The sequence below is a fragment of the Endozoicomonas sp. Z74 genome (genome assembly GCF_057680865.1).
The window spans coordinates 1-41485 of the sequence record NZ_JBLYZI010000046.1 but is presented as its reverse complement, the minus strand read 5'-3'; the positions used below and the strand labels follow the sequence as shown (position 1 = coordinate 41485).

The following is a 41485-nucleotide window of genomic DNA, read 5'->3' as shown; positions in this document are numbered from 1 at the left end:
TGATTAGTATGAATCATAAGGGTTACCTTTTTACGATTTAGATTTCAGTGATTTCACCCTCTATCTAAATCGGTAACCCTTCCCTTTTTTGAAGAGGGAATTGTCAGATCAGATCTGAACTAATGCACTTGAAGACCGTGAAGTTATTCATGAAATCATTTACTCTGAGTTATGCTTGGGCCATGTCAAAGATGCATCCCGGGATAAATATCTGGACGTCATTAATCATTTACATGCTCAAGGGGCTGAAGCGGTTATTCTTGGTTGCACAGAAATCGCCTTATTGGTTCAGCAAACGCACACGGCCGTACCCTTATATGATACTACTCAAATTCATGCAGATAAGGCTGTTCAGTTAGCCATTGACGACCAGTAATGGTAATACTGGTACGTCAGGATACCCGGAGCGGATAAACTCAATCTGTGGCAACCGTTGGTTGCTTGTTCAGGCCGCTGCAGCCATTCCTGGCCTGAACACATCCCCAACGTGCTTCCGCAGCCAGTCGGGAGCACTGTCAATCAACCTGTCGATCTTTTCCGTCACGGATACCAGCCAATGTTGTTTGGCCTGGTCCATCAGCATTTGTTCCTGGTGGACCAGTGAGGTAAACAGAGGACTGCTGTTAAGGTCTCTCAGCTCCTCATCGGTGACGGTTTTTCCTTCCCCATGGACTGTGTTCAGGTACCGCCTGAGGGCTTTACGCAATACTGTCTTGACCCGCTGCTGTTCACTGTCGCTGTTGTTCATGGCGTGCAGTGACAGAAATTGCTGAGTGGTCTCCTGTTTTGCCTGATCAATCAGAGGTTGCTGACCCAGAGTGGTCAGGTGCTGATAAACCAGTTCTCCTTTTTTGACCTCTCTGTGAAAATCCATCAGTCGCTGAAAAATAGCGGTGACGTTCTGCTCAATTCGGTGGGTGCCGCACTGGGCCTGAATAGTCAGTACTGCCTGCTGACGGATGTTCATCAGGTAATAGTCAAGCCCCTGGTCCGGGAGTCGGGTGTCGTATCCGAGACGACTCAGGTTGGTGGCCAGCTCTTTAAGGGCCTCCGGGTTTAGCCTTTTGGTTTCCATGGCTCTCAGGGTGCGGTTAATCAGCTCAACCGCTTCAGCCTGGTTGGCCAGCTCCCGGGCATTTTTGAGAAGCCCGGGTTTGAGCATCTCCAGTTCCTTCTCAATAGAAACCAGGCTCTCTTCTGGTTCAGTCAGTTGGCTCCAGTGCTTTCGGGACAGATCCTCCAGCATTAAATGGTGGGCCAGCAACTTGAAACTGGCCTGGCGACTTAGTCTGGGTAAGAGATTAACGGCTTCCAAGTCACAATGCTTGCGGGCCAGTCGTGCAGGCTGGCTGGATTCATAAAAGCCCTGGGCGAAGTAGCGGTCGATGGCCTCCTTAATTGGTGTGCCAACCGCTTCAGCGTAATTGAGCCACTCGACAAAATAGTGACTTGAAACGACCAGTGTGCCCAGCCAGACAAAACCACCCGCTGCCAGGGCGCTGCCAAACAGGGCTATGGCGCCGGTAGTGACGATGGCGGTGGCAGCCAGGCAGCTGGCTCCAATGGCCAGGGTGGTAATCCCGACGACTTTGGTTACTTCCCAGCGAAGGGCTGTCCAGGCTCCAGGTTGATGGGCTCTTACATTGTGAATGGCCTCTGTCAATGCATTCAGGCGCTTTCGGTAAGGAACGAGGCCTGCCTCCACCCAGGCGCCAAGCATTCTGCCGCCAGGGATGGACTCAATCCAGGAACCCAGGGCGCTTCCCCGTGCCAGGTGCCGTGCACCCCGGGCGATCTCATTATTGTCAAATGGGTCGGAGGGTTCGGTGTCCAACCAGGAAGCAGACACCAGCTCACAGAACTGGACTGTGCGGTTCAGCCCCCGCACCTGCCAGCCTGGCATACGGTTGATTCCTTGCTGGACGCCCCTGCTGGTCAATACTCTGAACAGCGAGCCGACAATCGCTAAACCGCCGGATAGATAGGACGTAATAAGGTCAAAGCCGCGTACACCATTAAGGACTCCATCCGACAGGTCACAGAAGAACTGAAAACGTTTAAGCGCTCTTGCCAGCTCAGGATTATGTTTCGGGTCGTTGTCCAGGTTGGCCGGTTCATCGCCGGCAAAGCTGGATGCTGTGGATTCAAGGCTGAGGCGCCAGCTTAATTGATCCAGCAAGGAGTGGAATTCGCCATAGTTCAGTCCAAACAGCTTTTTCAGCTGGGCAACCAACTGGCCAATATTGCCACATAACCGGCGGAAAGCTTGAGGGTGCCGCTCAGCAACCACCAGTATGGAGCGAAGGCTCTGGCATAGAGAGCGTTCAAACTTCTGGAGCATGCCCCGGGGAACGCCGATTTGTTCAAGAAGACCTGGACCCTGCTGGTCATCATCGTCTTCTCTCAAAGCTGCCCAGTCAGTGGTGCCATCACCAATGGCCAGGGGCTCATCCTCTGAAGTTTCTTTCTGTTGCAGCTTGCTTTTGACGCTGGTAACCAGGCTGGATAACCCCTCCCGGAAGGCCTGAATCATCTCCTGGGAGTCACCGCAGGCGGCGCTGAACTCTTCCATGAAACTGTATCTGATATCGTTCAGTGCCTTTCTGTGCGTGAGGGCGGCTTCGATTTCCCTTGGGCTCAGTTCATCTCGCCAGAAGTAGTTGCCAGCCATGCATAAAAGGTTATTTTCGCCTTCGTTGAGTGGGCGGTATTTTGCGGTTAACTCACGGCAGGCACAGATGGTTCTGAACAGCTTCAGGTCCTGGTGGAAATCACCATGGCCCAGAGTTGTGCCTATGGGGAGGCCATCAATCCTTCTCTCCATTTCATTGACCAGAAGTTCCTGCTGGCACTTGAGCAGATCAAACCGGCACTGCTGCATGTACCTTAGACGACTGTGACTATTGGAAGCCCGGAAGCTGTTTGCGGCATCCATATAGCTAATGATGGCCTGATACAAACGCTGTTCATGGCTTTGCTCCAGCTCTATGCCGGCCAGTTTCTTCTGAATTCGCTCCACTGGGGGGAGGTTTAGCCAGCACAGGCGCAGGGCCAGCCCGTTGTTATCTTCCGGAAGCAGCTGTTTTTCTGAACCGGCCCAGTTGCAGATCAGCTGGGCGGAAATTACATGCTTCAGTGGGCTGATTTTTGAGGACAGCTGTCGTACTGCCTGGCAGTCGGGATCCACAAAGATCCCCTTCTCCTGGAAAAGTACCTGAAGCTTATCGAAAGTCCAGCAAAGCTGGCGTGCTTTTAGCAGTTGAACGTTGGCGTCATTCTGTATGGATATGTGCTCGAGCACTTTACTGGTGTTCTCCAGGTGCAGTCGGGTGAGCTGCCTGGCAATTTGATGGTGAAGGTCTGTAGTGGCTTTATCGTGTTTGATTTTCTCCAGAAAGCCCTGGATAGCATCTGCTGCCTCACTTCCTTTGGCCGGGGCTGCGGTTTTCCGGGGCAGCTCCCGCGCCAGATGCTCAGCCTGCAGGGCTGACTCAGTATTGTCCTGCATCACTGCTTTTCGGGTGCAGGCCGCGATCAATTGAACCACCTGCTCAGGACGTTGCTTAACATAGCCATCAAGCACATCCTGTTCGCTGACTTTGCTGTGGGCTGGGATTTCGACCAGCGGCTGGCTGAGAATATCGTCCTGAACCTTGCCCAGGGATTCACTCCACCGCTGGAGGCCATCCTGTTTTATCTTTTTTTCAAGCAGGCTATACCATGTGGTGAAGTAACCTTCTTTTTCAACAGACAGCGGGTCCGTTGGGAGCTGATCAATATCGAACTGTAATTTATCCTGTAAAAACCGGGCGTTCAGTTTGTTTTCCAGGGAAACCTTCTGGAACTCTTTTTCATAGTCGGCCAGAAGAATCATAAAGGTCATTCGGTCTTCATGGCTGTGAATGGCTTCGTCCAGGGCGGCTCTCAGTTTTTTTATCCTATCGTGAGCCAGCTCTATTCTGCCAGGCCTATAGAAGGTGGAAGCGATATCTGCTTCAAGAGCGTCCAGTCTTTCCGAACACATCTTTATGGTGTGGCTGGTATGCAGGTTAAACAGCATGCCGAGGGTTCCCCGGGGGTGCATGCGAAGATGCAGCAGCGGGTCGGTATGCGCAGACTTGCTGTCGTCCGATGGCGGTACCACCGGGCTTATGGCGTGCTGCTCTGTGGCTTCAGGGGTGGGCTTTTCTGTGGTTGATTCGTCTTCAGATTCCACTCCGGAATCCGTTGACTCCTGCCTACAGGTTTTAACGGTATCTTCTGAGAGCAGGCTGCAGGAATCATCAAGCCTGTCATCACCATCATCCGACTCATTGCCTGAGTCGCTGTAGTGCCTTTTCAGATCAGCCGGGCTGATGGAGCGCATTGTCAGTGAAGGATGCTCACTCTGGGAGCTGCCCCGGGAGGAGGCTTTGAAAACTGGCTGATAGCCACTTTGTCGCTTCTTTTTTTCTTCTTCTTTGTATCCTGCCACTTGAGAGAAGCGTTCTGTGGTACGAATTGGCCCTAGCATTTGTCAGCCCTCTGTCTTTGATGTTGTCTACGATGAAAATGCTGCCTTTTTGTTTGCGTTTTTTAGCCATTAGCAGAGTTGAGAAAGTAGTCGCTCCCTCTTGTGGCTTTCCTTTTAGCCCGAGGCATTTCTTCTGACTCATGGCTGACTGGCCCATCTTCCCTGTTCTACTTCATCAGACTGAAAAAGACGCGGTTGGTTTCGTTAGGGGAGTGTAAATTTTGTACTATGTTGCTATTTTTGATTGAGTGGTGTTTTAAGTTTTTGAATATGAAACTGTTTTTTGAAAATTAATCCATTTTGGCTGTCTGTCTTTTTTTGTGGATGAGCCCCTGTGAAGGTAAGGACAGCAGGGGATTTCAAGCGTATAATTGCCAGAATTTTGTCTGGCAAATACTGATCATTCCCCCTATGTATAAACTGACCCGCAGTGCCCTGTTTTGTCTTTCCGCTGAAACGGCCCACGATTTTGCCCTGGATATGATTGGTGCCGGTGAGAGGCTGGGGCTGACCCGGTTAATCTCGCCAAAAGTACCTTCACGCCCCAGAAAGGTGATGGGGTTGACCTTTGACAACCCCATTGGCCTGGCAGCGGGCCTTGATAAGAATGGTGACTGCATGGATGGCCTGGGCAGCCTGGGGTTTGGTTTTCTGGAGTTAGGGACGGTGACTCCGGTAGGGCAGCCGGGCAACCCAAAGCCCAGAATGTTCCGGATTACCGAAAAAGAAGCACTGATTAACCGGATGGGGTTCAATAACCTCGGGGTTGACCACCTGGTGGCCAACGTTCGAAAAAGCCGGTACCAAGGGGTGGTGGGTATTAATATTGGCAAAAACCTCAGCACCGCTGTTGAGGAGGCCAATAACGACTATCTGGCCTGTCTTCGCAAGGTATATCCCCATGCGGGTTATGTGGCGGTCAATCTTTCTTCTCCCAACACTCCCGGGTTGAGAAAGCTTCAGTACGGTGAAGCTTTGAAAAGCCTGCTGGGTGCACTCAAGGAGGAGCAAGAGGTATTGAGCCAGAAATATGGGCGCAAGGTGCCCCTTGCTATCAAAATTGCACCGGATATGACGCCTGAAGAGATTACCAGTGTTGCCTCTGAGTTGCTGGCCTTTGAGCTCGACGGGGTCATTGCCACCAATACCACCCTGGATCGTGATGCCGTTCAGGGACTTGACAATGCTGATGAGGCTGGGGGGCTCAGTGGTGCGCCTTTGAGCCGTAAGTCAACAGAGGTGATCCGGCAACTTTCCGCAGAGTTGTCCGACAGACTCCCCATTATTGGCGTGGGGGGAGTCATGGATGCGGCCACCGCTGCAGAAAAGATCCAGGCAGGGGCCAGTTTGGTGCAGATTTATTCCGGGTTTATATACCGGGGGCCTGAGTTGATACGTGAGGCGGCGGAAGCGGTTTATTCAGTGAGCCCGGATTCTGAGTGAGCTTCTGAAGCCCCGGTTACCGGGGCTATATGCCCTTTGAGCCTTGAAAGGCAAGGGCGGATGGGAAAAGCGTGAAATGATGTGTTGTCAAATATGGGAAGTGTCGTGGATTCGGTGTACGCCAGAAACCCCGGTGATCCCCTCCCAGTTGTCCGTTCGCCCTTCACGCCAGCCACTGAGCCACGACTGACGCAGTTGTGGTTCTTCGTGGGGGCATATATCCTTTGAGCGGCCAGACACGCCTATTTGATATCCCTTGGTAAAGGCTCTATCTGTTCTATCCCTTTTTTGTCTTTTCAACATGGTGCACTGCCTCTTGCTGGTTCAGTTACTGACGGCCTCCATGGCGTCATGTTGTTACACCCTTAAGCATAGTCCTGAACAAGCAGAACCATGCACTGACTTCCGGCAGCTTTCCTTGTTACAGAAACCCTGGAAGCCGGAAGGGTCAGGGAGATTTCAATCAGGGAAAGTGATGGGATAAGTTCTATCCAATTCCGGAGAGTGTGTCGAGAATTTATTGTGAATAAGAAAATTAGTTTTTTGTGTTTTTTGGAATATAAGCCATGAGTACAGCCACGTTAACCCTGTTTGCCAGTTGCCCGAAAGGGGTGGAAGCCCCTCTTGCTGAAGAGCTCAGGGCCATGGGCGCCAGTGAAGTCTGTGAAACTGTGGCGGGAGTGAGCTTTTCCGGTGACATGGAGCTGGCTTACCGCTCCTGCCTGTGGTCCCGGATGGCCAGCCGGGTTCTGTTGCGCCTGGGAGAAATCGCATCCGGTACCCGGGAAGTTCTCTATCAGCAATTGCAGGCAATAGACTGGGATGATCACCTGGACCAGGGAACCAGCTTCCGGGTGGATTTCACGGGTTCGACACCGGATATCAATCACACCCGGTTTGGAGCCCAGGTGGTTAAGGATGCCATTGTTGACCAGTTGCGTGATCGCCATGGCTGGCGCCCAAACGTCAGTGCTTCCCGACCTGACTTGCGCATCAATGTCCATGCCAGGGGGCAGAATGCCTTTGTGGCCATTGACCTTTCCGGGCAGAGTCTCCATGAAAGAGGGTATCGACAGGAGGCCGGTGAGGCTCCCATGAAAGAAAACCTTGCGGCGGCCATTCTCTATCGGGCAGGTTGGCCTGAAGTGGCAAAGCAAGGGGGAACCTTGCTGGATCCGCTGTGTGGTTCAGGCACGTTGCTGATAGAAGGGGCCATGATGGCAGCGGACATTGCTCCGGGTCTGCTTCGGGCACGGTTTGGTTTTGACAAATGGATGGGGCATATTCCCAGCCTCTGGCTGAAAGTGCTGAATGAGGCCCGGGAACGGCGGTCTGCGGGGCTGGCCGCTTTGACGTCATCGTTCATTGGCTATGAAGGGTTGCCCAAAATTGTTGGCAGGGCCAGGGCGAACCTGCAGAGGGCCGGGCTGGCCAGGCAAATTACCATTCGCCAGCAGGAGCTGGGCAATCTCAGTGTTGACCCATCCATGAAGCCGGGCCTGGTGGTGACGAACCCCCCTTATGGTGAGCGAATGGGGGATGAGGCCAGTCTGGTTTATCTCTACAAACACCTGGGTGAAAAACTGAAACAACAGACGCCGGGCTGGCAGGCGGGGGTGTTTACGTCGTCCCAGGCCCTGGCGCGAAGTCTGGGTATGGGGCCCCGGAAAACCTATACCCTGTTTAACGGTGCATTGTCGTGCAAACTCTTTTTGTACGATATTCGTGAGCGCACTACCGGGGTGGCTGAACCGGTCAAAGTAAATGGCTCGCAGCCGGTCGCTTTCAAAGCCAGTACGGCCGGTGGTGAAATGTTTGCCAACCGCCTGAGGAAAAACCTGCGCCTGACTGGAAAGTGGGCCCGAAAGCAGGGCATTGACTGTTACCGGCTCTATGATGCGGATATGCCTGAGTATGCTCTGGCGGTGGATATTTACAAAGACTGGGCCCATGTCCAGGAATATTCTGCTCCCAAAAGTATTGATGAGGGCAAGGCTCAACAGCGGCTGCTGGAAGCTCTGGAAGTGATTCCCGGGGTTCTGGGTATTCCTGAGAACCATGTGGTCTTCAAGCGCCGTGAGAGACAGTCCGGCAAGAATCAGTACGAGCGCCAGGATCAGTCTGGGGAAATGCTGGAAGTCTCCGAGGGTGATTGCCGGTTGCTGGTTAACCTTCGGGACTATCTGGATACCGGCCTGTTTCTTGACCATCGGAAAATGCGGCTGCGCATTGGTCGTGAGGCGGCGGGCAGGGACTTCCTGAATCTGTTCTGTTATACCGGCGTGGCTACAGTCCATGCAGCGGTGGGAGGGGCTGCCAGTACAACCAGTGTTGACCTGTCCAATACCTACCTTGGCTGGGCCAGGAAAAACCTGGCGTTGAACGGAATGGTTGACCGCCGACACCGACTGGAGCAGTCCGACTGCCTGGGCTGGCTGAAACAGGAAAAGCGTCAGTACGACCTGATTTTTATGGACCCTCCCACGTTTTCCAATTCCAAGCGCATGCGGCAGGTGTTTGATGTCCAGGAGGCGCATGTGGAGCTGATCGACCTGGCTATGGCTCGGCTAAGAAAGGGTGGTACCCTTTACTTTTCCAATAACTTCCGGCGATTCAAACTGGCGGAGGAGCTTTGTGAGCGCTACCAGGTGGAGGAGATTACCAACACGACCATTGACCGGGATTTTCAGCGCCGACAGGGTATTCACCGTTGCTGGAAGGTGGTTCACGCTTTAACGGTTGATTAGCAAAGTGGGCTGATCGTTTAATGGAGGTCCTGGCAGCGATTGCCACAGACCTTCATTCTGTTCAGGCAGTATTTTGCCGTGTTTCAGCCTCCACCTTTGTTCATCAGTTGCACAGGTTTCTGCTTTGGACCATGAACTGAGGGTAGAGTCGATAGTTTATCCTGCAGCTTTCCAACAGCCTCTTTTACTTGAGCTTCAAGTATTGTTACAGCCTCAAGACGACTTTCCCTCAAGTTGAAATCTTTGCTTTTATCAAACTCGGGCGCATCAGGAGAGTGACTCTTTGTAAGTTTGCCGCCATCGTATCGACACCATTGGTCTTTCATTTGTAGGACATCCATCCTGGCCTCGAAAATGAGCTCATTAAATGCTGTGAGTTTATTGAGCATTTCATCAATGGTGTACCCTCTGCGCATACCTACACAAAAGCTTTCCAGGAAGCTATAAAGCCGACTAATCGTCCGGTTAGGAGAGAAATCCACACCAGCTGCACTCTCTAAAGCTTCTGGAGTAAATGGGAAGGGAAGTGGCAAAGATATGTCACGGTTCTGAATTTTTTTTGTAACCACGGAACTGGGTTCATCAACCATATATCGGCTGACTTCGTGCGGAGGCAGGGTTACGGTCCTCATTATGCTCTGGCAGAAGGCTCTGACTGCTGCCTTGATGACACCCTCCGTTTCTTTCAAGTTATCATAATGAAAGCGATAAGCGTCGAGCCCGCCAAGCTTTACTGCGCCATCCAAGACTACAATGCTCATAAAATTCCCTCCATAGAGATGAAAAGTGGTTTAATTTTTCTTTCAATTCTGGTCTGGCTGTCTTACATAGACATCAATAATTCAATTTAGTTTCCTGGCGCTTGAATCCAGGCTCTCCAGTCTGCCAGCTCATAAGAGGTGGGCCGGAGTTAAGGCTAGATGCATGCCAACCTTTTCGGAGATGTAAATTACCGGAAAGTCTAAGGCGTGAATATAACAAGCCAGTTACCGATTCTGACAATGAGGCCGTTTTATTGGCTGAAGCCTTTCTGGATGTTTGTGTTCTATCCTGTGGTGATCGGGCTGACCACAGGTATTAGCCCAATGCAGTTTATCCGGAGACCCCGTGAACATAAGATGTTTTCCCTGGATTCAAGGCCTTTCTGCTATCCCTTTAATTATTCAGCAGACTTTGTCAATTTTGGCCAGAATGAAGACTTCTGCAGTGAGTTCGTGAGGAGTCTGTCATGAGAACGGTTTTGACGGGTCTGCTGTTGACCTCTGTTTCAATGGGGGCTTCAGCATCCAGCTATGTGACGGGTAATATCCAGTTTCACGATCACCGTGACTTTCATGGATCCAGCATGACCTCAACTCTGGAGGCAGGGCACACCTTCGAAACCTTTGAGCGGGGCGGGCTGACGGTGCTGACTGAGTTTGATGGGATTCAGATAGGGGATACCGCAGAGGGAAAGTCCAGCAACCCCTACATTACCATCGGGGCTGAGCAGGCATATAACTTCACTGATCATTTCTGGGGAGCCATTGGCTATCACCACCTTCTTCATGATGGAGATACGGTTCAGTTACGACCTCTGTTCAAGGTTGGTTACAACTTTGACAGTGGCATCGGGCTTAGCAACCGTACCCGTTTTCATATCGATAGAACCGATGCCCCAGGCGCTTCTGATGATACGAGAACGGACAATGCCATCAGTTACCAGCTGCAGCAGTATCCGGTTCAGCTGAAGTACAACAATGTGTATATGTGGAAAGCGGAAAAAATGGATCATGAAATACGGTCGACGTATACCCGAGAGGGAGTCCAGCCCTACATTGAGTACCGTAATCAGGGCGATAACAGTAACAATGCCTTTGTCCTGGGTGCCTCAGTGGCTTTTTGAGGGTTCTGAAAAAGAGGGTCAAGAGACAAGAGGTGCCCCTGGCCTCCTGAGTTAGCTGATGTTGATGCAGATAAGAGGTCCGGCTTTTCCGTTGTGCAGGAAATTGGTAAAATTTTACTGAATGACGCTAGACTCTGGAACCAGTTTGTTGGCCAGGGACCACTTGCCGGAGAAGTAACATGGCCACTCTTAAAGAGATCGCTCAGGAAGCGGGTGTTTCTCTTTCCACCGTATCCCGGGTTTTGAATGACGATCCCACCATCAGTGTGAAGGCCGGAACCCGGCAGAAAATTTTTGAAATTGCCGAAAAACTTGAATACCAGACCATCCGGTCCCGAAGCTTACGAACCCGGCAACAGCCAACAGGGCTCAAGTTTCTTGCCATCTATAACTACCCTCAGGAAATAGAAGTCAATGACCCTTATTACCTTTCCATCCGTTACGGTATAGAGAGTCAGTGCAAGAAGCTGGGGATTGAGCTGATATACGGCTACGGTTTACAGGATGACAAAGACTACAGTGGTGTCAATGGTGTGCTTTCTATCGGTCCGATAGCCGAGGAGCTGTTGGAAGCAGTGGATAGTATCTCCAGCCACCTGGTTTTTATCGATTCCAGCCGTTATCAAGAACGTTTCGATTGTGTGGATGTAGATCTGGCCCGGATCAGCAGGGATGTGATTGATTACTTTCATGATCAGGGCTACCGCCGTGTTGGTTACATAGGTGGACAGGACAGTTCAGAATCCCTGGATGTGCGGGAAGAGTCGTTTGTTGAGTATGGAAGGCAGAGGGGTATTGTCCAGGCAGAGGATGTTTACCGGGGGGATTTCTCCAGTATGTCCGGTTACCAGTTGGGAATATCCATGCTGAAGAATGGGAGGGGCAGTAGGCTTCCCGGAGCCCTCTTTGTGGCCTCAGACTCCATAGCCATTGGTGTGCTACGGGCGCTGCATGAGCATGAAATTGCCATTCCAGAGGATGTGGCCCTGATCAGTGTCAATGACATCCCTACTGCAAAATTCACCTTTCCTCCCCTGTCCACTGTCCGCATTCCTACCGAGTTGATGGGGAGCCAGGCGGTCAACCTGCTGATGGATAGAGTCAGGGATGGCAGAACGGTGCCTTTAAAAGTGACTGTTCCCTCAACATTGAAACTGCGTGGAACCACCCGATAGCCCGCCGCACTGGTTTCCAGTGCGTCCAGTTGATTATTCTGCTCTTTTAACGGCCTTTAAACACCGGAGGCCTTTTTTCCAGAAATGCGGTAATTCCGGATTGGCCATCCTCACCTCTGGCGTTGGTTGCAATGCCATCCGCTTCCAGCTGCAGCTGGGCTTCCAGGCTGTTGGTGGAAGACTGGTTCAGCAGGCTTTTAACGGTTCCATAGGCTTTTGTCGGGCCATTGGCCAGTTGTTGGGCGACTTTTCTGGCGGTTTCCTGAACTTTGTCGTCCTCCACTACTTCGTTAACCAATCCCCAGTCCAGTGCTTCTGTGGCAGAGAGTGACCGGTTAGTGATCAGCAGCTCTTTGGCTCTTCGGATACCAACCATTCTGGGCAGAAAGTGGGTGATGCTCGCATCGGGTGTCAGACCCGCAGCGGTATAAGCGGCAGTGAACCGGGCTGAAGCGGCGCAGACACTGTAATCCCCAATCAGGGCCAGGCTCATTCCGGCGCCAGCTGCCTGGCCATTGATGGCCAGAATGACCGGCTTGGGCATCTGGACAAACCGGACAATGGCGCCATGAAGGTAGTTAGTGCCCTCTTTCATCAGGGCGCTGATGTTGTCAAGATGCCTGCCAAACCAGCTGATATCACCCCCTGCTGAGAACATTCGGCCACTGCCGGTGATCATAATCCCACGAACACTGTCGTTCTCTTCACAGGCAATAGCGGCCTGGAGGATCTCCTTCATAAACTGGAGATTCATGGTGTTAGCCTGGTCGGGACGGTTCAGGGTAAGCGTAACCAGCGGGCCTTCCTGTTTCCAGGTCAGGGTCTCAAAGGTTATTTCTGAGGGCATGGGGCAACCTTGTTGTTCTGCTTATAATGCGTTGTAAACCGGATAATGACAGGGAGGGAAGGGAAAGATCAACCTGCAGACAGACGATGCCAGCAACGGACTGGCTTTACCCTGGAGAGTTCAGGATAAAGCCAGCGCGGTTAAAGGACGTTGTTATTCAGAGCATTGAGGCGCCTTCGGATGCCTGGCAGACATAAATATCAGCCTCCAGTCCCTCAGTGCACTGTGGGTACTGCTTCGCAATTGCCTGTTGGACGTCGTCTACCCGGCGCTCAGGGACCAGAGCCACCACGCAGCCACCGAAGCCACCACCGGTCATTCTGACGCCGCCTTCATCACCGATAACCCCTTTGACAATATCGACGATGGCGTCAATAGGAGGAACGGTGATTTCAAAATCGTCTCTCATGGAGGCGTGGGACTCTGCCATCAGTGTGCCCATGGCGGTCAGGTCTCCAATGCTGAGGGCTTCAGCGGCTGCCAGGGTCCGGGCATTCTCCGTAACCACATGGCGGGCCCTGCGGAAGGTGGTCTCGTCCAACCCTTCACGGCCAGCTTGCAATTGTTCCGGGGTGATGTCCCTGAGCGCTTTGACTTTGAAGTGTGCGGCAGCGGCTTCACACTGCTGGCGTCGGGTGTTGTATTCACTGTCCACCAGCCCGCGCTTGACATTGGAGTTGATGATGACCACGGCTGCCTGTTCCGGAATGGACACCAGGCGGGTATCCAGGCTTTGGCAATCAAGCAGCATAGCATGGTCTTTCTGGCCACAGGCGGAAACCATCTGGTCCATAATGCCGCAGTTACAGCCCACAAATTGATTCTCCGCCTGTTGCCCGATCAGGGCCAGTTCCTTGAGGTTGACATCCAGCCCGGCCATCCGGCTCAGTGCCAGACCCGTGACCACTTCCAGGCAGGCTGAGGAGCTGAGGCCTGCCCCCTGAGGTACGTTGCCGATAATGGCAAGGTTGGCCCCTTTTAATGGCAGACCTTTCTGGAGCATGATACTGGCCACTCCCCGGACGTAGTTGCTCCAGAAAGCCTCTTCGCTGAAAGCAATGGGCAGGCTGAGTTCAAACCCGGATACCTGACCATCATAACTGTGGGCGGTTGCCACGATTTTTCCGTCATCCCTGGGGGAGGCCGCAATCATGGCCTGATAGTCAATGGCGCAGGGTAAAACAAAACCGTCGTTATAGTCCGTATGTTCTCCGATCAGGTTAACCCGACCGGGTGCCTGGAAATACTGCTCCGGTGTGTGACCAAAGGTGGCTTCAAACAGGGCTGTCAGTGTCTGCTTCTGGGTCATTGTCTTGTCCATGCTCTCAGTCTTCCAGGTAATGCTTTTCGGGTAACTCGCGCAGGCGGGCGGCGGCTTGTTCAGCGGTCAGGTCACGCTGGGTTTCTGCCAGCATTTCAAACCCCACCATAAACTTGCGAACTGTGGCGGAACGGAGCAGGGGGGGATAAAAATGGGCGTGCAGTTGCCAGTGGCTCCAGTCATTGCCCTGTTCTGCCAGGGTGGGGGCGCCATGCCAGCCCATGGAGTAGGGGAACGAGGTCTGAAACAGATTGTCGTATTTTGTGGTCAGGCTCTTCAGAATGGCGGCCAGGGCATCACGCTCTTCATCCTTCAGATCGGGCATACGCAACACATGACGTTTGGGAAGCAGCAGGGTTTCAAAGGGCCAGGCAGCCCAGTAGGGGACGACAGCGATCCAGTGCTGATTTTCCGATACGGTTCGTTCTCCGGATTCCGACTCCTTCAGGGCGTAGTCCAGCAACAGGTTGCCGTCTTTTTCCTGGAGCCAGGCTTTCTGGTTCTGGTTTTCCCGGTGGGCTTCATTGGGCAGAAAACTGCTGGCCCAGACCTGACCATGGGGGTGGGGGTTAGAGCAGCCCATGACCGCCCCTTTGTTTTCAAACAGCTGAACCCAGGGGTATTTCCCACCCAATTCAACCACCTGCTCAGCCCAGACATCGACCACCTTGCGGATGGCGGGTCGGCTCATTTGAGGCAGGGTTTTGCTGTGATCCGGCGAGAAACAGATGACTCTGGCTTCACCCCGGGCACTGCTGCTCTGAAACAGGTCTGAGTCCGAGGTGGCCTCCGGAGTATCGGTCAGCAGGGCCGGGAAGTCATTGGCAAACACATAAGGGTCCTGATACTTCGGGTTGCTGTCTCCGGTGATGCGGGTGTTGCCGGGACAGAGGTAGCACTGTGGGTCATGAGCGGGCCGCTGGTCCGGTGCGGTTTTTTCCACCTGCCCCTGCCAGGGGCGTTTCGCACGGTGAGGGGAGACCAGAACCCACTCGCCGGTCAGTGGGTTGAAGCGTCGGTGTGGGTGATCCACCGGGTTGAAGACAGTCATGAAGGGTATTTCCTTATTTGTCAAAGCGGTTATTGGCTGTAGCTCTTTTTTAGCGGTAGCCTTGAGGATTTTCCGATTGCCAGCGCCAGGTGTCCCGGGTCATATCTTCAATGGTACGGGAAGCTTTCCAGTTCAGCTGCTGCTCTGCATATTCCGGGTCGGCGTAGCACTGTGCAATGTCACCGGGGCGTCGGGGCTGCAGGGTGTAGGGCAGGGTTTTGCCGCAGGCTTGTTCAAAGGCTTTCAGCATATCCATTACGCTGCTGCCGGTTCCGGTGCCCAGGTTATAGATATGAATCCCCTGGTCTTCCCAATGGGTTGTCAGGGCGGCCAGGTGCCCCAGTGCCAGATCAACTACATGGATATAGTCCCTGACGCCGGTGCCATCGGGTGTTGGGTAATCGTTGCCAAACACATTCAGCTGTTCAAGCTTGCCAACCGCCACCTGGGCAATATACGGCATCAGGTTATTGGGAATGCCGCTGGGGTCTTCCCCGATCCGGCCGGATTCATGGGCGCCTACGGGGTTAAAGTAACGTAATATGCTGAAGTTCCAGCGTGGGTCTGATGCTGCTACGTCCCTGAGTATTTCTTCCACCATGAATTTGCTGCGGCCATAAGGGTTGGTAACGCTTCCCACCGGAAAGTTTTCTTTGATGGGAACGGATTCAGGATCACCATAAACGGTGGCGGAAGAGCTGAATACTAGGTGGTGTACATCAAATTGTTCCATGACATCCAGCAGCTTCAGGGTGCCATTTACATTGTTGTCAAAGTAAGCTTTCGGGATTCGGGTGGATTCCCCTACGGCCTTGAGCCCGGCAAAGTGGATCACGGCCTCAATGGCGTGAGCCTTGAATACCTTGCTCAAGGCATCACTGTCACGAATGTCCACCGGATAAAACGTCAGTGGTTTATCACTCAGTGCCTGAACCCGGGTTAAGGAGGCTTCATGGCTGTTGCACAGGTTATCGACGACCACGACATCGTAACCGGCTTTTAAGAGCTCCAGGCAGGTGTGGCTGCCAATGTAGCCCGCCCCTCCTGTGACCAAAATACTCATGATGCTTTACCTGCAATGTTGAATGGTTCAGATGCCCTGCATTGTAAGAGTGGAACCCAGAGAGGTTCTTTTACGGTTTTTAATCACTTTTTCCCGAAAACAAAGATTTTCTGGAGCAGGGGGAGTATCATCCGGTTTCCATTTGATACAGATCAGTTTTTATGGTGCTTTTTATAGGGGGCTTCAGTGAATAAATCAGCAGTGGAACCCTCAGAAACAGGCGGTAAGAGATCCCGGCGGGGCACTGAAGGGGTTTTGAAGATGCCCGGTTCTATTGCGGATATTCAGGGGGATATCTTTTATATCGAATCCCGGGCGCCCTACATTATGGAAAGCAGCCATGTTCATGGTCATGTGGAACTGAACTACCTGATTGGCTGTTCTGCCACTTATATTGTCAATGGCCAGTTACAGGCGATTCCGGAACAGCGGCTGGCGGTGTTCTGGGCCAATGTGCCTCACCGGATGGTGGATATCCAGGGCGATGGATTACTCTATAACCTGTATATTCCCTTGCCTCTGTTTCTGGAATGGCCCATGTCTGATGAGTTTCGCCAGTCGGTTCTCGGCGGGCATATTATTCTGACAAAGCCGGATCATGACTTTCTCGCTGCCCGCCTGCAGCGCTGGTATGAGGATTATCAGAGCGATGTTCCGGAGCTGCGGGAAATTATTCTGGGAGAACTCTCTCTGCTGTTGAAGCGGGCAGGGGTGGTGGGTTGGGATCATCCCGAGCAGAATAGCGTTCAGGTTGCTTGCCTGGTTGAGAGTCCGACTGAGAGCCCGGTTGAGAGAAAGACTTCGGATCATCACGGCAGTGGTCGTCTGAAGGGAGCCCGGCATGTGTCGGAAATGATCCGGTTTATGGCAGAGAACCTGCAGCGCCCGATTTCCACCGCTGATGTGGCTGACCATCTGGGTATCCACCGGAACTACACCACTAACCTGTTTTCTTCGGTGATGGGATTGACCATCAAGCAGTATCTGCAGTTCCAGCGATTGCAGAAAGCCCAGATGCTGTTGATCGATGAAGACCGGCCCATCGCCGATATCGGTTACGCCTGTGGCTTCAGTTCGCTGAGCCGTTTCTATGAAGCTTTTCAGCGTTATTATGGTATGCCGCCGGGGAAGTTTCGGAAGAGGCTGTCAGGGTTGAGTTATTCACATTAACGTGTATGTTTAGCATGGCTTTATACCTTCGGAAGGGTAAATATCTATTGATCTGGGTTCTTCTTTTCTTATCTTAATCGATGTGTCGAATTCATATAGTTTTATAACTTCACTCACTTCTTGAATACATATATCCAAACTTCCGAGTTTACTAATGCAATAACCTCCACCAATGTAGGTTGCAGAATGCAGAGCTTTGTTAGTTTTTGAATCTGTAAATGCTATATGAGTGAAGGGTTGAAGTTTATTTATATCATTACATTTAGAGGTGAAACGTAATTTTAAAAATGAAATTTCGGCTAGGTTGTAATGTAAGAAAGCCGAGAATGAATGGCAGGAAGGAATATTATAATATGCTCCTGCATATCTTTCGCCATATTGGGTACTTGATTTATCTGTTGTGGTTATACATTTAGTTTCACCTTCTGTGATCCATTTAATAAAGTTTTTCTCCCAACAAGCTGATGGGCAATACTTCTTCTCTACTCCTTGATCATCGCTTATGATAAAAACAAGTTTTGCATTTTTTTCCTGTAAATGTGAAGCTGTTTTTTTACAAGAAGCATCACTTTTGAAGCAAGATATGAGATCCTGGTTTATTTGAATATTGCGAAATTTAACATGGTTTCCGTCTCTTGTTTTGAAGCGGCGACCATTTAGTACTGTGAATGAATCTTTAATATGTATTTTTACTTCTCTAGCTGGTAGTTTCCTAGTTTTACAAGCTAACGGTTCTACGTGTCTCAATAATAATTCGCTATCTGTTGCTACTTTTACTAACAAAGCTACTGTTCTACCCAGAAAAGTCAATGGTGGTTGAGCCTTGAATAAATCGTTGAAGTCCAGAAGTTGCAGTTGGGTTTGAAGACTTGGAATCATCATTTAAAATCCTTGAAAATAAAAAAGCTTGTCAAGTATAGTGGTTATCTTTTGATAATCAGACTCTTCTTTGAAAGAAAAGTTCTAGGTTTTTGACAAAAAAGCCCTTTGGGTAAAAAGGGCCTTGTGTTAAAACTTTTTTGATTCAGGGGAAGGAGATGCTTCGAAGGGGCGGGGCTTCAGGGCTGATTATGAACCACAGCCCGAAGTACCCGGCCACTTTCGAAATACACCGTGACATTCTGATAGTTCCAGCGGGTTATGACAGGCTTGCCGATCTCGTACACCTCTGCGGGCTCCCCAAGCTGGATCCTGACGTTTTGCATGGTCTGCCCCTGAGAGGGCAGGCTCATGGACTGGCGGCGTTCCGGGGACTGGCTGCCCACGGGAATGGTGATGCCTTCCTGTTGATGATTAAGGTCTTTTGTGTCCTGTTCAGGAATGACCACTGTACCCCTTGGTTGAACCTCAGGTGCAGGCAGGTAGTCTGACGCCAGCGCCTGGTGTTGTGCACCGGCCATCAGAGCTGCTGCCAGCATGCAGATGGGAAGCTGTTTATGGGCTTGAAGGGTCATAACATCATCCTGTGTCTCAACGGGGTTCCTGGAGGGTGGTTAAAGCTTTTAGAGCGGCTCCTGGTGGCCTGTGGCATAATAACCTGCGTTTCTTATGTTGATAATAGCTTTTTCGAAAAGTGTTACGGAAAATGTGAGCTCTGCATTCTGTCAATGATTGACAGAAGGAGCAACGGCTTACCCAACTGGCAACCTGAATGTTCAGACCTTTACCGTTTTTTATTGGCCTGCGCTATACCCGGGCCAAACGAAGGAACCACTTTATTTCCTTCATATCAGGAACTTCCATGGTGGGGCTTACCCTGGGAGTCTCGGTGTTGATTATTGTCCTGTCGGTGATGAACGGCTTTGACCGGGAGCTCAAGCAGAGAGTGCTGGGGATGGTCCCCCATGCCACGATCTCCGCAGCCGGAGGGGGAATGGATGACTGGCAGAGTCTGGTGGATGAAATACCTCAGAAACAGGGCGTTGAGGCTGCGGCACCTTTTGTGGAAGCCCAGGGGATGCTCACCAATGGCAGTCAGGTGCGTGGGGCCCTGATTTACGGTATTCACCCGGATTATGAGAAAAAAGTCTCCATTATTAATGACCATATGAAGCAGGGGCAGCTGGATGACCTGAAACCCGGCGAGTTTGGCATTCTGCTGGGGGATATTCTGGCCAATTATCTGGGGGTCTCTGTGGGTGATAAAGTCACCATGGTACTGCCCGAGGCCAGTGTTAATCTGGCGGGGGTTCTGCCCAGGCTGAAGCGGTTTACCGTGGTTGGGACCTTTTCCGTAGGGGCGGACGTGGATGGGAATCTGGCCTATGCCCGGATGGAAGATCTGGCCCGCTTTCTGAGGGTAAAAGAAGGTGTGACCGGCATCCGGTTGAAAATGACCAACCTGTTTGCCGCTCCCAGGCTGGCCTGGGATATCGCCATGTCGTTGCCGGGCCGCTATTACGTTCAGGACTGGACCCGAACCCATGGTCGCCTGTTTCAGGCCATTCAGATGGAAAAAACCATGGTGGGGCTGTTATTAACCCTGATTGTGGCCGTGGCGGCCTTTAATATTGTGTCAACCCTGGTCATGGTGGTCACCGATAAACAGGGAGATATCGCCATTTTGAGAACCTTTGGGGCCAGCCCGCGGATGATCATGGGGGTGTTTATGGTTCAGGGTTCCCTGATTGGTGTCACTGGTACCGTGCTTGGAGTGATTCTGGGGATACTGGGAGCGCTTAATGTCTCTGCCATTGTGGGGGCCCTGGAAAAGCTGCTGGGTATTCATTTCCTGAGTCCGGATGTCTATTTCATCAGCTATCTGCCCTCGGAGTTGATGTGGCAGGATGTGGTGGTGATCAGCGTGGCCGGTTTGCTGATGAGTTTCCTGGCGACGCTTTACCCTGCCTGGCGGGCCTCGAAAATCCAGCCTGCGGAGGCACTGCGCTATGAATAATATCAATCCTCAGGCTGTGCTCGAGTGCCGTTCGCTGACACGACAGTTTGATGAAGGGCCGGAAACCCTTGAGGTACTCAAAGGGGTGGATTTCAGTGTGTTGCCATCGGAGCGCATTGCCATTGTCGGGGCCTCCGGATCCGGTAAAAGTACCTTGCTGCAATTACTGGCGGGGCTCGATCAGCCCAGTGCCGGAGAGGTACTGATTTGTGGCCATCGTCTGATTGATTTGCCGGAACAGAAAAAAGGGGAATTGCGCAATCGTCACCTGGGTTTTGTTTATCAGTTTCACCATTTGCTGGCGGAGTTTACCGCCCTGGAAAATGTGGCCATGCCTTTGCTGATGCGCGGTGAGGTCAAGGTCAGGCAGGCCCGCCAAAAAGCACTGGCGATGCTGGAGGCCGTTGGTTTGGCCGCCAGGGTTCGACACAAACCTGCCGAACTGTCAGGAGGAGAGCGTCAGAGAGTTGCCATTGCCCGTGCTCTGGTGGGGGAGCCTGACCTGGTGCTGATGGATGAACCCACCGGCAATCTGGACCCCCATACGGCCAGCAAAATTCATGAGCTGATGGCATCTCTTAGCAGGGATCTGACCACCAGCTTTATTGTGGTGACCCATGATATGGAATTTGCCCGGCAGATGGACAGAGCCTGGAGGCTGGAAGAGGGGCACCTGGTTCTGGAAGGCTGACCTTTCAGAATACGCGGCATACGGATGGGTGGTGTGTCGTGTATTCAACATGGAGTCAGGGACATGAACCTGCTTTTTGGCGATCCCATGGTGAAAAAAAGCCCTGGCCATGGGGGAGCGCAGGGCATAAAGAGGGTTCTATGACAGACTGCCTTCAGGAAGCCTTTATCTGAGGGGAGCGGGCATTTCCCCGTCCCCGCTCAAGGCTGTTTATGCGACTGATCAGTGGTTATCGCCACCTTCAGGAGAGGCTGGAACATAGTAAACAGTGCTTGTATCAAACTCGCTGAGTGGGCCACTGTAGGCGTCGCCCCCTTTGCTGTTGTGTTCTTTCCAGTCCACCTGGACATTGGATTCAATGGTTCCGGTACGGTTTTCTACGTAATAGGCATTATCACCGCCGGTGACGCTTTTTTCGCCTGCCTGGGCCATGGACAAGGTTGAAACTCCCATCACTGCAACCATAACCAGTTGAGAAACCGTTTTAACAGACGTTTTGACAGACATTGTCTTATATCCTTAATCGAGCAAAACAGAGAGTGCCGTTGCGATGAGTTTTCAGGTTCAGGAAGAAGAAAACGGCAGTCATTGTTTTATGGTTTGGTTCACAGACTCTTCTCTGTCTGTGCAGGGCTATTATCTCAATTACAATCTATAGAACTGCTGTCAGGCGTTAATGGTTGGGTAATGACTGTACTGTTCGTGTCAGAGGTTTGGTGCCTGCGTCAACGTTGCTTCAGAATTTCCGTATTTGCTTGACCATAACGGTATGAGAAAAACTTATAGCGGGTTTTTCCTGGAGGAAGGGGGGGTATTGAAAGAGAATAGGTGTCAGGAAAACGGATTGCTCCCGGCCTCAGTGTTAGCCGGGAGCAGTAAACTTATTGATTTTTATTGTCACCGCCTTTTTTAGGGCCGTGAAGGTAGTAAGTTTTGATGGCTGCAGTGTGGGCTGGGCCGTTATAGGCATCTCCACCGCGGGTCTCGCTGTGGGGCCAGACAAACTCACTATTGGAATAGATGCTGCCGGTGCGGGTTTCAAAATACACTGGGTTATCGCCTCCGGTGGTATTCTTTGGTGAAGCCTGGGCAGACAGGGAGCTGAAAGCCAGGGCAGTAGAGAAAGCAATTAAAGACAGTGGCTTGATCATTTTAAAAAGTCCTTTTTTTGAGTGGCTCTTGTTATATCGCCGCATGCACTCTTAGTTTTAGTGATCTACGGCCGGAACTGCAACACTTTTTTGAAGGGCTTTTAGAGTGCCTTCCATAACACCGGTCAAATAGGGGGAAGGAGTAATAAACACGTCGTTTGAGAGAGCTCTGGTTTCGTCATTTGCATTTCCAACCAGTACAGGAAGCAGTACATCGTATTTGGCATTTTGGGTGGGGTGCATCATGGTGATATCTGGGGTGGCGTTGCCAGCCACAATGACATATGGATTTCCATCCAGCGAAAAGGCGTTGGCCAGAACCGATAGCCATTCCCCTTTGGTGCTTGGGAAAGTGACAGTCACTCTTTGTGGGTCATGTTGAGAAAACGACAGAGTCACCATTTGACCAAAAAGTAGTCGAACCGCCTTGGTCATGTCGTTTTCAGGTGTTGGGGAGGCCTCTGAAAGAGTGAATGTCAAGTCAACCTGGCCTGGGCAGCCTGTGGCTTCAATTGAGGCAAGAGTGATCATCGGGTATTTATTTCGCTCTGCAAAAAACTGAGCCAGCGTCCGCCGATGTTGTTCTGCTGGCAGTCGTTGAAGAAACCAGCCATATTTTTCAAATAAGAAATAGTTTTCCTGGTTGTTAATGTTTTCCCCTTCAAGGTGAAAACCCCTTGGCAGAAGCTCTCCTCCGGAGAACGATTGTTCCCCTCCCGGGGCTATAAAGGCGGGTCTTGAGCGGTTGCCCGTGGGAGGTATTGAAACAAGGAAGTCGGGTGTAGGGAGATCGTTTTCGGGGAAATGATCCCAATTGTTGTCTCGTAACGTGGCATGGGTGACCACAATAAATTTCAGCCTGCCTTTTGATCTCCATGCGTTAAGCCATTGTGTGAATTGCTTTCGCACAAATACACTCCCTGCCTTAAGGTCATCATCCTCTTCAAGAAGAGTGTCATCTTTATCGCAGACCAGTGTCAGGACAGCATCTTCCGGCAACTTTTCCATGAGCTGATTGATCTGTTCAATTAGATCTTGAAGCGTGATGCCGGTCGAAGTGAAGCAAGGCTCTTCGCTGGGCGTTTCCGGTGGGTCTGCACCACAGCCTGTGGCACTGGGGTCTGAATTGGAAGGGGCTGGCAAACCTTTTATGGACGTTGAGGATGGCTGCTCTGGGGCCTGCTGATGCTGTGTTTTTCCGTGTTTTCGATTTCCCTGGCCGTGAGTGATAGCGATAAGGGTGATGGCTGGTGAGTAGGCAGCTGCAGGAGGGAACCCGTCATCAGGATAGAAGTCCCCTGGTCCAAATAAGAAGGACAAGCGGGTTGTGGGGGCGGAAAGCGTAAAAGAGATGTTAAGGGGGTCTGTGCTGTTCAGCTGTGCAGAGCTAATCGGGGTGATGGTTAGAAAAAAGACCAGAACAGCTTGACGCACATGGGGGCTCAGAGCAGTCATCGAGAGTTTTCACCAGCACGATGGTCGTTTTGTTGAACTGCCCGGAGCAGGACAGTTCAACCCCAGCCACTGAAGTATTAAGGGTTATCCTGCATGTACTGACTGGGGTCAATATAAATACCCAGGGAGCGTTTGTCGATGCGCTTTTCTTTGGTGCCTTTGCCCATCTCTTTGTACCGGAATACCACGGTATCACCAACACCCACATCCAGCTTTTTCTCGGCGCTGAGGTATTTGTACTCCTCGCCTGCCACGGTCAGGGTGTGGATATAATAGTCTGGCATGCCCAGCCAGTCACTGTGGGGACCATCGGTTTGGATGGCTTCGAGTACGCCTCGCCCTTCCAGTTTGGGCTGGCGCTTTTGGAAGCTTCTTTGCATGAGAGTGAATCGTGTTGCGAATTTAATGGGGTGAGTGAGGGCGTGAGCGGCGCTTTCGCCTTTGTCGCCAGTGTTGAACCACATTCCAGCGCCAGTAGAGACGGATCAGAAGATAGCAGATCAGTCCGCCGATGAAGCCGCTCACCAGTGAGCCCAGGTAAAGGGGTTTCCAGATTCTGGCCAGACCAGCACCGACGCCTTGAACGGTCAGTTCAAATGAAGTCTCACTCACAGGGATATGCAGGATAAGGCAGCCAACCTTATAAGTAAAATAGAAAATAGCGGGCATGGTCAGCGGGTTGGTGATCCAGACCAGAGCCACCGCCAGAGGCAGGTTACACCGGAACAGAATAGCCAGGGCTGCGGCCAGTACCATCTGAAAAGGCATGGGAATGAAGGCACAGAATATCCCGACAAAAAAGGCAGCGGCGGCGGACCTCCGGTTCAGTTGCCAGAGGTTTGCATCGTACAGGGCGGAGCCCAGGAACCCCAGGTAGCGGTTTTCCTTGATGGTTGCCGGATCGGGAAGGTACCTCTGTATCAGTTTTTTCGCCATATCCCTTCACTGTTTACTTCGTCGAATGCCCTGTGGCTATGAATGTAGTTCATGCTCAGGCGGGCATGCCAGTTATTTGGCAAAGTTGGTTTTCATCAAACCCTTCTATGCAGGCACCTGCCCGTGGTGCATACAGTGCGATAGCTGCATTCAAGACAGCTAAACCATCTATGCTTGCAGTTTGTCATCGGCCGGGTGTCTTTTCAGGCAAGCACTTTTCTCATGCATGGAATGACGAGCAAAGGGTGCCTGGACTTTTGTTTGAGGGCATGACTGAAGGGGCACGTTGATCCCTTTAGGGTGAAGCTCAATATTATGCCCTGAATGCACCCTTAACACCATTTTCTCAGTCATCACCCATAACGTGCGGGCGGTAATGTCCTATTTGATCAAGCCCCACTGGGGGCTGTTGCAATTTTCAACAATGATTGCACTGGCTGCACTGCTCCCGGATGCACCTTCACAAATGGCGATGGTTGCACTGTGGGTGGTTTTGGCAGGTTTGACTGCCCTATCCGTGTTTTGTTCCATCCGGATACTGACTCTGCTGTTACTGGTCATAGGGGCTCTGATAGGGGGGTATCACGGGCTTGAGGTTAAATCCGGCTGGCTGGACGAACGCCTGCAGGGGCAGGACCAGCTTATTTCAGGGCGTATTATCAGCCTGCCGGTGCAGAGTGGGCAGGTCATGCGCTTTGATTTCAAGCCGGATGACTGGGCTTCTGTGGTAGACGCTGACTTTAAATTGCCAGGACGGATTCGCCTGAGCTGGTTCAATGGGGCTGGCGAAACACAGAATATTCAGCCCGGTGAACGCTGGCAGTTTACGCTCCGTCTTCGTCGCCCCCATGGTTTTGCCAGTCTCGGGGCTTTTGATTACGAGGGCTTTCTGGCCAGGCAGGGGATTCAGGCCACCGGTTATATCAAATCGGGTGTTTGTCTGTCCGAAGCCAGTCTCCTGGACAGGCCTTTTGACCAGCTGCGAATGAAGCTGAGGAATTGGCTTGAAAAAGCCGCTTCTCCTGAGAACCGGGGGATGCTGATTGCTCTGACCACCGGCGATAAATCAGGGATTTCGCAGCAGCAATGGCAGCAGCTGAATATCAGTGGTACTACCCATCTGATGGTCATTTCCGGATTGCATATTGGGTTGATGGCGGCCGTAGGTATGGCCATGGCCGTTTTGCTGGCCCGCCTGGGGGTGCTGCCAATAAACGTTCTTCCACTGCCTTTTCTGGGAGGTGTTCTGGCCCTGTCTCTAGCGATGCTCTACGCTCTGCTGGCCGGTTTCAGTATTCCGGTGCAACGGGCTCTGGTGATGTTAGTGGTGGCGCTGTCCGGCCCTCTGGTGGGAATAAAGTCATCGTCGTTTACGTTGTGGGCGGCAGCGCTGGCAGCGGTTCTGGCGATTGAGCCTCTGGCGGTCACCAGTCAGGGGTTCTGGTATTCGTTTATGGCGGTTGCGGCCTTGTTGTTTGGGTTGTCGGGGCGAAGCCATCACTCTTTCTGGCTGGCAAAGCTGGGAAAGCCACAGTGGGTTGTATTCTGTGTTCTTGCACCTCTGTTGCTGGTGAATGGGCAGGCAGTTTCTCCCCTGTCGCCATTGATTAATCTGTTGGCGATCCCTTTGATTGGCCTGCTGGTGGTACCTCTGTTATTGCTGGCATCGTGTCTTTACCCCGGGATACCCTGGCTGGCCAATCCTGTTCTGTTCCTGGCCGATGGTCTGATCAGTGCTTTCAATGGCCTGCTTTCTCTTTGTGAACCCTGGTTGCTGGCTATTCCATCCCAGTTGGCCATTGGTCCCTTGTCGATGGTGCTGGCGGTGCTTGGCATGTTTCTTCTTATCTCACCATCAGCGCTTGGGTTACGGTGGCTTTCTCCTTTTCTGCTGTTGCCTTTGGTATTGCCTGTGGAGAACCTTCCTGTTTATGGGCAAGCTGAAGTTAATGTGCTGGATGTGGGGCAGGGGCTGTCGGTGTTGATCAGAACCCGGAATCATGTGTTGTTATACGATACGGGGGACCGTTTTTCTGACCAGGTGACAGCGGCTGACCGGGTAATCCTTCCGGCTCTGGCCAGTGTCCGGGTAAGGCATATTGACCGGGTGATTATTTCCCATGGTGATCGGGATCACGCCGGAGGACTTGCCACCCTGAGTGATCGATTGGGTCCGTTGGATGTGTGGAGTGGTTCGTCAATTCCTGATTTCACCGGGACGGTAAGAGCCTGTATTGCCGGAGCCCACTGGGAGTGGGATGGTGTGCAATTCCAGGTGCTGGCTGGGGGCGGTTATGCTAAAAGCAATGAGTCTTCCTGTGTGGTGAAAGTTCAGGCAGGAAACGACAGTGTATTACTGCCCGGTGATATCAGTGGCCGGGTTGAACGCCGATTGATCGCCACGGGTGTCGATCTGTCAGCCAGAACACTGCTGGCTGCCCACCATGGCAGTCGACACTCCTCAACGTCGGATTTCCTCGGGGCAGTGAAGCCTGAGGAGGTGATTTTCTCAGCGGGGTATGGCAACCGTTTTGGTCATCCGGCCCGGGAAACTCTGTCCAGAGTTGAGTCGGCCGGTGCCCACACGTTTAATACCGCATTGGATGGTACATTGACGTTTACCCTGGGGAGCAGCGATCACCGGATTAACGGCTACCGCCATACGCACAGGCGATATTGGTGGTGAGGTTTCCCGGCATGGCAAATAAAGACGTATTTTCAATAGAAGTAAGCAGGAATCGCCTGGATGAAATGGCTCTGAAGGCCTTGTCTACCAAGGGTTTTGGCAAGTTTTTGTTGTTGAGGAACTGTCTCTGTGTAAATATACCTATGCTCAAAAAATAAAGAGCATGTTTCTAGCGGCAACAGTCGTTTGCTCAAAAGGAAGTCCAAACCTGGCGATAGGAGTCAAGGCGCCACCATTCATTTTTTACAACAGACAGGGATAGGCCATGAGTACAACCTGGGATAAGGGAACCTACAAAATAACCAATAATTCGGACTCCGATCTGACGCTTAATGATGCGGAATTAAGCAGTGGAAAGTGGGGTGAGTATCCGAAAAAAACCATCAAGAAAAATAGCAAGAGTGTGAAAGCCTTTGTGGCCCAAAGTAAGGATGACGCGCTGGTTGGTCCCGATGGTTCGGTGAAATACGGAATGTCCAATGGCACTACTGTGATTATCCGGTTTGCCGTTCCCTATGGTACCTCCAGTGTTTACTGTCATGCCAACGCAGAGGGCTCTCGTGCCAGCCGTTATGACATAGACGTCAACCAGGACGAATATTCTCGCTCGGGCGGTGGGGCGGGAAAGCGTACGACCTATACCATCACCATCAAAAATAAGTGAGTTTCACTGTGCCTGCTCACTCCAGCAGAGCATCCGCAGGCACTGCTCTGACCGCTGCTGATCTGGCGGACTTGACGGGGTCTCTTCTAAAGGGGGATGGGGCACGCCCAATCTTTGACAGTGCTTCTCTTAAAGATGCACTGCCGACCAGTGTCGCTGTTTACTGTGGCTTTCCGGGAGAAATGGAACAGCTGGCGGTTTCCCGCGCTGGGGCGGTTTTTGCCCATACCGATGAACTCCTTGAGCAGCCGGGACTGACTGTTCTGCATCATGACGACCCTGTCCAGGCCTTTGGCCAGGCCGCTGAAGCGCTTCGTCAATATACCACGCGTCCTGAGCCCCATTGTCATCGTACTGCCGTTGTCGCAGAAGATGCTGAGATAGATGACGATGTGTTTTTGGGGCCAGGTGTGGTGATCGGTTCGCGGGCGCGCATTGGCCGTGGGGCGACTCTGCATGCCAACTGCTGGATTGGGGCGGGTGTTGACATAGGGGAGGGCGCTTTATTGTGGCCCAATGTTGTGATCTATCCCTGGGTAACGATTGGGGCTGGCACCGAAATTCATGGAGGTGCTGCCATTGGTACTGATGCCCACGGTTACGAACTGGATGAGATCAATGGCTTTGAGCGCTTACCCCATCAGGGCAATGTCGAGATAGGTTCGTGTGTCGAGATAGGTGCAAACGCCTGTATTGGCCGCGGCCTGGAAAGGTCAACCCATATCGGGGATGGCTCAAAGATAGGAGACCTTGTGACGATTGGGCACGATTGTGTGCTGGGTGAAAAGGTCAGAGTCATTCATCAGACAGGACTTGCTTCCAACATAACGGTTGGCAATGGCGCGGTATTAATGGGGCAGGTAGGGGTTCGGTCAGGTGTTCATATAGGAAAAGGCGCAGTGGTCTTTGCCAAAAGCAGTGTTTTCGGAGATGTTCCTGAAGGGGGGCAGTACTGGGGGCATCCAGCACGCCCCCACCGGGAAGCCCTGAAGGCTGTGGCCCAGTCAGCGCTTGTCCCGGATCTCAAGGATCGAATCAATCATCTGGAAAAACGCTTGGACGCCATCGCCACCCAGACAGTTGCTGACGACTAATCAGGCGGTGACCTAATAGAAAGTCTTCTCCCATTAAAAGGACAAGGAGGTGCTATGCATCAGGTGAAGCCAGCAAGTCAGGTTCAGGCGGATTCCGGGTTTCCGGATTTAATAGATCCGGTCTCAGTCAGCTTCCAGGGGCAGGTGATTCTCTTTGCCCGCCCGCCTGGCCAGGAGACCGATAAGCTCTATTACAACGTCCGGTTTGAGTTGGCGGATGCTAAAAGCAGTACTGAGGAATGGCAGGGCTGGAGAGAGGTTGACCTGTCTGAGCCCGATTCTGCGGCAACGGGGTCGGGTGGCAGCTCAGCGATTCTGCCCTCCCTGATGCGGGTTTCTGGTATGGGCCTGCTCACTGTTCCGCCCGTTGCAACCAGGGTGGAACCGGCGGATTCGGCTTTCAGGATGGAAGCAGATGAGCACTATATCTATCTTTTCAGGCCTTCCAGGGATGGCACTCTGTACCTCAATCGCTTCATTCTGGTTGAGCAGCCCGTTGAGCGTGAAGACGCAGAAACCGATGACAGGGAGCTGCTACTGAGCTTCGACATCAAGCCGGTCTGGGAGATTCGTTACCGCCGCAGTGGTAATAAAGATGTTCCTGCCGGGCCCAAAGATACCCGTGACTTTTTGAGTATTGATGAGACTCCTTTCGTAGAGCCTACTCTGGAGCTGCCCGTTGTCAGTGGTGTGGATCAAGGCCGTTTCTCTGTGGTGCTGGCTCCCACCAGTGATGTAGAGGTGGGGCGCTGGCACTTTTTTGTCAATGATGCCAATAACACTCAGGTGCATGCCTATTCTTTTGCCCAGGCTAAAAATGGCCTCTTTGATTTTGACAAAGCCCCTGTTGAGCCTTCAACCATTACACCCAAAGTGCTTGATAAGGGCGGGAAGCCCTTGTCGGTAAACTGCACTGCTGGAGCCGCTGCGGCCGCAACTGTTTTTTATGATCGAGAGCAGGCGGCTACCGTTCAGGGGGAGGCCCAGACCCTGCAGAGGGGGGCAAAGTTAATGCTTGCCATTCCTGTGGAGGGGGGGGATTCGGGGCTGTCTCAGGCCACCTGTATTTATGATTTCGGTATTCGTGCTGACGGCACAATTGCCCACTTCACCGGTAAAGGGGTTCCCGTTGTGGACGGCACCCTTGAAGACGGCACCTTCACTCCCAAACGAGGGCCAGATGACAACTGCTATCCGATTCCCTCTTCTGCAGTGTTCGTGATAGGGGATGCCACGGTGGCTGGCGCAGTGCTTGGGCAGGCATCGGCACAGGCCACACCCATGTTGCTGGATGGAGGTGATGGGCTTGTTCACCTTTATTATGCCGGTGCCCCTGTTATTGGTGCCAGAACACCCTTTGAGGTTGCCCAGTACAATCCGGGAACGACCCGGTTCACCGTTCAACATCAGTGGAGTGCCGGAACACTTTCCGGGGAGGTGGCTTTCGTATCTGAGCGGACCGGGTCTTCCATGAACGGTATGGAGGTCACGGTTTCTGACACTGACAGCCCGGCAGACCAGGCTGACCTTTGTAATATTGCCGTGGATTACGGGGCTGATTCAGGCATTGCCAGTGAGGCCTGGGTTGGCGTGCCACGGAGACTGGATGTTTTCCTTGAGGTTCTCAGTGGCTCTGCGGGGGGAGATGCGGGCTCCCCGCAGGTGATGAGCGGTGAAGTTCCTTTTTTTGATTACAGTGGTGCCCGCCATATTGCCAGACTGCCGCTGCAGGATTTGACGGCACCTGCCGGACATATTGCGCTGGTGGATCGTCGTGATGACCTTCCACTTCATTCTATTTCGGTGACTCAGCCTTCGGATGGGTACTCGACGTTAACCCTCAGGCTGGGCGACAGTGGTCAGACTGTACAGATGACCTGGTCGAATATCCCGGTCAGCAGTGATCACCTGATTCCGGTTCTTCGCGGGGAGGTCAGCCCACAGACCTTTTCTTATACCCCTCAATCAGGGGATACCCGGATTTTAACGGTGGCAACCAACGCTGGGGTGATTCTGCTTCTGGCCACACCGGCCCGTGTTTCTAACAGGGCTACAGTGACTCTTTCTGCGGCCAGCCAATTGCCGGAAAGTCAGTGTAAAGTCACCATTGATCCCGGTACCGAGCCGGCTTTCACTATTGATAATGTTCCCCGGGAACAAGCCGGATTCCTGGAAACACTGCGTAAAGACAGCACCATTACCCGCTTGTTTTTCCTCTTATCGGGGGACGCTGTAGAGGGGGCGGTGGTGGATCAGCCAGAAACTCCGGTTGCTGATCTCCGTATAGCTGCAACGTTGTTTGATACGGTCCCTCCTGCAACCGATGACAGTATTGTGTCGGTGAATGTAACGGCAGGGAAGATCAATGGCCACACGGTAGGTGGCAAAGCGGAGTCTGGCTCTAACCGCCTTGTTGCGGCATCGGCACTGGCGGTATCCCAGCCGGATGATGGAGTAGAAGCCCGGGTAGGCAATGGCAGCGGCAACCCTTCTGACCCGGCCGTTAATGGTGCCTGGGTCTGGCGCCCGCAGCCACAGGCTATAGGCTATGACGGTGCCAATTACATGGACGTTGCTCTGGACAGCTCAAAGGCTTCTGTCCTTATACCGGCCCGGGGATGGACGGTGGAAGCCTGGGTTAAACCAAAGGCCAGTACACCCTCCCATGTGCTTCACTACAACAACGGTTCGGCAACCACTCCCGGCGGAGTGGTGCCCAGTTATTTTCTGGGGACCACAGGGCGTCCTGCAATTACTTATGGACCCTGCAACTCAACAGAAGCCTTTGCAGGTTCGAGCATTCAGGTGGATGCCAATTCGATTTTTCTTCCCGATGCTGCCTTTACCTATGAGTGCTGGATCAAGCCTCAGACAACGCCGGGGCCAGGCGGTCATATCGGGGTGGTTTTCTCTGTTCAGCATCCGGACTTGCCTGACGCCCCTGTTCTTCAATTGGGTCTGGGCAGTACCCGGGAGCTGGTGTTTGGTTACCGGGATGCTGATGACCAATATAAAGACGTCACCTGTAGTGGTTTTCCGTTGCCTGAGGAGCAATGGGTTCATGTGGCAGTGACTGGCAAGTTCAACGCTTCTTCGAAAGACTGGAGTGTCATTTTTTACTGTGACGCCACTGAAACCCACAAAGCAGATGCCCTTAAGCTCAGCACGGATACAGAGGCCCCCTTATTCTTTATTGGCACGCAAAGTATTGATGACCGAAGCCTTTATGGCAGTCTCAATGAAATGCGATTCTGGGACACCTGCCGAAGCCCGGCAGAGCTCAAGCGTACTTTGTTTATGAGCCTCAGTGGCTATGAACCGGGATTGTGCGGATACTGGCCCCTGGTAGAAGACCCCGTCAATGGGGCCACGATTGCCAACCGCTGTGCTGCCACCAAAGGAGAGCACCTTGACGGTCAGGTAAAGGAGAACGCCTCGGAACAGCCAATGTCGAGAACGGAAGACGGTACTTTTCTGAGTGTGATTGGAGGCGTGGGCGGTGGCAAAGCCCGTGTTGGTCACGGCTTCCTGATGGCTTCGTTCTGGAATCATATTGCCGTGACGTTTCAGTCCGGTACCGCGATTCGCCTCAACCCGCCACTGGCGACTCCCCGGGCAACGTTTGATTATGCGGTCTGTGGTGATTCCCAGGAATTCAATCTTGCCGGTGTTGCCAGCCTGGAAGCGCATATCATCAGTGACAGCTTCAATAACCAGGAAGGGGCCATCTTGTCAAAATGGGGGATCAATGAGGCGGGTCGCAGCTACCGTCTTTATTTATCCAAAAAGGGTCAGCTGGCGATGGACCTGTCGTTACAGACCCCCATTTACAGTTCAGACAATCCGCAATTAGTGGTCGATTACGAACCCAGAGTGTTTACCGTGCAGTCGAGTAATGTGATTGCCGGGGATGGCAAGCCACACCATATTGTGGGTGTCTATAAAAATCAGGGTGGGATCGATAAAGATAACAATGATACGCCCCGGGTACGGGGTGTTCTTGCTCTTTATATTGACGGTGAGCAGGACGGTCAGCTCTATACCGACTGGTACGACTTTGTTTCTGAGCTTGCCCTGACTACAACGACGAGTGACGTTTGTATTGGCATGCAGGGCTATACGGGCAAAGATACCCCTAAGGTAGCCATTGAGAGCCAGGCCTATTTTACGGGCGTGCTGACCGGTGTGCGGATCTGGTCTGATGCCCTGAGTCAGCCCCGTATTCGAAGCATTGTTGGCCAGCATATGAAAGAGAACGAAGGGGGGCTTGTTTCTGCCTGGTGGTTTGCCGAGCAGGCGGGCAAAATTGCCAGGGACAGTGCTTCCAGTAATAACGCCACTCTTTCCAGTGGCAATCTCTGGGTACTTTATTCCCCCTTGTCAACAACGACGCTCTATGCCAATGGCTATCGCATTGGCTTATACGACGATGCCGATGAGGCCGAGAAAGCGGGCTACACAGAGGGGGACAGGCAATGTACTTCGGGTGGCTATATTGACAATGGCACCTGTAAAGCCGGTTTTAACGGAGATGCCCAGGAGCTGAGGCTGTGGAGTGTCGCCCGTACCATGGGAGAGCTGATTAATGATAAAAACCGGCCGCTGACGGGCTATGAGCATCACCTGGCCGGGTATTGGCCGTTTGATGGCACCACCGAAGATTGCTCGGGAATGGGCAACACGGGCACCCTCAAGGGCAATCCTCAGCCTGACTATAAAGCTTCCAGCGCCCCCGTGGCCTATGAAGCCCCACCGGTTCGAAATATCTACAGTGATCACATTACCGCCTATCAGGAGCCAGTGGAAGGCACTCCGGCGGTGATTGAGTACGGTGATGTTCAGCGCAGTAGTGATGGAGCGCTTTTCTCGGTGCGCAAGCGCGCTTACTTCTTTGTCAATGACTCTATGACAATGGTGCCTGACTTCAAGGTGGGTGACCTGGATCTGGTCCATATTGGTCAGGTGCAGTCTGAGCCTACCCTGATGGGCTTTATCGAAGGAGCTCCTCCGGTGCCCAGTGAGAACCTGAGCAGACCTCTCTATAACAGCGCCTTTGCCTACAACGGCTATTACGATGCAACGGATATCTCCCTGACCCAGGCGGGTTCAGTGACCTATGGCTTTTCCACCAGGGACTATTCAACCACCCAGATGCAAAGCACCAGCATCGCCGCGGGTGTGTTTGGTAACTGGAAAGTCAGCACCAACCAGGGGTCACCGTTTTTCAGTATTGGTGATGAGAAATTCACCAATACGGCCAAGCTTGGCATCAAGGCACAGATCGACCACTCTGAGGCAAATACAGAAGATCACTCGTTGTCGTCCGGCTGGACGGACACTCTTGTGGATTCGTTGAGCCTCCGGGGCAGCTGGGAGCCGGAGCAGTCGAAGCAGGCCGACTACCTCAACCCACAGGTGGGCCGGAGGTTTATCCCGGACAATATTGGCTATGCCCTGGTGGAGTCATTGACTGCGGATCTGTTCAGTATGCAGATCAGGGGAACGGGTCATATGGTAGGCAAGGTCGTGCTGCCGAACCCGGATATACCGCCTGACAAGAACATCATCACCTTTAAAATCAATCCACGGTATGTGAAAAATGGCACTCTGGATGGCAAGGTCGGCTTGGTCAACGATCCAGACTATCCCAATGCTGACTTCGTCAAAGGCAGTTATTTCCGTGCCAGGGAAGCTTACCTTCTCAAGGATCGAATAGAGCAGGAGTCCCGGGAGCTGGCGGCCTATTATGGGCAATTCAATGCCCAGCGAAGGGGCAGGAACAAGAACACCGACCTTTCAGAGGCTGAGGATCTGCAGTTTTATGACTGGTCCGACAAGGTTATACGCAAAAGCATGGTGAACAGCTATGTCTGGTCAGCCCGGGGAGGGCTGCACAAAGAAGAGCAGCAGATGGTGGCTGAGCGTCGTTCAAGTTTTGGCGGTAACTATAAACTGACCTACCTTGTTGGGCCCAGCTTTCAGTTACAGCTTGCCTTTTATATCGGGGTGTACGGCGGTGTTGATATGTTGTTTGGCAGCCAGGTGGATGTGACGGTTTCACAGGAAAAGAACGAAAGCCAGAGCTTTGGCATGGCTGCTGCCGTTAACACCGATCCAATGTTGCTGGCCTGGGATCCCGATGCCAGTGAGGGGAGCGGTGCGTACAGTGCCAACCTCTGTCCTGGGAAAGTGGACAGCTATCGCTTTATGTCGTTCTATCTTGCTCCAGACACCGATAATGCCCGTGCGTTTCTTGACTCCGTGGTCGACCCCCAGTGGAGCGCGTTCAGTAATGACCCTAATGCGGTTGCCCTGCGCGGGGCCAGAGTTGCCGATAATAAAGTCTGGCGTATTCTCCATCGGGTCACTTATGTCAGTCGTGTTCCTCCGGACTTTAACAATACTCCCTGCCAGCGGGTGTCCAACTCCCGGGAGCGGGTGATTTCTGTGAGCGATAACCAGCTGCTGATCAAAATCATCCAGAAGGCGCTGGGTTCCCGGTCTCCCACTCCGGTGAATATGGGGGCCGCCATTACCGAGGTAATGACGCCACAGAACAGTAGTGAAGGTTTGTCTCTGGTATTGCCCTGGTGGCAGGGGTTTCTGGATAAAACCCGACAGTCTTCGCCCGATGAGAGTGCCGTTAAACTGATGTCAAAATTGCGCAAAGAGGTTCTGGATTTTATGCTCGAGGGGTATGGCAATGGCCAGCTTCCCATCAAATAGAGGTTAAGGGGCGTTCATCCTTTTTTCTCCGGTTTGCAAAACACTGCCCGGTTTGCGGGGGGAGTTACTGCTTAAATGGACCCCTTCTCTGTGGTACAGTTTTCCGGTTAGCACGTTATTTAACTGTTTTTGAAACAAGGGAAGATTATTGTGTTCGAACTGGTGAAATCCGGTGGTTGGCTGATGGTGCCTATCCTGCTGTCCTCAGTCATTGCCATGGCGATCATCTTCGAGCGGCTCTGGACTCTGAGGCCCTCGCGCATTGCTCCAAAAAACACGTTGTCCCAGGTCTGGAAGTGGATAAAAAATAATGGCCTCGACAGCAGAAAACTCGACAGCCTCAGGGAAGGCTCTCCCCTGGGGGAGATTCTGGCAGCGGGGCTGAGCAATGCCCGCAACGGTCGTGAGGTCATGAAAGAGAGTATTGAGGAACAGGCGGGCAAGGTGATTCATGACCTCGAACGTTACCTCAATACCCTGGGAACCATCGCCGCCATTGCTCCCCTGATGGGGCTTCTGGGCACGGTCATTGGTATGATTGATGTGTTTACCGTGATCATGCTGGAAGGGACGGGGAATGCCGGGGTCCTGGCGGGCGGGATTTCCAAGGCTCTGATTACCACCGCGGCGGGTCTGACCGTGGCGATTCCGGCACTCATTTTTCACCGTTATTTTACCCGGCGCATTGATGAACTGGTGGTTGCCATGGAACAGGATGCCATCAAGCTGGTGGAAGTGCTCCAGGGGGATCGCAAGGGCAGTGAGGCCAGGAAATAATGAATTTCCGTCGACAACAGGACCGGTCAGAAGTGTCGGTGAACCTGACACCCCTGATTGATGTGGTCTTTTTGCTGCTGATCTTTTTCATGGTGTCCACCACTTTCACCAAGGAAACCCACCTGGCCATCGATCTGCCGGAGTCTTCCGGTGAGGTGTTGCAGGAACAGTCGAAGCAGATTGAGATCGTCATCAGTCGGGAAGGGGATTTCTCGGTCAATGGCCGTGGGCTGGTCAATGCCCGCCTGGACACGATCAAGCGTGCCCTGGGGAAGGTCAGCCAGGGTGATACTCAGTTGCCTCTGGTTATTACGGCGGATGCCCAGACGCCTTATCAGTCTGTGGTGACGGCCATGGATGCCGCCGGGCAGTTGGGCTTTGCCAATCTCAGTATGAAAACGCAAAAAGAAGCCGAGCCTGAACCGTGAGCCTGTCTGAACGTTTTCGAGCTTCAGTACTTGGGTCCTGGTACTGTGCTGAGGGCAGCACTGGCTGGACCCGGTGCCTGAAACCGTTAAGTTGGCTCTATAGTGCTCTGGCCAGTCAGCGTAAAGCCCGACTGCTTGAGTCACTCCGATGGTTGCCCCCTGTGCCGGTCATTGTGGTGGGCAATATTACTGTGGGAGGGACGGGCAAAACACCGGTGGTGGCGGCTCTGGTCGAGCACTTTCGCCAGCGTGGCTATACTCCGGGCGTTATCAGTCGTGGATTTGGGGCTCAGGTGGAAGACTGTCCTCTGGTGGTGACTTCAGAGACCGATCCCAGGGCCGCCGGTGATGAGCCGGTGATGCTGGTTAGCGAGTTGAACGTTCCGCTGGTGGTTGATCCTGACCGGGTGCAGGCTGCCCGCTACCTCTTGCAGCACTTTGGTTGTGATCTGATCATCGCTGATGATGGCCTGCAGCACTATAATCTTCAGCGCCATGTGGAATTGCTGGTGGTGGATGGCCAGCGGCTTCTGGGTAATGGCTTGTGCCTGCCTGCAGGTCCGTTGAGAGAGCCTGTAGAACGGATCAACTCAGTGGATCTGGTTCTGGTGAACGGTGATTCAGGGTCATTGCGCCCCGGGTCTTTCCCTGGGGATGCGGAGCTGGTTGAGGGAAATGCCCAGCACTTTACCTTGAGGCCAGGGCAGCCTCAGCCATTGTTGTCAGGTTCCATAAAGACGTTGCACCCTCAGGGCCGGGTGCATGCCGTGGCCGGGATTGGTAATCCTGAGCGATTTTTTCGGACGCTCCGGTCCCTGGGGTTTTATGTGATTCCCCATGCCTTTGCCGACCATTATGCCTTCAGGGCTGAAGATATTGATTTCGATGATGAGCTGCCGGTGGTTATGACGTCGAAAGACGCGGTCAAGTGCCAGGCTTTTGCGGATGAACGTCACTGGTATCTGCCCGTCAGTGCTGAGTTTGCACCGGGTGTGGTGGAGAAAATCACTGAGCGGGTTGAGCGGCACTCTGCCTGTATACAATCTGGGAATAGCCCACCGGGAAAGCTGTGATGGAAAAGATGGTGATGGATAAAAAATTGTATGAGATTCTGGCCTGCCCCCTGTGCAAGGGGGAGGTGCGTTATCAGAAGGACAATGAAGAACTGGTCTGCCGTCCCTGTGGCCTGGCTTACCCCATACGGGATGGGATTCCGGTCATGCTTGAAAATGAAGCCCGGACCCTGAATACCGATGAACGCCTGAATGAGGCCTCCTGATGAGTGGGAACCGTGGCTTTACCGTTGTGATTCCAGCCCGCTTTGGGTCCAGCCGCCTGCCAGGCAAGCCCCTGGCGGATATTGCCGGGCGCCCGATGATTCAGCATGTTTATGAGCGGGCCATGGCCAGTGATGCCAGCCGGGTCATTATTGCTACGGATGATGAACGTATTTATAAGGCTGCGGAAGGGTTTGGGGCTGAGGTGTGCATGACGCTGGCGGGTCACCCCTCGGGTACTGATCGTCTGCAGGAGGTCGCACAGACTGTCGGGCTGGATGACAGCGATATTGTGGTCAATGTTCAGGGGGATGAGCCCTTGATCCCGCCTGCAGTGATCAACCAGGTTGCCGGGAATCTCATGGCGGCATCGGAAGCGGGAGCGGCCACCCTGTCTGACCCCATTCACTCGGTTGATCAGGTATTTGATCCCAATGTGGTTAAAGTGGTGGCAGATGCCAGAGGTTATGCGCTCTATTTCAGCCGGGCGGCCATTCCCTGGGAAAGAAAGGCCTTTGCTGAAGAACCCCGGCAGTTGTCTGAGGTTCAAGGGGTCTACCGTCATGTTGGCATTTATGCCTACCGGGTTGAGCTTTTGAATCGCTTCGTTCAATGGGGAGTTTGCCCTCTTGAGCAGGTTGAGGCCCTGGAGCAGCTCCGACTGATGTGGCACGGGTATCGTATTCATGTGGCTGAGGCCCTTGAGACGCCGCCCCATGGAGTGGACACTGAGCAGGATCTGCAGGCTGTGCGGCAGCTGCTGGAAGCTCAGGAGCTGCAGGCAGCAGGCTCCGGGGAGAAAGCACTGCAGGTATGATCAGGGTACTTTTTGTCTGCCTGGGTAATATCTGCCGTTCCCCAACGGCCCATGGTGTATTTGCCAGGCAGGTGGCTGATGCCGGGCTGGGGGATCGGATTCTGGTTGACTCTGCGGGCACCAGTGGCTGGCATAACGGCGCCAGCCCTGATGCTCGTTCTGCCCGTCATGCCCTGGCTAATGGATATGATCTGTCGTTTATAAAGTCGCGTCAGGTGTGCGAGCAGGACTTCGTTGATCAGGATTTTATTCTGGCCATGGATCAGGATAACCTTGCGGAGCTCCAGCTGCGGTGCCCAGCCAGATATGCTCACAAACTTCATTTGTTTCTGTCGTTTTCAGAGCTTGATTCCCTTGAAGTGCCTGATCCTTTCTACGGTGGGGACGATGGGTTCTCCAGAGTGTTGACGCTGGTGGAGCTGGGCGGTGTTGGTCTGCTGGAGCATATCAGGCATCACTTTTCAGACGTTAATGATTGAAGCCGGCTCTTTTTCCGTGGAAAAACGTTTGCTTCCTCTTTTTCTTTCGCTATGGGTATTGGACCAAGAAGCAGCCGGTCTCATTGCATGTATGGCTATTAATGGATGAGTTCATCTCTGAAGATTTTCGAAAACCACTCCCTGAAAGCACTGAATACTCTGGGGCTTGAAGCCTGCGCTCGCTATTTTATTGAGGTTGATTCTGTGGAGGCGCTCCGGGAGGCTCTGGTATTTTCCCGTGCCCGACAGCTGCCCCTGATCCCTCTGGGGGGAGGCAGCAACGTCGTTTTATGTGGCACTCTCGAGGCAGTGGTAGCCCGTATTCATCTGCAAGGGCGAACCTTGCTTCCAGAGGCGGAGGGCTCGATCCGGGTCAGGGCTGAGGCCGGGGAAAACTGGCATGATTTTGTTCTCTGGACCCTGGCCCAGGGAGCCTATGGCCTTGAAAACCTTTCCCTGATTCCAGGTACCGTGGGGGCTGCTCCGGTACAGAATATTGGTGCCTATGGGGTAGAGCTGAAAGACGGCTTCCGCTCTCTGGAGGCGATGGCAGTGGCTACCGGTGAGCTAAGGTGTTTTAACGCCCGGGACTGTGATTTTGGTTATCGGGATTCCGTGTTCAAGAGGGCTTTGCGTGATCAATTCATTATCACTTCGGTCACGTTCAACCTGAATCGATCCTTAAAGCCCCATCTGGACTATGGCCAGTTGAGCCATTTGCTGCGCTCCAGACTGGGAAGCCGGACGCCTACTGGCCAGGAGATCAGTCAGGCGGTTTCGGACATTCGTCGTGAAAAACTGCCGGACCCTTCTATTATTGCCAATGCGGGCAGCTTTTTCAAAAACCCCCTTGTTACTGCCCGGAAGCTGGAAACACTGCGACAGGTATATCCGGATATTGTCGCTTATCCAGCAGGGGATCAGTGGAAGCTGGCGGCGGGCTGGCTGATTGACCGGGCCGGATTGCGAGGGATTCAGGAAGGAAACCTGGGGACTTATCAGCAGCAGGCTCTGGTGCTGGTTAACCATGGCGGAGCCACCGGGGAAGAGGTGATGGCCTTTTCTGAAACGATCCGGCAACGGGTGCTCAAGGAGTTTGGCGTGTCCCTGGAGAGGGAGCCCAGAGTTTATTGACTCCGGGCTTTTTTTGCCTGTTTGCCAGAAATTTGGCAGGAAAGGATTATTTTACCCCCAGCTCCCGGAGTCGTTCATCGAGGTAGCTGCCAGCAGTGTGCCGATCTGACAGGGTGACATCCCTGTTGGGATGAAGGAATAATGGCAGTGAAATCCGGGATTTTTCCCGTTTACCCCCTGCAGGATTAATCACCCTGTGGGTGGTGGAGGGAAAGTAATGTCCGGACGCCTCCTGGAGCATATCCCCGGTATTGATGATCAGTGTTCCGAATTCACAGGGAACATCCAGCCACTCTCCGGTTTTCAGTTTGACTTGCAATCCCGGCTCGCTGGCGGCGGGCAGAATGGTCAGCAGATTAATATCCTCATGGGCGGCGGCACGAATGGCCCCGGGCTCCTCTCCACCGGTTAAAGGTGGGTAGTGCAGAACCCTGAGCAGGGTCATCTGGCTGCCGTCAATCATTGAGGAGAGCGGCATGGAGTAGCGGCTTTTGACCGGTTCGGGACTGTGATCGTCCACCCACTGCAATAAAGTCTCAGCCAGCCGGTTTGCGCGGTTGTAATAGTTGAGCGCCTCTTCCTTTAACTCTTCTGGAATCTGTCCCCAGGGATAGATATGAAAAAACTCTTTGATATCTCTGGCGGTGTGACCTTTGGCGGTTTCTGAAATATCAAAGGGAAACAGGCCGTCCTGGGTTTCTTTATTGAAATGAAACTGGTGTTTGCGGTCCGACTGGAAGAAGCGTTGCCAGTTCTGGTAGATGGATTCCACCAGGGACTGCTGGATCGGATGATTTTTAAGAACCCCGAAGCCGGTGTCTCTCAGTGACTGGGTAAAGGCTTCCGGGGCATTGGCTGAGGTAAAGTCAATGATTGGGAGTGGTTGCATACTGCTGCTATTTGTTGATTCTTCTTGAAAGGGAATGATTATATGCATTAGTTCAGATCTGATCTGACAATTCCCTCTTCAAAAAAGGGAAGGGTTACCGATTTAGATAGAGGGTGAAATCACTGAAATCTAAATCGTAAAAAGGTAACCCTTATGATTCATACTAATCA

At 52.7% G+C, this 41485-nt stretch carries 34 protein-coding genes; 19 read left to right on the top strand and 15 right to left on the bottom strand.

Annotation, left to right across the window (positions count from 1 at the left end; all coding sequences use genetic code 11):
• Positions 1-145: 145 nt before the first annotated feature.
• The gene (locus tag ACNRUY_RS14255; protein ID WP_488112315.1) at positions 146-376 is read left to right on the top strand and encodes an aspartate/glutamate racemase family protein; all 231 of its coding nucleotides are present in this window, start codon (positions 146-148) and stop codon (positions 374-376) included.
• A gap of 69 nt (positions 377-445) precedes the next feature.
• On the opposite strand, the gene ACNRUY_RS14250 is transcribed toward ACNRUY_RS14255, so the two are convergent.
• On the bottom strand, positions 446-4513 hold the full coding sequence (locus ACNRUY_RS14250; RefSeq protein ID WP_488112313.1) for a hypothetical protein: 4068 nt from the start codon (positions 4511-4513) through the stop codon (positions 446-448).
• A gap of 411 nt (positions 4514-4924) precedes the next feature.
• Here ACNRUY_RS14250 and ACNRUY_RS14245 point away from each other — a divergent pair, with 411 nt between their 5' ends.
• On the top strand, positions 4925-5956 hold the full coding sequence (locus tag ACNRUY_RS14245; protein WP_488112312.1) for a quinone-dependent dihydroorotate dehydrogenase: 1032 nt from the start codon (positions 4925-4927) through the stop codon (positions 5954-5956).
• A gap of 87 nt (positions 5957-6043) precedes the next feature.
• Here the strand turns inward: ACNRUY_RS14245 and rmf are convergent, their stop codons facing one another.
• Positions 6044-6256, bottom strand: coding sequence for a ribosome modulation factor (rmf, locus tag ACNRUY_RS14240; protein WP_488112314.1), 213 nt, complete (start codon positions 6254-6256; stop codon positions 6044-6046).
• Between the two features lie 266 nt (positions 6257-6522).
• Between rmf and rlmKL the strand changes: the two genes are divergently transcribed.
• Complete coding sequence (gene rlmKL, locus ACNRUY_RS14235; RefSeq protein ID WP_488112311.1) at positions 6523-8703, top strand: bifunctional 23S rRNA (guanine(2069)-N(7))-methyltransferase RlmK/23S rRNA (guanine(2445)-N(2))-methyltransferase RlmL; 2181 nt, start codon at positions 6523-6525, stop codon at positions 8701-8703.
• Between the two features lie 83 nt (positions 8704-8786).
• Here the strand turns inward: rlmKL and ACNRUY_RS14230 are convergent, their stop codons facing one another.
• Complete coding sequence (locus ACNRUY_RS14230; protein ID WP_488112310.1) at positions 8787-9464, bottom strand: hypothetical protein; 678 nt, start codon at positions 9462-9464, stop codon at positions 8787-8789.
• 467 nt (positions 9465-9931) lie between these two features.
• On the opposite strand from ACNRUY_RS14230, the gene ACNRUY_RS14225 reads away from it, so the two are divergent.
• Positions 9932-10588 carry an oligogalacturonate-specific porin KdgM family protein gene (locus ACNRUY_RS14225; protein WP_488112309.1) on the top strand — a complete coding sequence of 219 codons (657 nt, stop codon included), beginning with the start codon at positions 9932-9934 and terminating at the stop codon, positions 10586-10588.
• Between the two features lie 179 nt (positions 10589-10767).
• Positions 10768-11763 (top strand): transcriptional regulator EbgR, encoded by a 996-nt coding sequence (gene ebgR / locus ACNRUY_RS14220; RefSeq protein ID WP_488112308.1) that lies wholly within the window; start codon positions 10768-10770, stop codon positions 11761-11763.
• A 46-nt stretch (positions 11764-11809) separates the two neighbouring features.
• Here ebgR and ACNRUY_RS14215 read toward each other — a convergent pair whose 3' ends face one another.
• The 4 genes from ACNRUY_RS14215 to galE all read right to left on the bottom strand — a co-directional run bounded on the left by ACNRUY_RS14215 (position 11810) and on the right by galE (position 16045).
• Positions 11810-12610, bottom strand: a complete 801-nt coding sequence (locus tag ACNRUY_RS14215) for an enoyl-CoA hydratase/isomerase family protein (RefSeq protein WP_488112307.1) — start codon at positions 12608-12610, stop codon at positions 11810-11812.
• Positions 12611-12767: 157 nt separating this feature from the next.
• Positions 12768-13931, bottom strand: coding sequence for a galactokinase (galK, locus tag ACNRUY_RS14210; protein ID WP_488112306.1), 1164 nt, complete (start codon positions 13929-13931; stop codon positions 12768-12770).
• 4 nt (positions 13932-13935) lie between these two features.
• On the bottom strand, positions 13936-14982 hold the full coding sequence (locus tag ACNRUY_RS14205; protein WP_488112305.1) for a UDP-glucose--hexose-1-phosphate uridylyltransferase: 1047 nt from the start codon (positions 14980-14982) through the stop codon (positions 13936-13938).
• Positions 14983-15031: 49 nt separating this feature from the next.
• Complete coding sequence (gene galE, locus ACNRUY_RS14200) at positions 15032-16045, bottom strand: UDP-glucose 4-epimerase GalE (protein ID WP_488112304.1); 1014 nt, start codon at positions 16043-16045, stop codon at positions 15032-15034.
• 261 nt (positions 16046-16306) lie between these two features.
• On the opposite strand from galE, the gene ACNRUY_RS14195 reads away from it, so the two are divergent.
• Entirely contained in the window at positions 16307-17215 is a 909-nt protein-coding gene (locus ACNRUY_RS14195; protein ID WP_488112303.1) for a helix-turn-helix domain-containing protein, read from the top strand.
• Between the two features lie 9 nt (positions 17216-17224).
• On the opposite strand, the gene ACNRUY_RS14190 is transcribed toward ACNRUY_RS14195, so the two are convergent.
• Complete coding sequence (locus ACNRUY_RS14190) at positions 17225-18097, bottom strand: hypothetical protein (RefSeq protein WP_488112302.1); 873 nt, start codon at positions 18095-18097, stop codon at positions 17225-17227.
• 176 nt (positions 18098-18273) lie between these two features.
• The gene (locus ACNRUY_RS14185; RefSeq protein ID WP_488112301.1) at positions 18274-18669 is read right to left on the bottom strand and encodes a hypothetical protein; all 396 of its coding nucleotides are present in this window, start codon (positions 18667-18669) and stop codon (positions 18274-18276) included.
• A 197-nt stretch (positions 18670-18866) separates the two neighbouring features.
• Here ACNRUY_RS14185 and ACNRUY_RS14180 point away from each other — a divergent pair, with 197 nt between their 5' ends.
• Both ACNRUY_RS14180 and ACNRUY_RS14175 read left to right on the top strand, forming a co-directional pair.
• Positions 18867-20111 (top strand): lipoprotein-releasing ABC transporter permease subunit, encoded by a 1245-nt coding sequence (locus ACNRUY_RS14180; protein ID WP_488112300.1) that lies wholly within the window; start codon positions 18867-18869, stop codon positions 20109-20111.
• Positions 20104-20802, top strand: coding sequence for an ABC transporter ATP-binding protein (locus ACNRUY_RS14175; RefSeq protein ID WP_488112299.1), 699 nt, complete (start codon positions 20104-20106; stop codon positions 20800-20802). The genes ACNRUY_RS14180 and ACNRUY_RS14175 overlap by 8 nt, the downstream gene beginning before the upstream one ends.
• A 222-nt stretch (positions 20803-21024) precedes the next feature.
• Here ACNRUY_RS14175 and ACNRUY_RS14170 read toward each other — a convergent pair whose 3' ends face one another.
• The 5 genes from ACNRUY_RS14170 to ACNRUY_RS14150 all read right to left on the bottom strand — a co-directional run bounded on the left by ACNRUY_RS14170 (position 21025) and on the right by ACNRUY_RS14150 (position 24344).
• Positions 21025-21309: a hypothetical protein gene (locus ACNRUY_RS14170; RefSeq protein WP_488112298.1), complete on the bottom strand. Its 285-nt coding sequence runs from the start codon at positions 21307-21309 to the stop codon at positions 21025-21027.
• Positions 21310-21683: 374 nt separating this feature from the next.
• A complete protein-coding gene (locus ACNRUY_RS14165; protein ID WP_488112297.1) occupies positions 21684-21953 on the bottom strand; it encodes a hypothetical protein in 270 nt (89 codons plus the stop codon).
• Positions 21954-22010: 57 nt separating this feature from the next.
• Positions 22011-23408, bottom strand: a complete 1398-nt coding sequence (locus ACNRUY_RS14160) for a hypothetical protein (RefSeq protein ID WP_488112296.1) — start codon at positions 23406-23408, stop codon at positions 22011-22013.
• Positions 23409-23485: 77 nt separating this feature from the next.
• Positions 23486-23788: a hypothetical protein gene (locus ACNRUY_RS14155; RefSeq protein ID WP_488112295.1), complete on the bottom strand. Its 303-nt coding sequence runs from the start codon at positions 23786-23788 to the stop codon at positions 23486-23488.
• A 22-nt stretch (positions 23789-23810) separates the two neighbouring features.
• Positions 23811-24344 carry a DUF2062 domain-containing protein gene (locus ACNRUY_RS14150; RefSeq protein ID WP_488112294.1) on the bottom strand — a complete coding sequence of 178 codons (534 nt, stop codon included), beginning with the start codon at positions 24342-24344 and terminating at the stop codon, positions 23811-23813.
• A 376-nt stretch (positions 24345-24720) separates the two neighbouring features.
• Between ACNRUY_RS14150 and ACNRUY_RS14145 the strand changes: the two genes are divergently transcribed.
• The 11 genes from ACNRUY_RS14145 to murB all read left to right on the top strand — a co-directional run bounded on the left by ACNRUY_RS14145 (position 24721) and on the right by murB (position 40426).
• Positions 24721-27030 carry a DNA internalization-related competence protein ComEC/Rec2 gene (locus tag ACNRUY_RS14145; RefSeq protein WP_488112293.1) on the top strand — a complete coding sequence of 770 codons (2310 nt, stop codon included), beginning with the start codon at positions 24721-24723 and terminating at the stop codon, positions 27028-27030.
• A gap of 265 nt (positions 27031-27295) precedes the next feature.
• The gene (locus ACNRUY_RS14140) at positions 27296-27694 is read left to right on the top strand and encodes a hypothetical protein (protein ID WP_488112292.1); all 399 of its coding nucleotides are present in this window, start codon (positions 27296-27298) and stop codon (positions 27692-27694) included.
• Positions 27695-27702: 8 nt separating this feature from the next.
• Positions 27703-28788 (top strand): UDP-3-O-(3-hydroxymyristoyl)glucosamine N-acyltransferase, encoded by a 1086-nt coding sequence (locus ACNRUY_RS14135; RefSeq protein WP_488112291.1) that lies wholly within the window; start codon positions 27703-27705, stop codon positions 28786-28788.
• Positions 28789-28842: 54 nt separating this feature from the next.
• Entirely contained in the window at positions 28843-35514 is a 6672-nt protein-coding gene (locus tag ACNRUY_RS14130) for a LamG domain-containing protein (RefSeq protein ID WP_488112290.1), read from the top strand.
• 150 nt (positions 35515-35664) lie between these two features.
• Positions 35665-36291, top strand: a complete 627-nt coding sequence (locus tag ACNRUY_RS14125) for a MotA/TolQ/ExbB proton channel family protein (protein ID WP_488112289.1) — start codon at positions 35665-35667, stop codon at positions 36289-36291.
• A complete protein-coding gene (locus ACNRUY_RS14120) occupies positions 36291-36719 on the top strand; it encodes an ExbD/TolR family protein (RefSeq protein ID WP_488112288.1) in 429 nt (142 codons plus the stop codon). The genes ACNRUY_RS14125 and ACNRUY_RS14120 overlap by 1 nt, the downstream gene beginning before the upstream one ends.
• Positions 36716-37792 (top strand): tetraacyldisaccharide 4'-kinase, encoded by a 1077-nt coding sequence (lpxK, locus tag ACNRUY_RS14115; RefSeq protein WP_488112287.1) that lies wholly within the window; start codon positions 36716-36718, stop codon positions 37790-37792. Before ACNRUY_RS14120 ends, lpxK begins: the two co-directional genes overlap by 4 nt.
• A gap of 14 nt (positions 37793-37806) precedes the next feature.
• Positions 37807-37998, top strand: coding sequence for a Trm112 family protein (locus tag ACNRUY_RS14110; protein ID WP_488112286.1), 192 nt, complete (start codon positions 37807-37809; stop codon positions 37996-37998).
• Entirely contained in the window at positions 37998-38813 is an 816-nt protein-coding gene (gene kdsB / locus ACNRUY_RS14105) for a 3-deoxy-manno-octulosonate cytidylyltransferase (protein WP_488112285.1), read from the top strand. The genes ACNRUY_RS14110 and kdsB overlap by 1 nt, the downstream gene beginning before the upstream one ends.
• Positions 38810-39292: a low molecular weight protein-tyrosine-phosphatase gene (locus ACNRUY_RS14100; protein WP_488112284.1), complete on the top strand. Its 483-nt coding sequence runs from the start codon at positions 38810-38812 to the stop codon at positions 39290-39292. Before kdsB ends, ACNRUY_RS14100 begins: the two co-directional genes overlap by 4 nt.
• A 105-nt stretch (positions 39293-39397) precedes the next feature.
• A complete protein-coding gene (gene murB, locus ACNRUY_RS14095) occupies positions 39398-40426 on the top strand; it encodes a UDP-N-acetylmuramate dehydrogenase (protein WP_488112283.1) in 1029 nt (342 codons plus the stop codon).
• Positions 40427-40472: 46 nt separating this feature from the next.
• On the opposite strand, the gene ACNRUY_RS14090 is transcribed toward murB, so the two are convergent.
• Positions 40473-41315 carry an isopenicillin N synthase family dioxygenase gene (locus ACNRUY_RS14090; RefSeq protein ID WP_488112282.1) on the bottom strand — a complete coding sequence of 281 codons (843 nt, stop codon included), beginning with the start codon at positions 41313-41315 and terminating at the stop codon, positions 40473-40475.
• Positions 41316-41485 lie beyond the last annotated feature (170 nt).

Coding starts and splice junctions, on each gene's coding strand:
- ACNRUY_RS14250 (WP_488112313.1), bottom strand. CDS start 4,513: ATGCTAGGGCCAATTCGTACCACAGAACGCTTCTCTCAAGTGGCAGGA.
- ACNRUY_RS14245 (WP_488112312.1), top strand. CDS start 4,925: ATGTATAAACTGACCCGCAGTGCCCTGTTTTGTCTTTCCGCTGAAACG.
- rlmKL (WP_488112311.1), top strand. CDS start 6,523: ATGAGTACAGCCACGTTAACCCTGTTTGCCAGTTGCCCGAAAGGGGTG.
- ACNRUY_RS14230 (WP_488112310.1), bottom strand. CDS start 9,464: ATGAGCATTGTAGTCTTGGATGGCGCAGTAAAGCTTGGCGGGCTCGAC.
- ACNRUY_RS14225 (WP_488112309.1), top strand. CDS start 9,932: ATGAGAACGGTTTTGACGGGTCTGCTGTTGACCTCTGTTTCAATGGGG.
- ebgR (WP_488112308.1), top strand. CDS start 10,768: ATGGCCACTCTTAAAGAGATCGCTCAGGAAGCGGGTGTTTCTCTTTCC.
- ACNRUY_RS14215 (WP_488112307.1), bottom strand. CDS start 12,610: ATGCCCTCAGAAATAACCTTTGAGACCCTGACCTGGAAACAGGAAGGC.
- galK (WP_488112306.1), bottom strand. CDS start 13,931: ATGGACAAGACAATGACCCAGAAGCAGACACTGACAGCCCTGTTTGAA.
- ACNRUY_RS14205 (WP_488112305.1), bottom strand. CDS start 14,982: ATGACTGTCTTCAACCCGGTGGATCACCCACACCGACGCTTCAACCCA.
- galE (WP_488112304.1), bottom strand. CDS start 16,045: ATGAGTATTTTGGTCACAGGAGGGGCGGGCTACATTGGCAGCCACACC.
- ACNRUY_RS14195 (WP_488112303.1), top strand. CDS start 16,307: ATGCCCGGTTCTATTGCGGATATTCAGGGGGATATCTTTTATATCGAA.
- ACNRUY_RS14190 (WP_488112302.1), bottom strand. CDS start 18,097: ATGATGATTCCAAGTCTTCAAACCCAACTGCAACTTCTGGACTTCAAC.
- ACNRUY_RS14185 (WP_488112301.1), bottom strand. CDS start 18,669: ATGACCCTTCAAGCCCATAAACAGCTTCCCATCTGCATGCTGGCAGCA.
- ACNRUY_RS14180 (WP_488112300.1), top strand. CDS start 18,867: ATGTTCAGACCTTTACCGTTTTTTATTGGCCTGCGCTATACCCGGGCC.
- ACNRUY_RS14175 (WP_488112299.1), top strand. CDS start 20,104: ATGAATAATATCAATCCTCAGGCTGTGCTCGAGTGCCGTTCGCTGACA.
- ACNRUY_RS14170 (WP_488112298.1), bottom strand. CDS start 21,309: ATGTCTGTCAAAACGTCTGTTAAAACGGTTTCTCAACTGGTTATGGTT.
- ACNRUY_RS14165 (WP_488112297.1), bottom strand. CDS start 21,953: ATGATCAAGCCACTGTCTTTAATTGCTTTCTCTACTGCCCTGGCTTTC.
- ACNRUY_RS14160 (WP_488112296.1), bottom strand. CDS start 23,408: ATGACTGCTCTGAGCCCCCATGTGCGTCAAGCTGTTCTGGTCTTTTTT.
- ACNRUY_RS14155 (WP_488112295.1), bottom strand. CDS start 23,788: ATGCAAAGAAGCTTCCAAAAGCGCCAGCCCAAACTGGAAGGGCGAGGC.
- ACNRUY_RS14150 (WP_488112294.1), bottom strand. CDS start 24,344: ATGGCGAAAAAACTGATACAGAGGTACCTTCCCGATCCGGCAACCATC.
- ACNRUY_RS14145 (WP_488112293.1), top strand. CDS start 24,721: ATGTCCTATTTGATCAAGCCCCACTGGGGGCTGTTGCAATTTTCAACA.
- ACNRUY_RS14140 (WP_488112292.1), top strand. CDS start 27,296: ATGAGTACAACCTGGGATAAGGGAACCTACAAAATAACCAATAATTCG.
- ACNRUY_RS14130 (WP_488112290.1), top strand. CDS start 28,843: ATGCATCAGGTGAAGCCAGCAAGTCAGGTTCAGGCGGATTCCGGGTTT.
- ACNRUY_RS14120 (WP_488112288.1), top strand. CDS start 36,291: ATGAATTTCCGTCGACAACAGGACCGGTCAGAAGTGTCGGTGAACCTG.
- ACNRUY_RS14110 (WP_488112286.1), top strand. CDS start 37,807: ATGGATAAAAAATTGTATGAGATTCTGGCCTGCCCCCTGTGCAAGGGG.
- kdsB (WP_488112285.1), top strand. CDS start 37,998: ATGAGTGGGAACCGTGGCTTTACCGTTGTGATTCCAGCCCGCTTTGGG.
- ACNRUY_RS14100 (WP_488112284.1), top strand. CDS start 38,810: ATGATCAGGGTACTTTTTGTCTGCCTGGGTAATATCTGCCGTTCCCCA.
- murB (WP_488112283.1), top strand. CDS start 39,398: ATGAGTTCATCTCTGAAGATTTTCGAAAACCACTCCCTGAAAGCACTG.
- ACNRUY_RS14090 (WP_488112282.1), bottom strand. CDS start 41,315: ATGCAACCACTCCCAATCATTGACTTTACCTCAGCCAATGCCCCGGAA.